Here is a 47,513-nt window from a genome sequence, read left to right as displayed (position 1 = left end):
GGGCGGTTGACCCCGATCGAATACGAAGCAATCATGACCACACCGGCCAGTCAGGCCGCGTGACCGAAACTGTCACCTGATCGTGCAGCAGACCCAGGAGCTGGTCGCGTGGCTGCGGGAACCCTTGGCGCACCACAAGTGTCCGCGGTCGATCTCGTTCGAGGCGCAGCTGCCGCGCACCAGTGCCGGCAAGCTGTACAAGGGCGAGCTGGTCAGGAGAACGGCGCTGTCTAGAACGCTGACCGGTGCAGGCCACCGTCGACTTCGATCCAGTTTCCGGTGATGTAGCCCGCCGGCTCGGAACAGAGATAGGCGATAAGGGAAGCGATCTCATGCGGCTTGCCCATCCGCGCCGCCGGCACTCGGGCCTTGGCGAGCATGAACTCGCGTCGTTGTTCCTCGGTGCCGGCCCCCAGATTCTTGTCGATGTAGTCGATCGCATTGTCAGTTTCGATCCAGCCCGGCGCAACGGTATTCACGGTAACGCCGTAACGGGCGTACTCGTCGGACACCGTCTTGAGCAGACCGATCGTCGACGGGCGACTGGTGTTGGCGACCGCATGATGGATGTTGCCGGCCGGCTCCTTCGCGGTGGCCGAACCGACGTGGACGAACCGGCCCCATCCAGCGTCCCGCATGCCTGGCAGCACAGCCCGGAGAAGGAAGATCTGGCTCATCGTGTGCAGTTCGAATGACTCGCGATAGCAGTTGACGTCGGTGATGTCGCCGAAGTCGCCGGGCCGCTGGTACTTAGCCTGGCCCACGACGATGACCGGCGGCCCCCACTCCGTACGAACCTCACGGACCGCGTCGTCCACCTCGTCCTGATGGCTGACGTCGGCCGTGATGCCCGTTGCGGTGCCGCCCCGCGCGCGGATCGCATCGACCGCGGCGTCGATGTCGGCTCTGGTGCGGGCGAGTACGGCCACTCGACAGCCTTCGGCGGCAAGAATTTTCGCGACCTCAAAGCCGATACCCTTGCTGCCGCCGACGACCAGTGCGGGCTTGCCGGTGATGCCGTAGTCCACGTCTGTGCCTCGATAAACCGGGACAGGCTAGCGCCGCACGTCCATTCCTGCGTCCACCTTGAGCAGGCTTCCGGTGAACGACCGCCCAGCGTCGGAGATCAAGAACAGGATCGCGTTACTGACGTCCTTGGGCTCGATCATGGGAAGGTCCGGCAGCGCCGTCTGCATTGCGTTGACCAGGTGAGGGTTGTCCTCGATGACCTTGAACAAGGCGGGGTTCTCGGTGATCATGGGCGTCGCGCAGTTCGTTGGAGCGACGGCGTTGACCCGGATGCGATGCGGTGCAAGCATATTCGCGTATGCGCGGACCAGGCCGGTGATCGCCAGCTTGGACATCAGGTAGGCGTCGGAGCCGCCGCGACCGTCGGTGAGATCCAGCAGGGCAGCCATCGAGCTGGTCGCTACAAGGTTGCCGCCCTGGTCCCGTTCTTTGAGATGGGGGATCGCGACCTGGAAGGTGTTCCAGACGCCGATCAACATGATGTCGATGCCGAGACGAAGCGCTTCGGAGGCGTCACGTTCGTCGGGGTTGGTCAGGATCACCCCGGCGTTCGCGATGACGGTGTCGATATGGCCGAAATGCTGCACGCCCGCGTCGAACGCTCCCTGCAGAGCGGCCTTGTCGCGAACGTCGGCGGTACGGAAGAGCATCTCCTGTCCGGTCTTGTCGACCAAGCGCGCGGTCTCCTCCAACTCTTCGGCCGTTCCCAGCTTGTAGGGCACCACGTCGAGGTCTTCACAGATGTCGACACCGACGATGTTCGCGCCCGCCTCTGCGCACATCACTGCGTGCGAACGGCCCTGGCCGCGTGCGGCACCGGTGATGAATACGACCCGACCATCGAGTACCGCCATGCCCTGTCCTCTCGTCGACTCTTGATGATTTGGGGACGCGCGTTCAGACGCATGGCGGACCGGATGCGGTCAGCCGTCCCGCGATTGGATGTTACGCGCAAGCCCTGAAACCATACAACTATTTCTATAATTCGCAGGTAAGTGACAACTGACGATGTGAAGGAAACGTCCATTGATTTGGTGACAGTTGACTGTCATCTTTGGGTTGGGTGTCAATGCGCCAAAGGAGACGTAAACGGTGACAGATAGGAAGAGTCCCGGCGTTGTCGACCACGTCGAGCCGACAGTAGCGCAACCCGCGAAGGTCAAAACCATTCGGCCAGTGCTGTTTTGGTCGAGCATGGGGGCCATCTGTGTTGTCTTCGCCGCGTACGTCTACACAGCCTGGATCGTTTCCGGCGACGCGACACCGGTCGAACCCGACCCCGATCCGATCCCGGCGGGCACGCGGGTCGCCATCGCCGCCTTCCAGATCGCCTGCCCAATCCTCGCGGTGGCCGCCATCGGTTACGTCGTCTGGAAGAGTCTGCGCGAGCGGCGTCAACTGTGTGTGGAGGCAGCCGTCGTGATTGGGTCGGCGATCGCCTGGTGGCACGACCCACTGATCAACTGGCTGCAGCCCGTGCTGTTCTACAACGCCGGGCTGGTGAACTTCGGCAACTGGACAGAGAACATCCCGGGCTGGCTGAGCCCGGATGGGCGGCTGATGGCAGAGCCGGTGCTGGTGATCGGGATGATCTACATCTGGATGCCGCTGGCCATGGGCGTGGTCGGTCGCTGGGCGATGGGGCGAGCCCGGCGCCGATGGCCGACCCTGGGACCGGTCCGCACGTTCTGTTGTGGGTGGCTGGCAGTGTTCGCGATCGAGTTCCCGATGGAGATCTTCGCCGTACGTCATGGTGTGGTGGCATATCCGGCGTCCATCCCGGGGATGACGATGTGGGCCGGAACCATTCATCAATTGCCGCTCTACGGTCCGATTTTGTGGTCGCTGGTACTGACGTCCAGCGGTGGGTTGATGTTCTTCAGGAACAAGCAAGGCCGGATCCGCGTCGAGGGCGGCGTGGACACCCTCCGGTGGGCGGGGCCGCGAATGAAGTCGGTATTGCGGGTGTTGGCAGTCACCGGATTCCTGCACGTGGTGGCGATCGGGGTCTACGACGCGCCGATCAGCCTGACCGCACTGTACGCCGGACCGACGGACACTTACCCGACCTATCTGCGCACGCAATTCTGCGGCCCGGGTACGCCACGGGCGTGCCCGGATGGCACGCGGTTCAACGACCGGTAGCAGCGCCTAGTCCAGCACTGCTCGCCGTGCGGCAATCTGTTGCCGGATGAGGTCGTCCAGCCCGCGCCGATACCGGCACCGCGCGTTGACTGTGACAGTCCACTGTCATAATGTGACCTCGACGCGCTGGACCAGCCCACTCAGAAAGGCGTGACCTGTGGCCGAGAACCTTTTTCTTGTGCTCACCAACCCTGTGCAGGGCCAAGACGAGGCCTTCAACACCTGGTACGACACCCAGCATGTGCCCGAGGTTCTCGACGTGCCCGGCGTGGTGGCCGCGCAGCGCTACGACCTCTGCGAGGTCACCGTCCCCGAGGACGAGGACCTCCCGGCGCAGTTGCCGCCGCCGACGCACCGCTACCTGGTGATCTACGAACTGGACCGCGACCCTGACACCGTAATGTCAGAGTTCCTGAAACGCGTCATGGCCGGCAAGCTGTCGCTGCACGAGACGCTGGACCTCACCACCATCTCGCTGACGGGCTGGAAACCTCGGGGCCAACGTCGGGTTGCTGATCAATAGTGGGTGACCTGTTGGCCATCATGCACGCCCAGCGTGCCTGCCGGCGATTCGACCCCAACGCCGATGTGCCCGACTCCGATATCGAGCAGATCCTTCAGGCCGCGGTGCACGCCCCCAGTGCCGAGAACACGCAGCCCTGGGCATTCGTGGTGGTCCGCGACCAGAAGACGCGGTCGCTGCTCGCCGACTGGTGGACCGAGACGTGGAACGCCGGCGGGGGCGACTTTATCCGGAGCAGCCTCGACGATAAGGCGCTGATCGCCGACCTCGAATACGGCTTCAACCGGGGAGGATTCGCAGCGGCCCCGGTCGTCGTCGCGGTCTGCGTGGACACCGAACGCGTTGCCGAGATCTACGCGCCGTCGTCGATCTACCCGGCGGTGCAGAACCTGCTGCTGGCCGCGGCGGACCTGGGCTACGGTTCCTGCTTGACCACCGGACTGACGACGTTCGGCGTCGACCGCGTCCGCGAACTGCTGGGACTGCCGGGCACCCTGCTGCCGATGGCGGCTGTCTACCTCGGCGTGCCCGCGAAAAAGCTGTCACCACCGCGTCGCCGGCCCGCGGCCTCGGTGACGTTCCGGGAGCGGTACGGCAACACCTGGTGACGACCGAGTGACGAGAATGGAGCGCTGCCAATGCCTTTGGCGATAACCGAAGATCACCGCGCGCTGGCCGACGTGGCCAAGGCGATGGTGGCCGGGCGCGCGGGGACGGAGTGCGCCCGCCGCATCCTGCTCGACGCCCCGGCCGGCGGCCGTTGGTGGCTCGATGACGGGTTGTGGAAAGAGATCGTTTCCACCGGCTGGCTGGGCCTGCACATCGGGGAGCGATTCGGCGGCCAGGGCTATGGGCTGCCCGAGCTGACCATTGTCCTGGAGCAACTTGGCCGCGCGGCGATCGGCGGACCGTTCCTGCCGACGGTGGTCGTGTCGTCGGTGATCGCCGAGGCCGGCACCGAAGAGCAGCGCGAGCGGTGGCTGCCGCGCCTGGTGTCCGGTGAGCTGGTGGCAGGCATCGGCACGAGCAGCGACGCGGTCCGAACGGATTCTGCGATCTCGGCCGACGCCGTCGCCGCCCTGGCCGAACCCGACGCCGATGTCTTCCTCGTCCCGGTGGGAGACGACCTGATACTGGTTGAGGCCGACGAATTCGTCACTGCTCGCCGCACCGACTCCGTCGATCTGTTGATGCGGCCGGTTACCATCCTGAGGTTGTCGTCGGCGCCCATCGCCGACGTGTTCCCGGGCGCCGCCGGGGCGGCGACCCGGATGGTGCGCCTGCTCGCCGCCGCAGAGGCCGTCGGCGGCCTGGCGGCGTGCACCGAGATGGCGACGACCTATGCGGCCGCGCGCGAGCAGTTCGGCCGGCCGATCGGCTCGTTCCAGGCCGTCAAGCATCACTGTGCGAACATGCTGGTCGACACGGAGCTGGCGGTGGCGGTCACCTGGGATGCCGCCCGGGCGTGCGGGCCGGAAGCCGAGCTGGCCGTCACGATGGCGGCCGGTCACGTGCTGCCCGCCTACCAGCGGGTGGCGCTGCAGAACGTGCAGGTGCACGGGGGTATCGGCTACACCTGGGAGCACGACGCGCACCTCTACGTCCGGCGGGCGACGGTGTTGCTGGCCTTTGTCGACGGTCCGGAGGCGTTGCGCGACAAGGTCACCGAACTGCAGAGCCGCGGGCTGCGGCGGCGTCACACTGTGGACCTGCCACCCGAGGCCGAGCAGTACCGGCGGGCCGCAGAGGAATTCCGTGACGCGCTTAGGCGAACCGACACCGCCGAAAAGCCCAAGCTATGGGCCCGCAGCGGTTACCTGGTCCCGCACTGGCCCCAGCCGTATGGACGGGCCGCCGATTCCGTGGAGCAACTCGTGATCGAGGAGGTGCTCGACGGCCTCGACAAGACGGACCTGGGACTCGGCGGATGGGTGGTGCCCACGTTGCTGCAGCACGGCAGCGCCGAACAGATCGAGCGGCTGATCTGGCCGAGCCTGGAAGGCGAGCTGCGGTGGTGCCAGTTGTTCAGCGAGCCCGGTGCCGGTTCGGATGCCGCCGCGGTGGCGACCAAAGCCACGAGGGTCGACGACGGCTGGCGGGTGACCGGCCAGAAGGTGTGGACCAGTGACGCGATGAACTGCCAGCGGGGGCTGGCCACCGTGCGCACCGATCCGAATGTGCCCAAGCACCAAGGCATCACGGCCATCATCATCGACCTCGCCGCACCGGGCATCCAGATCCGCCCACTCAAAGAAATTACCGGCGAAACGCTGTTCAACGAAGTGTTCTTCGACGACGTCTTCGTGCCCGACCGTGACGTGGTCGGCGCCGTCAACGCCGGTTGGAGTGTGGCGATGGCAACGTTCGGCAACGAACGGGTGTCCATCGGCGGTGGTTCGGTGACCATCGTCGCCGACGAGTTGGTCGATCTGTTGGCGCGTTACCGCGCCGGCGACCAGGGCCTGGCGCGAGAGGTCGGAGCACTGCTCATCGAGGCGTATTCGCTTGCGGCCCTTAACCTGCGGCAGGCCGCACGGGCCGTCTTCGATACCGGTCCCGGGATAGAGGGCAACATCGCCAAGCTTTTCGGTGCCGAACACGCCCAACGCGTCGCGGAACTGGCGCTTCGCATCGCCGGCCGGGCCGTTTTCACCGGCGCTGAGGGCAACATCGCGCACGACTATCTGTTTAGCCGGTGCCTGACGATAGCCGGCGGAACGTCGGAGATCGTGCGCAACCTGATCGCCGAACGCATTCTGTGTCTGCCGCGTGAACCGAAGTAGATCGGAGAATCCTCGATGACCTGTGCCATCGCCGGAATCGGACGCACCACCTACACCCGCAAGTCCGGCCGCACCACCCGGGGCATGGCCGTGGCCGCATGCCGGGAGGCGATCGCCGACGCCGGGCTGACACCGGCCGACATCGACGGGATCTGTACCTACATGGTCAACGATTCCGAGCAGCCGATATTCGTTGGATGGGCGCTCGGCATCGACGAATTAGCCTGGGCCAACGCCATGTACGGCGGCGGCAACCTGGTGGCCGACCAGATCGCCACCGCCGCAGCTGTGATCGAGGCGGGCATGTGCCAAGCTGTGCTCGTCTACCGATCGCTCAACGGCCGCTCGGGATACCGCTTCGGCCATATCGAGGGGCCGCTGCAGGTGCAGCACGACGACCAGTTCGACACCGTCTCGGGGTTCATGGTGCCGCCGCAGTGGTTCGCCATGTGGGCCCGCCGACACCAGCACGAGTACGGCTCGACGTGCGAGGACCTCGGCCAGATCGTGATCACGCAGCGCAAACACGCCGGCCCTAACGAACACGCGCTGCGCCGCGAACCGCTCACCATGGACGACTATCTGGGTGCTCGTTGGATCAACGAACCGTTCCGGGTGCTGGACTGCACGTCCGAAGTCGACGGCGCGGTGGCGATCTTGATCACCCGCGAGGACATCGCGCGCAGTGCCAAGCAGCCACCAGTGTGGTTGGTCGGATCGTCGAACTCCCAAAGCGGGGCGGGCTGGACAGAATGGGACGATCCCACCGAAATGTATGCGCGCACAGCCGGTCCGAAGATCTGGGACAAGACCGGACTGAGTCCGTCAGACATGGACGTCGCGTGCATGTACGACTGCTTCAGCTACACCGTCATGGCGACGATGGAGGGCTACGGCTTCTGCGAGAAAGGTGAAGTCGGGAAGTTCTTCTCCACCGGGCGCGCGACCTACGGCGGCGACGTGGTGGTCAATCCGCACGGCGGCCTGCTGTCCGAGGGCTACATCCACGGGCTGAACCACCATTACGAGGCGGCGCTGCAACTGCGCCACGCCGCGGGTGCACGCCAGGTGGACAATGCGCAACTCGCGCTGGTGACCGCCGGTGGCGGGCCCTTCGGCGGGGCGAACGTCTACAGCAAGGAGCGTCCGTGAAGAGTCCCGCACTGGCGGCACCTGTTCCGGTGCCCGACCCCGACTCAGCGCCCTTCTGGGAAGGCCTGAAGAACGGCAAGTTGATGCTGTGCCGCTGCGACGATACCGGGAAGTGGATACATCCGCCGTTGGAACGCAGCCGATACACCGGTGGCCCCGTCCATTTCGAGGAGGTCAGCGGTGACGGCACGATCTTCAGCTACATCGTCGTCCGCCAGGCCCTCGTTCCGGGCCGCGTGCCGCCTTACGTCGTCGGGCTCGTCGAACTGGCCGAGCAGCCGGGCCTCCGGATCAACGCCGTCATCGATGCCGATCCGGCCGATGTCCGGATCGGCCAGCCGGTAGAGCTGCGCATCGTCGATCTCGGGGAAAGCGGTTACCGCATACCCCAATTCGTTATTGGGTATCCAGCATAGGGAGCAGCGCATGGGCAGAATGGACGGTTGCGTCGCCTTCATCACCGGAGCCGGCAAGGGCCAGGGGCGCTCCCACGCGGTGCGATTGGCCGAGGAGGGTGCCGACATCGTCGGTGTCGACATCTGCCGCCAACTCGACGGCGTGCTGTATGCGATGGCCACACCGGAAGACCTCGACGAGACCGTCAACCTGGTGGAGAAGACCGGTCGGCGGATGATCGCCCGCCAGGCTGACGTCCGCGACCGCAAAGCACTGCAGGCCGCCTTTGATGACGGGGTCGCGGAATTCGGCTACATCGACACGGTGGTGGCCAACGCGGGGATCCTGTTGAACCGGGTGGACGAACCCGACCCCGAGGCGGCGTGGGAACTCGGCATCGGCGTGCTGCTCACCGGTGTCTGGAATACCCTGCAGATCGCCAGCGCCCACATGATGAAGTCCGACCGTGGCGGCGCCATTGTCGCCACCAGTTCGATGGCGGGTCTGAAGGCCCTGACGGACGGCAGCGGCGGCGCGGACGCCTACGCCGCGGCCAAAATCGGCGTCACCGGACTGGTACGGGCCTACGCCCAGCGCCTGGCAGCTAAGAACATCCGTGTCATGGCGATCGCACCGACCGGCGTCAACACCTCCATGATCGTGGAGAACCCAGCACTGTTCAAGGTGATCGCCCAGAACGAGCATCTTGCCAAGGCGATGGCCAATGCCCTGCCGGTCACGGTGATCGAACCGGCCGACGTCTCGGAAACGGTGTTGTTCCTGGTATCGGACAGTGGCCGCTACTACACCGGCACAACGCTGATGCTCGACGCCGGCATGAACATGACCTGAGGCGGGCTAGTGCTAGTGCTGGTCTGGCGCCGCGGGATCAGCTCAACAGCTTGCCGGTGCCCAGGTCGCAATAGGCCTCGGCGAAGCGGCCAAGCACCGCGTTGACGACCTCCACCGAATACATCTGGTCGGGCGCGATCGCCCACATGCAGAAGCCCCAGGCGGGGCTCTGGCGATACGCGGTCCACATCGCTTCGCGGTCGGGTACCGAGGTGACACCGGCGCCGAGCAGCCGGCCGCGGTAATTGTCCAGCAGCTCGCGCTCGTGGGCCCGCCGAAGCTCAGGCGACAGCGCGCCGATCAACGCATAGCCGACGTCGTGTGACCACGAGCCGCGCCGAGCCAGCTGCCAGTCAAGGACGCCCATCCGCCCGTCGGGCAACGCATAGGTGTTGCGTGGATGTGGGTCGCCGTGCAGCAGCGTAATCGGGTCGCGGGCCACCCGCTCCTGGAGTCTCCAGAACGCCGCCTCCATTCCATCCATGTCAGTGCCCGCGGCATCGAGCAGCGCCGTCTTGTACGGGGCCTCGATAAGGCCGCGGATAATCGCAAAACCGTTGCTGCGCAGGAAGTCTGCGAATCCTCCGGTGACGGGATGCTGCAGCCACGACAGGTCGCCGCCGTCGGCCAGCCGCGGGCTGCCCCAGAACGGGGCATGCACTCGGCTCAACGTTGCCAGCAGCGCGTCGACCTGCTCGACGGAAAGCCCGGCTACCGCGTCGGGGACTTGCGCGCCGCGCAAGGTGATGTCCTCTCCGATAATGAGAAACTGCGATGGCCCGTCCAGATGCTCGGCGAAGTACGTCGTCATGGTCTCGACGTCCAGGTCCGGACGAAGGTCACGGTAGAACCTGGTCTCGTCGTCGTACAGCACGGTCCCGCCACCCCCTTCGGATAGCGATTCGTCGAAGGCCTCCGGCAGTTCGTGCACTGTGCTCAATTGCGTTTTGACGAAGAGTCGCTGCGGAAGCCGGGTATTTGGATCCGCATAATTCACATCGAGGTGCAAGTGCGAAGTGGTGCCCTGCCAGGTGTGCCCAACCGTGACGCCGGTTACCGCCACGTCCGGGTCGTGTCGGCGCAAAAGCGATGTCAAAACATCGGGCGTCACGTCATCGGCTGACTGAAGCATGACTCGCAGGGCTTGGCCGGTCATCGCAATCCTCATCGTCGAGCTCAAGAATGACAGTCGACTGTCACGTTATCACCGAAGCGGAGGAAAGGAGCCGGTTTGGCGCCCCTGCTTAGAACGGTTGACTCAGCGTTGACCCGTAATTGGGTATCTGTCTTGAGGGTCCAGAGTCCACTGATGGTTTGGACGCTGTAGTTGATGGCGTCGCCGCTGCGGCGTCATTGGCGGAGCATTTGTCAGTCTTCGAGCGGCGATGACGTGTTCGACGCGGGCTCTGATGCGGCGATAAGTGCGGTAGAGGTCATTGCGGATGATGCGGCCGGTCTTGTCGCGCCGCGGCGCAGTGATCGACGTGATGCCGCGGTAGCTGCCGTCGCCGAGGACGACACGGCCGTCACGAAGCTGTGTCACAGTGTGACGGGCTACCACGACGTCGTTGCGGTTACCGGGCCAGCAGCGGTCCACGACAACGACCCGGTGGGCTTGGGCGCAGATGAATTCGCCCTTGCTTGCCGAGCAGATCGTCGCAAACCGATGCTGAACGGGGAAACGATCGGACCCAACGGTGCGCTGCGGATGGCGCCCCGCTAACCGCGGTGAAGGTCAGCTGGCCTTCGCGCGTGGTCGCCGCTTGGCTCGCTTAGTGGTCGCCGCCGGCGGCACGACGCGAAACAACGCCTTGATCATGGTGGGCACCTCGTCGGAGCGGTCACCGGGCAGGAACAGCATCGACATAACGCTGCGCAAGAACAGCTCACCGAGCTGGCGCTTCGTCAACGCCCCACTGAGTACCAGCGGCGATTCGTCGGCGGCCGGACCCAACGCCGCGGTGACCGCGTCGACGAGTTTCGGGAATGTCTCGCGAATGAACCACAACGTGAAATCGGGTGCTACATCGAGCATCCGGCCGAAATTCCCACCGGCGGCGCGGTTGGCGATGATGGTGTCCAACACCACCTGGACACGGGCGGCAGGGTCGGGGTTGGCCTCGATCGCAGCCGCAAACGCGCCGGCAACCCCGTCTTCGAAATACCGGCCCAGCGTGGCCAATACATCGTCTTTGCTGGTGAAGTAGCGGTAGAAGGTGCCGCGGGCGACACCAGAGGATTCGCAGATGTCACTCACCGAAAGCTTGTGTATCCCTTGCCGGGTGATCGCCTTCATCGTGCCGGCCACGATTTTCTCGACGGTCTTCTCCGACCGCTGATCACTTCCGGCCATGTGTCATTTCACCTCGTTAGCAAGCCACTCAGCCACGGAATGGCGCCACGATTGCTGCGTCTCTGTGACCGACTGGAACAACCTGATCACTTGATGTGCTACTTGTCTAAGTATGGCTCATGCCGCATCAATATCTGGGACCGGCGCGTGCCGATGTGAGCAAACCGACGTTCACCGCGTGACCTGCCCCACCTGTGCAGGCAGGAATGGCAGCCTCAGGTCACTCGCTCTCCCACGGTATTGCGGAGTAGCCCGATACCCTCGATTTCCGTCTCGGCGACCTCGCCAGGTTGCAGGAATCGGCCGTCCTTACGGCCGACACCGGCGGTCGTCCCGGCGAAGAGCAGGTCACCGCAACGCAACTCGACGCGCTCATTGACGCAGCTGATCAGTTCGGGCAAGGACCCCGCCAATAGTGTGTTGGGCCACACCGCCGATCGACAACGCCAACGCGTCCGCGTTGGTGGTGAGTAGTGCCGGCACAGCACAGCCGTCCGTGACGTCGAGGGCGGTCAAATACTCTGCGGTAGCGACCGCCTTGCCGATCAGCTCCCGGCCCGTGACGGACCCGAACGCGTCGGCCACGGCCGGCCAGTCGCTGCCGGCATGGACGTCGCTGATCCGTTCCAGCCACCTGATGCGCGTTCCAGGAGGGATCAAGCACGACAGATCCAGCCCGGTCATACGTCGGCCCACACCGGGAGGTAGACCCAGATCCTTTGTCAAACCTCGGAATCCCAGCTTGTCACCGAGGATGTGAAGCTGCCGCCGAGCTTGGCAACGATCCACGGTGGGAGGCGCTTTGGCATTGGCGTCGGCACTATGCGGGCGCCGCGTTCCTTCAGCAGAGCTTCGTAGGCCGTGGTGTCCCCGTTGAACGGCGGCCCCTCACCAGCGATGAATCCGTATAACTCACAGCCTTCCGGGCCGGCCTCCCATGGGCCGAATACATCGCCCCACTCGAGCATGATGTGAGTGCCCGGCCCGCAGACCACGTCACCGCAGCGAAGCTCACCCGACAGGATGAAGTTGCTGTGATCGCCGGTGTGGCCATGTCGGGGTGAGATGGCTCCCGGATCCCACTTGTTCCAGAACGCGAAATATCGCGGCGACATCTCGATCCACTTCTCCCAGATCGACGCCGTGCGACCGTCGTCGAATTCGTACCGCAGCATCTCCTCGGCCGGAACGTCGTCGAGGTGTTTGATCGACGGACCACCCCTCATAGCCGCACCACCTTTCATGCCTCGCGGGCTGCACAGATCGTCCGGTCGTGACACAATCTGTCAAGAATGTTATCGGAGGGGCGGATTCGGCCCGGTATCCGATGGGATGCGCCTGATGAACATCGTCGTCGGCTACGAGGGTGAACTCGGACTGTTTTTCACCGCCGACCGCGACGCGCTCCCCGATCCGTGGCACTACAAGCAGTGCATACGCGACGCATTCAACAGCTTGCGCGCTGTGGCGCGCTCACATCAACCAGTCCGGTCAGTCCGCAAACACCCGAAGGGGACCTCATGACAACACGCCAGCCGGCAGTTCCCGGGCGGCCGGCCGTCGGGTACATGCGTCTGCGACGGCAACTGCTGGAGCTCAGGGCTCCGATGGAGGCGGCGGCTTATGTCCTCACGCGGTCGATTCTGTCGAGGCTGCACTCTGCGGGCGAGCCACACGCGGTTCTCGTGTTGCCGGGCGGCATGGGCGGCGACGGATCCACCGCCCACCTGCGGTGGGGTGTTAGCGGGCAAGGGTATTCGGTTCACGGCTGGAACCAGGGCCGCAACCTCGGACTCGACCAGACGCAGTTGGCGGGCCTGCGGGGCCGGGTCGACGACCTGTACGCCCTGCACGACACCCCCATCACCGTCCTCGGCTGGAGTCTGGGTGGTATCTACGCCCGCATGCTCGCCCGGGAGCGGCCCGAACGAATACGTCAGGTGATCACGCTGGGCAGCCCATTCCGGATGCTCGCCCACGACCAGTTCGCGCACAGACCCTTTGGGCGCCAAAACTGGGAGCGATTCGTTGCACGGCACTGCGCAGAGCTTGACCTGTTGACGGTGCAGGAGCACGAACGTCCCCCACTGACGGTGCCCGCGACGGCAGTGTACAGCCGCAACGACGGCTTCGCCCCCTGGCACTTGAGCATCGACGAGACCGGCCCCAACGCCGGTAATCCGTGCGCCGAGAACGTCGAGGTCCGCAGCAGCCATATCGGCCTGGCGTCGAACCCCGCCGTGTTGGCCGTCATCCTTGACCGCCTCGCCCAACCCCGGGGTCAGTGGAGGCCGTTCAAGCCGATACCGTCCATGCAGCCGTTGTATCCGCCGCCTGCGACCTGGATTCATCCGGATCAGCGGCCAACCCGCAAAGACAAACAACGGTGACTGTTCCAGGCCAGTAGCCGCCGACCTGCGTAGACACCAACAGGCAGCAACAGCCGTCGTCCTGATAGCCGGGCGCTTTGGGCGGCGTCCAACTCGACACGAGCCCTTAGCGAGCTCGGCGCAGGATGACGACTCTGGTCGGCTCCCTGGACGTCGCGCGCGCGGCTAACGCGGCTCTTTTTCGGGCGGGACAGGGCATTTGTATGGGGGTTGGCCAAGTTCCTGCGTGGTCTGGGTATGTGTCGCGCAGGTTCCGGAGACACCCGTCACGGCAACAACGGTGGGGGATCGATTCCGAGTTCGCCCAGCCGTGTGAAATAGCGCTCCAGATTGTGCATCTTCACTTCTTCGTACCCGCGGATCAATTCGGGGGCGCGAGCAATGGCCACGGCCCTGCCGTAGTTCTCGGCGGTGAGCGACGACAAGAGTTCGAGGATGGTTGTCTCGTAATGTGCGGCGAGTCGACGCTCCAGGCGTCGCATCCGCGTGTGACCGAACGGGTCGAGAACCGTGCCCCGGAGGAACTTGCCCTTCGCCAACAGCCGCAACAGGAAGTGTGTGCGGGGCCCCAGGCTGATCTTCTTGCGGCGCCCGAGCGCCTTCAGCAGCGGCGGATGCAGCTTGTAGGTTAGCTTTCCCCCGCCTGGGACCTGACTTTGGACGAAGTGCCGGAAGTCGGAGTCGGTCAGCATCCGCGCTACCTCGTACTCGTCCTTGTAGGCGAGAAGTTTGAAGAAGTACGTGACCACCGCCTCGGAGAGTTCGGTGCGATCAGTGACTCCGCGTTCTCGATTCCACACCTGCTGTACCACGTTGACCAACCGCGCCGCGGTGCCACTGCTTTGGTAGGCAACAAGGTCCGCGGTGCGGCGTGCCAATGTGTCGCGGGTCGTGTCCATCACCGCGCACGAGTCGAGCAGGTGGCTGGGTATCTTGACGTTGCGTCGGGGCGGCCGTCCCGACGGGGCGGTGGCGCCCTGAAAGGCCTCGGGGTTGTCCACCGCGACGCGTCCCCACCGGAACGCGGTCTGATTGGCCTGTACCGCGACACCGTTGATGGCGATCGCCTCTTCGATCGCCCTGGCGCTGATGGGGATCGCGCCGAGCTGATAGGCGGCGCCGACCAGCAGAAAGTTGGCCGGTGTCGTGCTGCCGAACAGCTGCTCGGCGGCGCCGAGCGCGTCGAACGAAATCAGCGAGCGGGTGTGCACATCGAGCCGGGACAACAGGGCGTCGGTGGCCGGATAGCCTATGGCGCTGTTGTAAACCATGTCACCGGTTGGGGTCTGACTGGTCGAAGCGACGGCGATCGTGCGGTCCGGGCTGCCGTAGCCGACGTTCTCTGCGTCGACAGCGGTGAGAAGGTCAAACGCGAGAACGCAGTCGGCCGAGGCCGGGCTGATGCGGTTGGACGACTCAACGGCCTCGTTGCTCAGCCGCAGGTGCGATGTCACCGGACCCGCCTTCTGGCTCAGGCCGGTCTGGTCGAGCCCCTCGACGTGTAATCCGTTGCGCAGAGCCGCCATCGCAAGCACTTGGTTGACGGTCACGATCCCGGTCCCGCCGATGCCGGCCAGAAAGATGTTGTAGACACCGTTGATGTCAATTCGCTTCGGATCGCCGACCGTCGGCGGCGACGGAGCCTGCGGCGGCGCCGTTGCGGCGCGTGACCGCGGCAGTTCCACCGTCACGAACGACGGGCAGTTACCGTCCAGGCACGAGTAGTCCGTGTTGCAGGTGCTCTGGTCGATCTGCGTTTTTCGCCCCAGCTCCGTCTCGATCGGTTGCACCGACAGGCAATTGCTTTTCACGCCGCAGTCGCCACAGCCCTCGCAGACCGCCTCGTTGATCACGACGCGGGTCCTGCGCTCGGGCAACTTGCCGCGCTTGCGTTTGCGACGGGCCTCGGCCGCGCACTGCTGGTCGTAGATCAGCGCGGTGACCCCCTTGGTGTCCCGCAGGAGTCGCTGCGCCTCGTCGAGGCGATCACGGTCCCAGACCAGAACGCCTTTGGCGAACGATGCACCCTTGTGCCGCTTGGGCTCGTCGGCGCAAACGATCACCTTGGTGACACCGTCAGCGACGAGCTTGTGTGTCAGCTCAGGCACCGTCAGTCCGCCCTCGACCTCTTGTGCGCCGGTCATCGCGACCGCGGAGTTGTACAGGATCTTGTAGGTGATATTGACTCCCGCGGCCACGCAGGCCTGCACTGCCAGCTGGCCGGAATGGAAATACGTTCCGTCGCCGACGTTTTGGAAGATATGCTCGACATCGGTGAAGGGGGACTGGCCGATCCACTGCGCGCCCTCGCCGCCCATCTGGGTAAGCCCGGTGACCTGGGAGTCGGTGCGCGAGGACATCGTCACCAGGGTGTGACATCCGATACCGCCGCCGGCCAACGAGCCTTCCGGGACGGCGGTGGAGCGGTTGTGCGGACAGCCCGAGCAGAAGTACGCGGTGCGCTTGGTGGGCAGCACGGTCAACTCGAGGCTGGGCGGTGGTGGAGCGGCCAGAGCCACTCGTCCCTTGAGGACCGTGCGTAGCGGGCCGGTCAAACGGGCGGCGGTCAATTGCCCGTTCGGCGGAATCAGGGTGTGTCCGTCGGGGCCGCGCTTACCTAGAACCTGCGGCGCGTCGCTGCGTCCATACAGGATGTCCTTGACCTGAAGTTCGACGAACGCGGTCTTGTCTTCGACGACGAGCACCTGCTCGACGCCACGGGCCAGGCGGCGCACTTTGTCGGCGCCCAGCGGGTAGGGCATACCGACCCGCAGGATCCGAATTCCGTTGCGTGCGAGGTCGTCTTCGGTCAGGTCCAGGACGGAAAGGGCTTCGCGGACCGAGTCGTACGCGGTGCCGACGGCCACGATTCCGAGCCACGCATGAGCCGGATCCACCTCGATGGTGTCGATCTCGTTGGCGGCGTTGAAGGCCTCGACCATCGCCCAGCGGGGCCCATATAGATCGGCCTCGGCCAGCACACTGTCCGGTGGTGCGGCAGGTATGTGCTGCCGATACGACCAGGGCCGGCCTTCCCACTCGATCGTCGGAACCGTGATGCCGAAGTCGGTGAAATCGCTGTCCAGAGTCCAGACGCCGTCGGCCACGTCGGCCACGATCTTTAGCGCGGGCCAGCATCCCGTTGCGCGGGACAACGCGATGCCGTAGAGGCCGAATGCGACGATCTCTTCGGCATTGCGGGGAAAGAAGATGGGCATGGACAGCGCCGCCAGCGAGCGCTCACTCGCCACGGGGACGCTGGACGATTTCGCCGCCGGGTCGTCGCCGACTAGGGCTAGCGCTCCGCCGCCCGGGTTCGCGCCGTACATGACAGCATGGCGCAGTGCATCGCTGGCACGGTCCAGGCCGGGGCCCTTGCCGTACCAGACGCCCACGACGCCGTCGTGGGAGCGGGTACCGGTGGGCAGTTCGAGCTGGCTTCCCCACACCGATGTCGCGGCGAGCTCTTCATTCACACCAGGGACCAGGCGCACGTCGTGTTCCGACGCCAGTTCGGGCAGGCTCGCCAGCAGTTGGTCAAGCCCGGCTAGCGGGCTGCCCTGGTAACCCGAGACAAGAGTGGCAACCCGCCGACCCGCGCGGGCATCGCGTTCGTGTTGCTCGACTACCTGCCGTGCGATGGCCTGGACACCGGTAAGTAGCACCGGACCGGAGTGCGGGCGATACCGGGCAGCGAGGTTGGAGTCGATGACCACCGACTCGACGGTCTGCGTTGTCGTCATAGCGTTTCACCGCCCATCGGTTCAGTTGTCACCACACAGCAGGTGATTCGGATGTATACATAACTGTGGCTCTGATGGATAATCGGGTCAACTAATCTCGTATCAACTATTCAGAATGGTCAGCCAGCGGGCTGCGTCACGTTTTGGGGTGAGTGAATTGGTCAGCATCGATCGACTTGATGCCGAGTTGCTCGAGACGCTTACTAGCGATGCGCGCGTGGGTGTGGTGGAGCTGGCATCGAAGCTAGGGATCTCCCGAAACACCGTGCAGTCGCGACTGAAGCGGATGGAAGAGGGCGGATTACTCACCGGTTACCGACCCGAACTCGATCTGGCCCGGGCGGGGATATCGACCCAGGCATTCATTGGCCTCGAAATACAGCAGGGTCGACTCGCGTCGATCGTGGCGGCCCTTGCCGCCATGCCTCACGTGCTGGAGGTCCACGCCACGACTGGTCGCGAAGACTTCCTGGTCCGCGTCGCGACGCAGACGCAGGCCGAGTTGCAGGAGCTCATTGAGCAGATCCTGTTGATACCAGGGGTAGTTCACTCCACAACGACATTGGCGTTGACCACACCGTTGCCCTACCGGACGGTGCCGCTACTCAAAGACGTCACAAGCGGCTCGGGCTGGGGACGTTCGACTCCCGCACAGAGGGCAGTAACCCCACGTCGACCAGCGTATGCGCGCACCGACGGCAGCCTAGCCAACGGACGACCGGCTAAGGAACGGGGTGCCGACCGTCGACGTTGACATCGAACATCGCTGCGTTGCCGAAGTTGTCGCTGAACCCTTCTTTGGCTTGTGATCCCAGACATAACCCACCTAGTAAGCGATTAGAAGAGTGTCCACGGCATTGCGGCAGTCGACTGCCATCGGGCGTGTAGCAGCGGGATCAGGGCCGGGCGTTGGCGACCCTCCTTAGGGAATCGTTGAGTTGAGTACACGTCGACATACCGGCCAGTTCCATGCGCACCCCGAAAATGCAACTCGCCCAACGTCATACCCGTAATGCGGGTGGCGCTGCCGACGGCGCCGGGGGCATTCCTGCAAGGTAGATCTTGGGTGTCACACGCGAGTAGGTCGACGCCGCTGTTCGGGTCCACAGTCGCACCAGGGGGCGACCCCCGTGATGGTTCGACGGCTTGGGTTAGTGCCGCAGCACGGTACGAGGCTGAGCCCCTCTAGATGGCAAAGGTTCAGCAGGTCGATCAGGGGGAAATCATGTTGACGAGCTAAGCATGTATGCTGCGCTTGCCAATAGGCGGCGGCACAACGCCCCGCGTTCATTCAATCGAAGTAGGCGCCGTCATTCGCGCGGGCCTTGGCTGCGCCCACATGGCCGTACAGCTCCTGGTACATACCGCAGCGGAAGGGGATCGATGATTGCGGCACTAACCGATGAAGAGTCCATGCTGGTCGACACGGTGCGGGCGTTCATCGACCGTGAGGTCAGGCCGACCGTGCGCGAGGTAGAGCACGCCAACGAATATCCGGAGCCCTGGATCGAGCAGATGAAGCGCATCGGCATCTATGGGCTGGCGATCCCGGAGGAGTATGGCGGGTCGCCGGTGTCGATGCCGTGCTACGTGGAAGTCACCCAGGAGCTCGCGCGTGGGTGGATGAGCCTCGCCGGGGCGATGGGCGGCCACACCGTCGTCGCGAAACTGCTGACACTGTTCGGCACAGAGGAGCAAAAGCAGAACTATTTGCTAGCGATGGCGACGGGCCAGATTCGCGCGACGATGGCGCTGACCGAGCCGGGGGGCGGCTCGGATCTGCAGAATATGACAACCACCGCCCTTCGCGACGGTGACGAGTTAGTGGTCAACGGATCCAAGACCTGGATCAGTAATGCCCGCCGGTCCGAGCTGATCGCGCTGCTCTGCAAGACCGACCCGAACGCGACGCCGCGCCACAAGGGCATCTCCATCGTCCTGATTGAGCACGGCTCGGGCGTGATCGTGTCACGCGATCTGCCCAAACTCGGCTATAAAGGCGTTGAAGCCTGCGAGCTCACCTTCGACCACTGCCGCGTGGCGGCGTCGGCCGTGCTGGGCGGCGAGCCGGGTCGAGGCTTTTCGCAGATGATGAAAGGCCTAGAGACCGGCCGCATTCAGGTGGCAGCGCGCGCGCTCGGAGTCGCAACGGCGGCGCTCGAGGACGCGCTCGCCTATGCACAGCAACGGGAGAGCTTCGGCCAACCGATCTGGAGGCACCAGGCTGTCGGCAACTACCTGGCCGACATGGCGACCAAGCTCACCGCCGCTCGCCAGCTCACTCGATATGCCGCCGAGCGGTACGACAGCGGCGAACGCGCCGACATGGAGGCCGGCATGGCAAAGCTGTTCGCGTCCGAGGTCGCGATGGAGATCGCGCTGAACGCGGTGCGCATCCACGGCGGCTACGGCTATTCGACGGAGTTTGATGTCGAGCGCTATTTTCGCGATGCGCCGCTGATGATCGTCGGCGAGGGCACCAACGAAATCCAGCGCAACGTGATCGCCAGCCAGCTCGTCGCGCGCGGCCGCTGTTGACGAAACGGAACCCGCCGGGTTAGCACGACTAAGGATGCAGCCGATTCCATTGCGAGCGCCCCACGCAGTTGGGGTCGACGGCGCGCTGCGCGAACTCGATGAAGCGATCACCGGAGCCGTAAGCACCGACGCGGGCTCCGGGGAACAAACTCCCAGGCGTGTCGGGTCCGCAGTCGTCGCGACCGGCCGGCACGGCGTTGAGGTGAGCCCACGGAGGGGTTGGTAGTGGGGCTGAAAGGTCGTTGCCCGGATTTTGAGTTCGTTGGCCGACTTTGATCCTGCCGTGCGTGCGAATCCGAGGTATCGGTTCGCATGGCGATCGAGGATCCTCCGATCCGGCCAGGCCATAGTTGTTGGCAATGGTCACGGCGTCGTGTGCATCGCTTTAGCGTGCTAATCTCACCGATAGCACGGACCACTATCATCATAGTAGAACATTATGATCAGTTAGATAGACCTTGGTGGGCGTTGTCAGAATACGTTAGGTGAAACAGCCTGCTGAAGGTCCGGTGTTGGCCGTCAGAAAGAGAACGATATGGGCGTGAAGGAAGTGATCACTGATCTGGTGGGCGGAAGCCGCCCGCGCACCTATAAGCGTGATGGCCTGACATTGGGATACTCGGTCGTGGGCGATGGTGAGCCTATCCTGTTCGTCCATGGTGCGACGGCTACAGGGGAGTTCGAGTGGGGTCGGCTCGCGGCCACGATGGCGTCCGATTATCAATGCGTCCTGCCCGATTTGCGCGGTCACGGCCGATCAGAATTCCGCGAGTCGGGCGACATGGGGCAGGCCATTTGCGCGGATCTGGGGCATCTCATCGAGCACTTGGGCCTCGACCACCCCCACGTAGTGGGATTTTCTTACGGTGCCGAGATCTCGCTCATGCTTGAACTATCAGCACCCGGCACCGCACGATCTCTGGTGCTGGTAAGTCCCGGCACCGGCCGCCCCAGCGACTACCGGGCTCCGCGTCTCGAGCACCTGTACCGCACCTGGCCGTTCGCGTTGCGCCGCCTGCACGAGACGCACCATGGACCAGAGCACTGGCGTCAGCTGGTGACTGCGTTGCATGTGGATAGTGTCGGCCGGTCCGAACTTTCAGTGGAAGCGCTGGGTGGTGTCGGCTGTCCCGTGTTGCTGGCGGCCGGTGCCCAGGACGAGCCGACACGGCGGGCCCAGGGGCGGCGGTTCGCCGAGGTCAACGCTTTGGCGCGGTACGTAGAACTCGACGGCGCGGCACACGCCGTGCACCATAAATGCCCCGATAGGTTTGCCGAGGTCATCAGTGCCTTCCTGGCTGAAGTCGACAGTGAGAGAGCGGGGAGCCATGGCGCGACAGAAGACAGCTGAGCGCAAACCGGCCGGTGCGGAGCCGGTAGAGGAGTACGTGCCGAGTTGGCAGCAAGACAGTGTCGACCGATCGCTGCGCAATGCGATCGAACGCGCGCGCAAGCGCAGCGACCGCTTCGTTGAGGCTGCCGTTGAACTGCTGTCTGAACGCGACGAGAGTGACTTCTCGATCCAGGACGTGGTGGAGCGGTCCAATCAGTCGCAGCGCACGTTCTACACCTTCTTCGACAGCAAAGACAGCCTGATGCTGGCCGTCTACGAGACGATCCTGCGTAAGACCGCGATGCCGATGTTGCGGGAACGCTGCGAGGGCATTGAGGATCCGGTGCTGCGGCTTCGGGCGCTGCTGGACGCTTTGTCCGAGATAACCCAAATGCCGGCGCGATTGGCTCGGGGGTTGAGCGTTCTGCACCTGCGGCTTGCCGAGACACGGCCAAACGACCTCGCCGGCGCAGTGGAACCCCTGCACGCCTTCATCGTCGAACTGCTTACCGCGGTGGCTAATTCGGGCCGGCTACGGGAGGACCTCGGGCTGCACACGCAAGCGGCGCTGCTGCAGGAGTTGCTGCTCGCCTCAACGCACTCCCGGGTGCTGACGGGTGGCAGCCAGACCAGCGTCGACGATCTGTGGGCGTTCTGTTCGGCCGCGATATTGCGTCGCGAAGACTGAAACCCGACGCTTCGCCGCACGATTTCAGGTCACGGCACCGGCGATCTTGAGGCTGATTAGCTCGTCGTCCGTTTTTCCGAGTTCGCGCAGGATTTCGTCGGTGTGTTCGGCGAACTGCGGTGCGCGGGTCAGACTGGCTGGCGTCTCATCGAACTGCACCGGGTTAGCCACCAGTTCGCGTCGCGCGCCGTCGACGTCGAGAACTTCGGCGATCATTCCGTTGGCCCGCAGTGCGGGGTCGTGCCCCACCTCCCAGGGATCCTGCGCGACGCCCCATTGCCCCTCCATGTCGCCGAACTGCGTCATACACTGCGACAGCGTCCAGCTGGCAATCTTGTTCTGAAGAATCTCGGCTGCCTCCGCCGCGTTGCCCATGATCGCGTCGACGGTCGCGAATCGCCGGTCAGTGACCAGATCCTCGCGACCGATGCGCCGACAGAACTCGGGCCAATAGCGTCCGGGTTGCAACATCGCCAGCACGATCCACCGATTGTCGGCGGTCCGGTAATTGCCCACCAGAGGATTCGTGCGAGCCGACCTGCTGCTCGGCTCGCGCTCCGGCGGCCCGCCGGTCAGCAGTGCGAAGCCGACGGACAGGGCGTTGGCCCAGGCGCCCACGCCGAGCAGGGAGACGTCGACCACCGACGTTTCACCGGTTCGTTCGCGCGCTAGGAGCGCCGCGGCGATGCCTCCGGCTATGGTCATCCCGCCGAGCGAGTCCCCATACGCACCGGCGGGCATCTTGCACAGGCCATCGAACTCCATCGGGGTGGTTCCGAGCGCGGAGCCGCCCCGGGCCCAGAAGGCGGTGCTGTCATAACCGCCTTTCTCGCTGTCGGGGCCATTGCTGCCAAACCCCGAACCGCGGACATAGATGATGTCCGCGTTGACCTTGCGTACGTCGTCGAGCTCGATGCCGAGCTTTCGGCGAGCCCTGGGCAGGAAGTTTGTCAGGAATACGTCGCTGGTTCGGATCAAGTCATGCAGGACGTCCAATGCCTCGGGCCGCTCCAGCGCGAGGCCGATGCTGCGCTTTCCGCGGTTGGGGTGCTCCATCAGGGGCGCGAAGGAGCCGGTGCCGACCGGCATGTCCATCACTGCACTGAGGCCGCGTTGGGCGTCGCCCGTCTCCGCGTGCTCGACTTTGATCACGTCGGCGCCCCAATCTGCGAGAACCGCGCCGGCGGACGGGACAAACGTGAATTGGGCAACCTCCAGGACCCGCACGCCCACCATGGGTTGGATCACAACGGCCTCCTGCCTAAGTCGTTTGGGGTGAAGTAATCTCGGTCAGCTGCTCGCCGGACGGACGTGAATCACGTCTGTCATCAGCTCGCGCGGGTGGCCCACAACGTCGTAGAGGACGCCGGCCACCACCGGCGGGGTCAGCAGTTTGGTTCCGCTCATCCGCGTCAGGTAGCCATCGGCTTCCCAGAGCGGCCAGGCCCGCTCCAGATCGCCGGGTCCGAAGTTCTCATGGATTCCTGTATCGGCGACGGCGCCCAAGACAAATAGGGTCACCCGGATCGAGTCTCGGCGCAGTTCCTTGTTCATCGCCTTGGTGAAGCCGCTGAGGCCGTGCTTGGTAGCGGCGTACAGAGTCATCATCGGCATGTCGTCGAGGGTGATTTCCGAGGAGATGTTGATGATGTCGCCGCCCCCGGCCGCACGCAGCAGCGGAATGGCCGCGCGGGTGGTGTAGATCGCGGCGACCAGGTTGGTGTTCACGGTCACCGCGATGTCCTCGTCGCTGGCTTCCTCTATCAGCCGGATCCGACTGGCGCCGGCCGAGTTGATCAGCACGTCCACCCGACCGAACTGCGCCGCCACCTGCTCGAATGCGGCGCAGACATCGGCGCTGCACGTCACGTCGGTGACGATCGGGACGGCGTTGACGCCGATGGCTTCGGCAACCTCGTCAAGCAACAGCTTGCGACGGGCCAGCAACACCACCGTCGCGCCGTCCCGAGCAAACCGTTGAGCCGTCGCTCTGCCTACGCCCATCGAGGCACCGGAGACCACCACCACCTTGCCCTCGGCGCTGTAAGACATCTGGGCCTCGATTCCTTTTGTGTCGAGTACAGCACCGAGTGAAAGTCAGGGCTGCCGTTTTCGCGCATGACACGTTGCGCATCACGCACATGCCGTTCTACCATGGCGCGCACATAGTAGTCATCACGTTCGCCCCAGAACTCGTGCCGGCGACCATCTGAGAAGGAGCGCGACTCGTGGCCACGCCTGTGACCGGTAAAGAAGCCAAGGAGTGGGCCACGCAGCATTTGTGGGGCAATTGCAGCTCGCTGTACACCCCGTTCGCTGGCACCGACGGCGATGACATCGACTACGACGCATTGCGTGCGCTGGTGCGTCACTGCCTGGTGGACCTCGAACAGGATGGGATCTGGCTTGCTGGTGGGATCGGCGAGTTCTGGTCGCTGACCACCGAGGAGCTCAAGTCGGTGGTTGCCGTCGCCACTCAGGAGGCGCGCAAGGTCAAGCCGGGCGCGCTGGTACAGGTCATGTCGAGTACCGACACCGCCAAGCAATGCGTTGAACTCACCTTGCACGCCCAAGAACTCGGGGTCGACATCTGCTACATCCTGACCCCGTACTTCGAGTGTTCCGGCAAGCCCGGCGTGTTGCGGTACCTGCGGTATGTCGCCGACCGTACCGACATGCCGCTGGGATTCTTCAATTCGCACTCCACGGGACTGGTGCTGACCCCGAGCGAATGCGTTGAGCTATACCGAGAGATCCCGGCGCTGTGCGGGCTTAAGAATGGGTTGCTCGACGCGCAACATAGTCTGGCGGTACACCGGCTCGCGCCAGAAATGGTGCTGTGGGAGGCCGACGACGAGGCCGGCATCCGTCTCGGCATACCGCATCCGGGCGCGCTGGGTTCCGCACTGTACCTCTACGAAAAGCCGGGACTTCTGCTGTTCTCAGAGTGGCGTGCCCTTCTGGTGGCCCGCGACTTCGAACGGGCTGAGAAGTTCGCCTCCGAGACCGGGCTGGCGGATATGAAGGCCGCCAGCCGGCGCTACCAGGCGCACCCGGCCCGGCCGGGCGTGTTCACGCACTGGGGCGCGGGATTCAAGTTCGGCGCCAGCCTGCTCGGCCTTCCGGTGGGCGACTATCCCCATTCACGACCGCCGCAGACCGCGTTCCCCGACGAGCTCAAGGGCCCGATCCGAAGCGCCTATGCCGCGTCCGGGTTCATCAAGTCCTGAGAAACGGAGCGTTGCCGTGCATGTGCACGATTTCCGCACAGGGGTGCGGGCCTGGATCGACGCGCGGGGCCATGAGCTTGTCGGCCCGTTGGGGGAAGACAGCGTCGACTCCCAGCTTGATCACCAGCGCCGCGTCCAGCGGATGCTGTTCGACGATGGCTGGATGCGGTGGGGGTGGCCGAAACGCCTCGGCGGGTTGGGCGGCTCGCCGATTCTCCGCGCTGTGCTCGGCGAGGAGCTCACCAGCCGCGCGCTGGTGCACACCACCTCGTGGTCGATGCACGAGGTCCTGGGTCCGGCGGTTGCTGAGTTTGGTCGGCCCGAAGTGGTCGATGAGATCTTTCCTCGGCTGCTGCGCGGCGATGAGTTCTGGTGCCAAGGGTTCTCCGAGCCCGGCGCGGGTAGCGACCTGGGATCGCTGCGGACAAGCGCAAACGCAAACGGCGACGACTGGCTGATCAACGGAGAGAAGCTGTGGACCAGCTTCGCGCAACACGCGACCCGCTGCGTCGTCCTGGCCCGAACCGGCGAGCGCGGGTCCCGCGGCGTCAGCGCATTTCTGGTGGATATGGACACTCCCGGCATCAGCGCGAGCCCGCTGCGCACGATGGCCGACGTCGACGAGTTCTGCTCGACGTCGTTCGTCGACGTCTTGGTGCCCGCACACCGCATGCTCGGCGACGTCAACGCCGGCTGGCAGGTTGCCCAGTACATCCTGTCGTGTGAACGCGGGCCCATCTTCTGGCAGCGCGGCGCATGGCTGGGCCACCACCTCGCCATGCTTCTCGAGGCGGCGCATGACGCGGCAGCCCAGGCGGCACTCGGCGAGGCCTACGAAACGCTTTGGGCATTCCGGGCCCGCTCGAAGGCCACTCAGGACCAGATCGCCCATGGCGATCTACCGGGCCCTGAAGCCTCCGTCGACAAGATCCTCATCGCCGCCGCCGATCAGGCGGTCTTCGACGCTGCCCGCGAATTGCTAGCCGGTGTCATCCAAGCCGACGACACGCCGCGGGGACGGGCGTGGCGGCGAGAATGGGCCTATTCACGCGCGGCGACCATCTACGGAGGCACCAGCGAGATCCAGAAGGACATCGTGGCTACGCGATTACTCGGATTACCCAGGAGCGCCTGATGGCCGACGTCATCGAGGCCACCGAACGCGATTTGATGGCGCAGACACTGCGCCGGTTCGCCGCAGAATTCGACGGTGCGCACCTGTCAAAGGCGCTCGCGGATTTCGGATTTGCGGAGCTGCTCGCCGAGGCGCCCCGCGAGGCGGTGTCGACGTTGTTCGATGCGCTCGGGCGGGCCGGTTCGACGTCGACGTCGCTTCAGGACGTCCTGCTGCAGCCGTTAAATAGGGTGCTGGAGCGCGCAACCGGGGCTCACTGTGTTGTGCTGCCCAGGATCGGCGCTGACCTTTCGGGGTCGTTCGATGGCGATGTCGTCACTCTGCGCGGTCTGGTCATCGGCCAGCGACCGGCCACCGTATTCCTCGCCCCTGTGGCGACCCGCGGTTCCATCGCGTGGGTCAGCGTCGCCGATCCTTCCGCGCTGACGACAAGGGTTGTGGCAGGCCTGGATCCAGCACTCGCGATGACTGAGGTCGACGCTGCGGGGGTCGCGGCGACGGTCGTGTCCGCGGGTGAGCAGGCAAACGCTTTGTGGAACGCGGTGGCCTCTGCCGGCCGGCGGGCGCTTGGGTACCAAATCGTCGGGGCGGTCGGCGCGATGATCGGCCTGGCGGTCGAACACGCACGTAACCGCGTGCAGTTTGGCCGCCCGATCGGCTCCTTCCAGGGTGTGCGTAATCGCCTCGCCGAAGCCTACGTGGCGTACACGGCTGCCGCGGCGGCGCTCGAATTGGCTTGGGAGGCCGACGACGAATACCTGGCGGGCATGCTGGCGAAATCCTTGGCCGGTCGGTCGGCGCGCGTTGCGGGAACGCACTGCCAGCAAGTGCTGGCCGGCATCGGCTTCACCGCCGAACACCCATACCACCATTACCTGGCGCGCGCCCTGGTCCTGGATTCGGTACTGGGCTCGACCGTCGAACTGCGCAGAGCCATTGGACAGCAACTGGTTTCGGCAGGGGACATCCCGCGGCTGGTCGAGCTGTGAGCAACGACGAGCGTTGCGCAGCGCTCGCCGACGCAGCCGTCCGCGTGACGCGCGACGGGCCGGTGGCGTTGGTTACGCTTGCGCGGCCGGCGAAGTCCAACGCGATGGACGGCGAGGTCACCCGCGCGCTGCTGGACGCGGTGCGGTCGCTTTCCGGCAGCGGTGACGTGCGGGCAATGGTGCTCACCGGCGGCGGTACGGCGTTCAGCGCGGGCGGGGATGTCCAGACGATCCGAGAGATGCGCGCGGACAGGGGACTTCGCGACGCGATCCTCGGTGCGCACCAAGAGTTGTTCTGGGCCATGAGTCGGCTGCCGTTCGCGAGCGTCGCGGCGGTCAACGGCGCCGCAGTTGGGGCAGGTGTCACCGTCGCGCTGCTGTGCGATCTTGTTGTCATGGCCCAAGACGCTTTCCTGTCCGATCCGCGCGTCGCGCTCGGCTTGCTCGACGGCGCGGGCGGGATTGTGTTGTGGCCGTTGCTGACCAGTCTCTCCGCGGCAAAGGAGCACCTGTTGCTCGGCGATCGGATTTCGAGCGCCGAAGCGCACCGGCTCGGCCTGGTCAACCACGTCGTTCCCACCGAAGAAACCGTGCCGGTGGCCCTTGACCTGGCCCGCAGGCTGGCATCCCTACCGCAGCACGCGGTGCGGGAAGCGCGGCGCTTGCTGAACTCGCACCTCGAGCGGGCGGCGCCGGTGCTTTCCGAATGCGCACGGGCCGAGAGCGAATGCTTCGACACGGAAGAGCACCATGCTGCGCTACAACGGTTGAGCGTGCGACTTGCCGCAAGACCGCCAAGGGAGTCGTAGTGGTCGCAAGTAACCGCGTCGCGCTGGTCACCGGCGGCACCCGCGGGATCGGACGCGCCGTGACGGAGAGGCTGGCCGACTCCGGGATCGATGTAGCGACCGCTTACGCCACCGATTCCGTTGCAGCAGAATCGACCCGGGACCGCTGCGAGAAGGCCGGTGCCCAGGTCACCCTGCACCGGGTGGACGTGGGCGACCCGAAGTCCTGTCGGCGTCTCGTCGACGAGGTCTTAGACCAGCATGGGCAACTCGACTACCTGGTCAATAACGCCGGCATGGTGACCGAGCAGCGTTACGGCGACATCACCACTGCCGACTGGCAGCGGCACCTGGCGGTCAACCTCTCGGCCGCGTTCTTCCTGTCGCAGGCGGCCATGGGCACCATGGTTGAGTGCCGCTTCGGTCGCATCGTCAACATCGGCTCGGTGTCTGCGACGATGGGCAGCCCAGTGCAGATCCCTTACGCCGCCGCTAAATCCGGACTTATCGGCCTGACGCGGTCCACCGCGCGCGCGGTCGCCCGGACGGGGGTCACGGTGAACTGTGTGATCCCGGGAAGCTTCGACACCGAGCTGTCGGAGTCGCTGGCCTTCACCGACCGCGACACGGTGACTTCGATGATCCCGGTCGGGCGGTGGGGCCGGCCCGAGGAGCTTGCCCACGCGGTGACGTTCCTTCTTGACGACCTGTCGTCCTACATCACCGGCGCCGTGCTCACCGTGGACGGCGGAATGAGCATGGGCGGATGACCCCGACCCCATTGACGGCCGCGCGCGTCGTTGCCCCCGGTATACCAAAGGACCGGCAGGACGAGTACCGGAGACTTGCCTACGTCAGCGACCTGACCATCAGCGCGGCGGTCACCCGGGCCGCGCGGCAGTGGGGCGCGCTGCCCGCCATCCGTGAGGCCGCACAGCAGCTGACCTACCAAGAGCTGCTCGAGCATGTTGAACGCGCGGCGGCGTGGTTCAGCGGTGCGGGCATTGGCGCCGGCGACGTGGTGTGCTGGCAAACCCCTAACTGGTGGGAGGCGCAGGTGCTGGCCCTGGCCATCTGGCACGTGGGTGCGGTGAGCAGCCCAATCGCGCCGTTTTACCGCGAGCATGAACTCCGCCAGGTCATTGAGCAGGTGCACCCGGCGGCCGTCATTGCGGCCCAATCGTTCCGCGGCTTCGGGCACGCCGAAGCATTCGACGACCTGCTGGCCGAAAATGGGCTGCGTGACATCCCCAAAGTCGTGCTGCGCGGGTTCCGGTCCAGATGGACACCGTTCGACCATGTCGTCTCGCATGGGCGCCGCCACCAATACGCGGTGCTGTCACCCGATGAACCCTGCCTGGTGCTTTTCACATCCGGAACTACGTCGAAGGCAAAAGCCGCCGTGCATTCCTCGCGCACATTGCTGGCGGAGACCCGACAACTAGCCGACGCCTGGGGCCTGTCATGGGAGGACGTCGCCTATATGGCGGCGCCCCTGCAGCACATCACCGGAGTGCTGAACGCCATGACGATTCCACTGCTGGTCGGCGCGAGCGCGGTCCTCGCCGACCGCTGGGATGCCGACCAGGCCGTCGTCGAGATGACCCGCCATCGGGTGACCTACACGGCTGGTGCAACGGTGTTCTTGCAGGAACTCACCCAAGCCGCCCGTGATGCGCGCGTTCGTCTGCCGCTGAGGATGTTCGCTTGCGGTGGAGCGTCGGTGCCACGTGCGGTCATGGAGCGCAGCGAGGAGCAGGGCATTCCCGCGGCCCGGGTCTACGGCATGACCGAGCTGCCGACAGTGACCGTGATGAATCGGGCATTTCCGTTTGACCTGCGCGCGCAGACCGACGGCGCAGTGGCGCCGGGCGTCGAGGTGCGCGTTGTCGACGGCGAATCCGGAACGCTGCCAACCGGAGTGGAAGGCGAACTGCTAGTGCGGGGGCCCGAGCGCATGCTCGGCTACCTCGACCCCGAGGACAATCGCGCGGCACTGGACGAGGCTGGTTGGTTTCGCACTGGTGACGTCGGCGTCCTCGACGACGCGGGTTTCATTACCATCACCGGGCGGCTGAAGGACGTCATTAACCGCGGCGGCGAGAAATTCTCCGCCCGCGACATCGAAGACCTACTCGTCGCGCATCCTGGGGTGCGGCAGGCCGCCATCGTCCCAGGGCCCGATGCACGCTTTGGCGAGGTCCCGGTCGCCTTCCTGGTGCTCGACGGCCACGCACATCCCTCAGCCGGCGAACTGGCCGCACATCTGCACGCCGCCGGCCTGGCACGCCAAAAGACGCCGACCGCGTGGCATTTCGTGGATGGGCTGCCAATGACCCCGTCCGGCAAGGTGAAGAAGTTTGAGCTAATCGCAAATGTGAAAGCAGAAATCAGACGATGAATCTCGATCAGTTTCGCGCCGTCCTTGACCTTAAATCCGATGCCGGTGGCCGCACCGTCCTTCCGGTCGTCGACTCCACCGGACAGCGGATCTTCGGCGGCCAGATACTCGCCCAACTCGTCGCCGCCGCCGAAAACGGTCGCACGGTGAAGTCGCTGCAGGTCGCGTTCCCGCGCAGCGGGAGGCCCCACGACCCGCTGTACTTGGACCTGGAGAAAACCCACGACGGCCGCTCTTTGGGATTGCGCCGCGTTGTCGCGTACCAGGACCAGCTCCTTGGGGGGCGGCGCGTCGTTGCCGTCGGGTCGCTCCTTGTCGACCGCGCTGACGGCGAGTACGACTACCAGTTCGACGCTGCGGATTCGTCAGACCCGTTGACCGCCAAACCGATTGATTTCGCCGTCGTGCCCGGCGAGTCCCGCCTGATCAGCGACGTAGGACTCGACGACGTCAGCGCCGCGTCCGCTGAGCTGTCGTTCTGGATGCGCTGCCCCGACTTCACCGATCCCGCGTTGGCCCGCCCGGTGCTGGCTTATGTGTCGGACTGGCCGGTGATCGGGACGCTGCTCAAGGCGGTACCCGGTCTGAGCCAGGACGACGCGCACGTTCGGCTGCAGACCGGCGTGGTCAGTCATTCGATGTGGTTCCACCAACCGTTCGATGTGTCGGGTTGGTTGCGGGTTCATGTGCGCGGCCAGCGGCTGGCAGGCGGCCGAGGATTCGGAACCGGCGCGGTCTATACGCAGGCGGGATCCCTGGTCGCCTCATTCGCCCAGGAGAGCGTAATTAGAAACTTCAGATAGAGGAGACAGCAATGGCAGCAGAACATTTCGTCCGTTACGAGACCGATGGCCCGGTGGCGGTCATCACGCTGGACCGGCCGCAGGCCGCCAACGCGCAGACACCTGGGATCCTCAAGGACCTCGACGACGCCTGGCGGCGAGGGGACGAAGACCAGGTCGTGCGGGTGATCGTCTTCACCACGACCGGAAAGCATTTCTCGGCCGGCCACGACATGTCGGGCAACGACCCATCTGCCAACGGTCGCAACCTTCGTCCCAGACGTGCCGAGGATGGAAAGCTGGTGGCCGAGGATTACTACGACTGGGAGACCCGGGGCTATCTGGAATACGCCAAGCGCTGGCGTGACATTCCTAAACCCACGATCGCGGCCGTGCAGGGTAAGTGCATCGCCGCGGGGCTGATGTTGTGCTGGCCGTGTGACCTCATTGTCGCAGCCGACAATGCTCAATTCTCCGACCCTGTTGCGCTGATGGGCATCATGGGCGTCGAATATCACGCTCACACTTGGGAACTCGGCCCCCGCAAGGCCAAGGAGATCTTATTCACCCAGGATTCGGTGAGCGCCTCGGAGGCATTGCGGACAGGGATGGTCAACCATGTGGTGCCGCTGGAAGAGCTGCGCATGTTCACGATGCGGCTTGCCCATCGCATCGCTGAAACCGACCCGTGGGCATTGCGTATGGCCAAGCGCGCGGTCAACCACACACTCGACACGATGGGCTTTTCCAACGCGATCGAATCGTGTTTCGACATGCACCACCTCGGCCACGCGCGGGCGCTGGCGGCCACCGCCGGCAGGACCGTGGTGATGGCGGACCTGGACCGGATGAAGGCCGCCGGCCGCGCTGATTCATGAGGCTTACGTGCGGAATTCGGTGGGTCAGTCACCGGTCAGGATCCGGAAGAGTCCTTGGCGGTCGACTTTGCCGGTGGGCAGCATGGGTAGGTCGTTCTCGGCGATAAGGCGAATGACCGTGGGAACTTTGAATGTCGACAGGTTGCGGCGGGCGTGCGCAACAATGGTTTCCACCGACAACCGCGCCCCGTGCGCGGGCACGACGGCGGCCCCCACCACCTGTCCGCGCACCGGGTGCGGCAGGGCGATCACGAAGCTGTGCAGGACTTCAGGAATCGAATCCAACACGGATTCGACCTCCGGCGGTGACACATTGGATCCCGCGGTCTTGATGAGAGTACTTGCGCGGCCGGTGAAGTGCAGATGGCCGGCGTCGTCGAACCACCCCCGGTCGCCGGTGGCATACCAGCCGCCGGGGCCGAACACCTCGTGGCGTTCCTGTTTATAGATGCCGCTCATCACGATCTGACCGCGAACCTGTATCTCGCCCTCTTGACCGTCGGGCACCTCGACGCCCGAGGAGGGGTCGACGATCCGGTGCTGCACCACCCCAGGCAGCGGAATCCCGAAAGAGCCGCGCAGTTCCGGTGGTAGCGGGGTATCGGGCACCTCGACCATCGTGTGCGGGCCGCCGGTCTCGGTCATGCCCAGTAGGTTGGGTGCGAGATCGGGTTCGCGTGGCCGCCGGTCGGGCGGCAACGCCTCGAGCATGGTGCCGCCCCGCACGCTCGACAGGTCGCGCTTGGCGAAGTCGGGATGGTCGGCCATGGCCTGGCTTGCCTGCGCCCAGCATGAGATGAACGTCGCCCGTTCCCGCTCCAACAGCGCCAGCGTGCTGCTCGGCTCGAATACGTCCTGCGCCAGTATGGCCGCTCCGGTCGAGAGTGCCTGCAGCACAACCATCGTCAGGCCGCCCACCCAGAAGAACGGCATCGGCGAATAGATGCGGTCAGTCGAGGTGACACCGCGCTGGCGGGCCAGAATATAGGCGTGGCGTACCAGGCTGCCATGCGTGTGCACGACGGATTTCGGCTGTGCCGTTGTCCCGGATGTGGTGACCACGACGAGGTCATCCGCGGGCCGCACCTCGTCTTCAGCCGAACGTGCCAGCGATACAACCGATTCCGCTCGCGGCCACGGCGTCGCCCACGACTGGTCGCAGTCCGGCCAGACGTATACCCGCCGTAGGTAGGGCGCTGCCGGCGCGGCGATGGTGGGCCCCCCGTCGGCGAGGCCCGGCAGTGCGTCCTGGAAGCGCTCGACGAGGTCGCGGCCCGCGATCGACTGGCCCATGAGCATCGCTTGTATATCGGTGTGCCGCAACAGCCGCGCGAGTTCCTCGCCGGGTGCGAAAGTTGACAGGGGAACGGTGAGTGCGCCGATTCGTGCGGCTGCCAGCCATGAGATAAGCCACTGGGCGCAGTTCGGGAACAGGATGCCGACCCTGCTTCCCTTGCCGACACCAGAGGCCAGTAGGGCGTCGGCTAATTCCAAGGAGGCGGTGTCCGCCTCGGCGAAAGTCATTCGCTCGCAATCGGTGACAAGGAACTCGCGATCGGGTTCGGCTCGCCTCAATCCGAGGAGCTCGGGGATGCTGGCAGGCATGCCGTCCGGCGTCGAAGATTCCGCCGCGGCCAGGACCCCGGCCATCAGCCGACGTGGATGGGGATGTGGGAGTAGCCGGCGACGTTGGACATGGTGACCCGGCGCAGGCCGTCGGTGTCAACATCGAACCGCGGCCAATTTTGCTGGAGGTGTTGGAAGGCGACCCGGCTCTCGAGTCGGGCGAGCCAGGAACCCAGGCAACTGTGCGCGCCGTAGCCGAACGCCAGCGTGGTGGCCCCGCCTCGCCGGATATCGAAGGCGTCGGGCCGGTTGTAGGCCCGCGGGTCCCGGGTCGCGGCCCCCGTCACCAAAAGGGTGGGGGAGCCCGCGGGAATCGTCTTGCCGTGCAGGATAACATCGCGGGTGGCGAAACGCCCCTGATACTGCGACGGCGGGTTAAGCCGCAGCATCTCCTCGATCGCGCCAGGAATCAGTGTGGGATCAGCGAGCACCAATTCCCACTGCTCGGGATTGTGGTGAAAGGCCATCACACCGTTGCCCACCAGCTTGGTGACGGTCTCACTACCCGCGGCGGCGAGAAGCACTGAGAACGTAGCGATGTCCTCGTCGCTGAGGCGGTGTGTCACCCCAGCTTCATCCTCATATGTGGCTGTGACCAGTCTGCTGATGATCAGGTCGTCGGGGTGACGACGCTTCTCACGGGCCAGTTCCAGGAAGTACTCTCCCATCGCCATCGAAGCGGCCACGCCACTTTCTGTGGCGAACGGATTGTTTTCCTCCCGATGCAGGAATCCGTCTGTCCACAAACGGATCTGCTGTTGTTCACCAGCTGGGACGCCGAGCATCGAGGAGATGATTTCCACAGGGAACAGGGCGGCGAAGTCGGCCACCACATCGAAGTTCTGCCTATCCTTCAGCGCGTCAATGTAGGACGTCACCACCTCGCCCACGAGCGGTTCCAGATTGGCGATCGCCGCCTTGGTGAACACCTGTCGCACCAGCTTGCGCAGCCGCTCATGCTCCGGGGGATCCATGATGATCAACATGTTGGTGCTCAACCGCTGCCGCATCGACAGCACATCCAAGGTCACCCCGTAGGCGCTGCTGAACGTCTCCCAATCGCGGTGCGCGGCAACCACATCCTCGTGGCGGGTCAGGGCGTAGAAGTCCCACCGCTCGCTGTAGTAGACAGGCGCTTCATCGCGCATCCACCGGTAAGTCTCATACGGGTCGTCGAAGAAGACATCCGCGTACGGGTTGAACTCCGCCGGGGCGTCGTCTTGGCGCGCTTTTGTGGCGGGCGGCGCACCCTGATCCGTCGACATCTCAGGCGTCCACCCGCATCATGCTCGACAGCGTGCCGCCCATCACCATGGCGATCTCGCTGTCGCTTAGCTCTGGGTGACGTTCGGCATAGCTGAGGGGATCCGCCAGGCCCTCGGGATGCGGATAGTCCGAGCCGAAGAACAAGTGCTCGATCGGCACCAGCTTCGCGAGTTGGGCCACGTTTTCCTCCCAGAAGGGATTGAAGTAGACGCAGCGGCAGATGGCCTCCACGGGATCCTCGCTGTAGAGCTGCGGCATCTTCTTGCAGGTGTCGCTGAGGTTCTCGAGCAGCCTTGGCAGCCAGGTCGTTCCGTTCTCCACCATGCCGATACGAAGCTCGGGAAACCGCGTTAGCAGTCCGTGGCAAGCCAGTGCCGCGACCGCGTCCTCGGCAGGGTTGCGCGCCAGGCTGTAGTAGGAGCGGAACGGCGATGGTTGGAACGGCCGGAACTCTCCGGAACCCTCCCAGTCGTTGGCGTACCTGGAATACCCGCTGTCTGAGGCGTGCATGATCACCAGCACGCCGGTCTCGACGACGCGTTTCCAGAACGGGTCGAACTCGGGCAGCGCGAATGACCGCGGGCCGTGCAGCCCGGGTACCGGCGCCGGGCGGATGAGAATGGCGCGCGCGCCCCGCTCGGCCACCCAGTTCAGCTCGTCGATCGCCCGCTCCACGATAGGCAAGGTGATGATGGGTGTGGTGAAGATGCGGCCCTTGTAGTCGAAACTCCAGGTCTCGTGCAGCCACTGGTTCAGGCCGTGAATGATCGTGTGGGTCGCCTCGGGGTGCTCGCGGAAACGTTCCTCCACCAGGCTCGCCAGCGTCGGGTACATCATCGACTTGTCGATGCCCTGCTCGTCCATCAACGCCAGCCGGGGCGCTGGTTCACGCATCGCGGGGGTCGCCTCGATCGCCTTGCCCAGGATCTCGCGATGTGATTTGCCTTCCGGATTGCCGTTGTGGAAGTAGTCCTCCTGGGCGCCCGGCGCGGCAACCTTATCGAAGGTCGGGTTGGGGATGTACTCGCTGATCTGTCCAAGGGTGGCGATCTTGGTGCGGCCGTCCACCTCCACGTAGCGGATCGCGCCGTGATACTCCGGCGGCAGGAACTTCGTCAGCGCATCGCGGGTCTCGTACATGTGATTATCACCATCGAAGACCGGAAATCCCAGCTTCGGTGTCATCGAAGTCCTCCTCGGGGCGGCGGCAGGTATGCGTCAGACTCTAACAGTGAGTGCGTATTTAGAGAATATGCCTCTACTTTTATGCATGTGACAACTCCGTTGAGGGTAAGGTTCTGGCTACGGCGCGAGTATGGGAGGAGCCCGAGGTGGATCTGCGTCTGACTGATGAGCAGCGCGCGGTTCGCGAGGCGTTCGCCGCACTATTCCGCAAAGAGTCAACACCGCAGCGGGTTCGGATGGCCGAATCGACCGGCATGGATAGGGCCTTGTGGCAGGGCTACGCCCAGGTCGAGGCGTTGGGGATCGGCATCCCATCGGATCACGGCGGCGCCGACGGCGGCCTGCTGGAATTGGCGTTGATCGCGCAGGAGGCAGGCCGTCGTCTAGCTCCGATTCCAATCGCGGAGACCGCGGCCGCGGCCCGTCTGCTTGGTCGCCTCGGCGAAAAAGAGCTGTTGGGGCCCGTGTTAACCGGATCGAACATCGTTTCGCTGGCAACGGGCAGTCGACCCGTATGCGACCAACTCCTCGTCGACGGCGCGATCGCCCACGCGGTGCTGGCTTTCGACGGTGAATCTGTGCGTTACGTGACCCGACGGGACGGGCAGCCGACGATCCTGCACCGCAACCTCGGCGGCTTGCCTGTGGCGCGATGGGACGTTGACGCTGAGGCCACCGGCCGTTCGCTCGCCGAAGGCGAGCCTGCGCGGGCCGAGTTCGCGAGGGCCCTGGACGACGTCCGTGTGCTCCGGGCTGCCGCGCTGATCGGGCTGGCCGAGGAAGCCGTGCAGATCGGGTCCGAGTACGCCAAAGTACGGATGGCGTTCGGCCAACCGATCGGTATGTATCAGGCCGTTGCGCATCCTTTCGCCGACATCCTGGGCGCCCTTGACGGCGCCCACCTCTTAGTCCAGAAGGCGTGTTGGGCGTTGGACAGCGAGCAGGACGACGGGCCTGCGCTTGCCTCGATGGCCTTTGTCTTTGCCGCCGAAACGGCCTATCAAGCCAGTCAGCACAGCCTCCACGTGCACGGCGGATACGGCTTCACCGAGGAGTACGACATCCAGCTCTACTACCGACGGGCCAAGGCTTGGACGGTGGCGTTCGCCGATCCCCGGCGTGAGCTTCTCGTCCTCGCGGATAGACGCTTCGGTCCCGCTCTCCCGGGAGGTCGCTGAGCGAATGGATTTCACCGAACCCGCGAACTGGAGCCGTATCCGAAGCGATGCCGAGGCATTCATCGCTGAGCACGTCACCCGCGAGGTAATCGAGAACGAGCGTCGAACCGGAGACGGCGTCGACCGGGCGCTGACGCGCGAGCTCGGTGCACGCGGTTGGGTCGCGCCGACCTGGCCGGTCGAGGAAGGCGGCGCCGGACTCGACCACTTCGAGGCGTCAGTGCTGTTGGATACCCTGCGCAAGGGCGGCGTCCCGACGATCGGGCCCGGCACGACGATGCTGCCGGCGAATGCGATCAAGGCCACGGGCTCCGAAGAACTTAAGGCCAGGATCCTGCCCGGCGTCGCCGCCGGTGAGACTCTGATCTGCCTGGGCTACACCGAACCGGCCGGCGGATCAGATGTCTTCGCCTGCGCGACGCGCGCTCAGCGTGACGGCGACGAGTGGATTGTCAACGGACAGAAGATCTTCACTACCTTTGCCCACGTCGCTGACTACTGCTTCCTGCTCACTAGGTCGCAGCCAGGTTCGGCCGGCACCCGCGGTATGACCATGCTGCTGGTACCGCTCGATACACCCGGCATCGAGATCAGGGCGGTGCACACCATGGGCTATGAACGCACGAACGTCGTGTTCTACAGCGACGTGCGGGTCGCGGACGCGAACCGAATCGGTGAGGCACACCAGGGCTTTTCGGTGATGCGAGCCGCCCTCGAAGCAGAGCAGAACATCGCACCGAGCGCGAGGACAAGATCGATCGCAGCAGATGCGCTCGAGTTCGCCCGCACGCAGCCCGGGCCAGACGGCGCCCCCTTGATCAACGACCACCTCGTCCGGGAGCGGCTGGCACGAATGGCGATGGAAGCCGAGGTCGCTGACCTGCTCGGGCTGCGTGTCGCGTTCTTGGATGCCGACGGCGAGAAACCGGGGCCGGTGTCGGCCCTGTTCGGCCCGGAAAGTTATGTCCGTGCCTCGGCCGCTGCAATCGACATAGCGGGAATGTCGGGGCTGCTCGACTGGACCGATCCTGAGGCTCCCGTCGACGGCAGCATGGACGCGCACTATCGCAGCGCGGTCGCGACGACGATCTATGGCGGTTCCAGCGAGGTGCTCCGCAGCTTGATCGTCGAGAACCGGCTTGGTCTGCCTCGCAGTCGTCCACGGCGATAACGCGCGTATCTACAGAAAATCGCTGCTACCGTCGACATTGAGGTGCGCACCGGTCATATAGCCGTTGGCGCGCGACGCGCAGAATGCGATGACGGCGGCGACCTCGTCAGGCAGGCCCAGTCGGTTGAGGTCTATCGACATTCCGTGGCCGCGGGCCAGCACCCCGAAGGCCGCGACGGGATCGTTGGCGTCGATTCCCGCAGGGGCGAGCAGTGGTCGTGCCCAGTCGGTAAGTATCGGACCCGGCGCTACCGCGTTCACTAAAATCCCGTCCGGTGCCAGGGAGCGGGCGAGATTTTTCGTGACGGACAGCAGCGCGCTTTTTGCCGCGGTGTAGCTCACGAGTCCGGGGGATTGGTGTTGCACCGACATCGCCGTCAAGTTGACCATCCGCGCCCCAATCGGCCCCGCGCAGCAGGGGCAATGCGGCTCTCACGCAACGAACGGCCGAGGTCACCCCTTGGTCGAAGGCATCGCCCCATTCGGCGTCGTCGAGATCCTCGAATCGTCCTGCACCGATGGGTCCGGCGGCGTTGATCAACACGTTCAGCGCGCCCCATCGCGTCCGCACCTCGTCGAAAACGCTTTTGACTTCTGCGCCCGAGGTCAAGTTTGCCAGCAGCAGCAGCACCTCAGGACTACCGGCATCCTGGGCGGCACGGTCGGCTCCCGTGAGCCGGGACGTGTCCCGCCCGATGACGCCGACCCGGCACCCTTCGCGGGCAAGACACGGTGCGGTGGCCAGTCCGATGCCGCGGGTACCGCCCGCTATCACCGCCGTTGCGCCGCTGAACCCAAGATCCATGATGGTGGCCCCTCACGTCGACGGGTCGTGTGCGCGGAACTGGCGGACCAGCCAGTCGGCGCTGTCACGCGCGGCGCACCTCACGACCGCGCAGTCGGCGAACATATCGAAGCCGTGCACCGCGCCGGCGTAGACATGAAGCTCGGTCGAGACACCGGCGCGGCACAGCCGCGCGGCGAAGTCGATTGCCTCGTCGCGCAAGCAGTCGGCGGTGCCCACCGCGATGAATGTCGTTGGTAGTCCTGCCAACTCGGCCGCTCGGGCCGGTGCCGCGTCCGGCGGCACCTTGTCGGTTCCGTGGCGGTCGCCGAGATAGGCGCGCCACCCGAAAGCATTGGATTCGCGACTCCACAGCGGGAGTCCGTCCAGCATGCTAGAGGGGGTGTTCATGCGGTCGTCGAGCATGGGGTATTCGAGGTATTGGAAGGCGACATGATCGTCACCCCTGTCGCGCCAACGGAGTGCGAGCGCCGCGGCGAGTCCGCCACCGGCGCTGCGGCCGGCTATGCCGATACGGCGCGGGTTGATCCCTAGATCGCCCGCGTGCGCGACGACGTAGCGCAGGCCCTCGTCACAATCATCGAGGGGAAGCGGGTACTGCGCTTCCGGCGCGAGGCGGTATTCGACACTAACGCAGATACAGGACAGCGAGCGGCACCATTCACTCAAGCGGAAGTCATCCATATAGCGGTTGCCGATCACCATCCCGCCCCCGTGCATCCAATAGAGGACGGGCAGGTCGCCGACGGCGTCACGCGGACGCAGCACGGTCACGTCGACTCCGCCGTTCGGTTTTGTCGTCAACTCGGCGCGTTCGATGTCCGGTGCCGCGACGGGCTGGAACACCGCGTTCTGCCGCATCATCGGTACGGCCTCGGCCGAGAAGACGAATTCGGGTATGTCGCGGACGGCTTCGCGGATTTCGGGGTCGAGTGCTTCTCGGCCGAGCATGACCATTAACCGCCTCCGAGCATGTGCTTGGCCGCTCCAACGAGGCCGCCGTCGACGCGGATGTCGCATCCGGAGATGAAGGCCGCGGCGTCGGATTCGAGGAAGGCGACAAGCGCTGCGATGTCGTCGGGGCGGCCGGGCAGCGGGCCGTCGGGTCGTTTCACGGGAGTCAGCTCGACCATCTGCGGAATAACAGGCTGTCGCTCGAGTTCCAGCCGACCCATCGCAGTGTCGATCAGGCCCGGCGAGATGGCAACGACGCGTGCCCCTTTGGCGCCCCAGGGCGCAGCCAGGCGTTCCGTCAGCCGCATCACCCCACGCTTGGCCAGCACGTAAGCCGTCGCACTGTCGATTGGATGGCCCAGAGCCTGCTCAAGTGTGCCGAATAGCCCGTCGGCCAGCGGATCACAGAGCAACTTCTCGATAGCCGGGTCAACCTCGCTGTAGCCGGCGATCGAGCCGAACAGGATTGCGCAACTGCCGGGCTCCACCAAGGGGAACACCGCGTCGGTCACGCGCACGCTGCCGACGAGGTCCACCTCCACTACCGTGCGGGCGTCGGCCATCTCGGGTGAGACCCCCACCGTGTGCACCAGACACCGAAAACGTCCCCGGGCGCGCACTCGCTCAGCGACGGCGGCGACGTCGGCGGGTGACGTCACATCGCATAGCAGTGTCTCCACGCTCGCTCCTCGTGCGCTGAGCATGGACCGCGCCTCGTCGAGTTGGCTTTGGTCAACGTCGAGAAGAAGCAAGTGGCCCCGATCTGCAAGGGCGCCGGCAGAGGCGAGCCCCATTCCTCCGGCGCCGCCGGTGATCACGAGCACGTCGGTGTGGGTCATGTCGGAGAGCCTCTCGATGGTGGATGCAGGGCTATGGTGGATGCATGGCTGCGCGTAACTATAGTATGATCGTTGCATCTGGCGCGGGTGGCGTTCTACTGTTGAGAAGCGCTTCCACTCAGAAAGAGATCGTATGCTTCCCGAAGACGCAAGAATCATCTCCGTTGACGACCACGTCATCGAACATCCCCGTGTTTGGCTTGACCGGCTGCCCTCAAAGTACGAGGACGTGGCGCCGCGCATCGTGAAGCTCCCCGACGGCAACGACACTTGGCTCTACGAAGGGCGGCAATCGGGCAACTTTGCTCTCAACGCGGTGGCGGGTAAGCACCCGCGTGACTTCGGCATGGACCCACGCAGCTACGACGACATGCTGCCCGGGTGCCATGACATCGCCGACCGCATCAAGGACATGGACATCGAGGGCACCTGGGCCCAGCTGTGCTTCCCGAACTTCGGCGGCTTCGCCGGCAGCACGTTTTACGCCGCCGAGGACAAGGACTTCGCGAAGCTGTGCATCAGCGCCTACAACGACTTCATCCTCGATGAGTGGTGTGCCTACGCCCCCGAGCGCCAGATCCCGTTGATGATGGTGCCGTTCTGGGACATCGACGCGTCGGTGGCCGAGATCGAACGCACCGCCGCCAAGGGTGCAAAGTCGGTTTCGTTCATCGAGGCGCCGCACAAACTAGGCCTGCCGTCGTTCCACACCGACCATTGGGATCCGATCCTGCGCATCTGCGAGCAAGCCGAACTTCCGCTCTCGATGCACTTCGGCTCGGGTGGCATGCCGCAGGGGCTCGCAGCGGATGGCGATATGTTCATCAGTATCGCGCTGTTCGGGCTGAACTCGATGATGGCGACCGTCGACATGTTGGTGTCCGACGTGTTCTACAAGTTCCCCAATCTCAAAGTCGCACTGTCCGAGGGCGGCATCGGCTGGATGCCGTATCTGCTGGAGCGCATTGACTACTCCTGGGGTCGGCACAAGTATTGGTGCAATATCAACGCCGATAAGCTCCCCTCCGAGCTCTTCCGGGAGCACATCTACGGCTGCTTCATCTCCGACCAATCGGGTATCGAGCAACGGCACCGCATCGGGATCGACAACATCATGTTCGAAAGTGACTATCCGCATTCGGACTCCAATTGGCCGCACACCCGCAAGTTGCTCGCCGAGCACTTGGTCGATGTGCCTGACGACGAGGCTCGTAAGATCGTCGAGCTCAATGCCCGCACGCTCTATCGGTTTTGGGACTGAGGCACCTTTTGATGGGAGAAACGATGAGGGCGAATGGATCCGATTTAATGTTCGATCCGTTCAAGCCCGGGCCACGAGACCAGCTGCCGCAGGTGCTTGCCGAGTTACGGGAGCGATTTCCCGTTTACCGCACCAGCTCTGACATCTGGGTGGTATCGCGGTTCGACGATGTCAAGGCTGTGCAGTCGAACCCGCAGCAGTTCTCGTCGCGGCCCAATCCCTATGAGGGATCCGCGCCGCCCGATGAAGAGATGAAACCGGAGGTACTCGACCGACTGCTTGCGCTGGCTGCGGGCATCCCGGTGGACATGGCTGAGATGGCGTCCGCGAAAACCATCGCGGCGGCCGACCCGCCTCAGCACACCCGGATGCGCCGAATCGTCAGTAGGGGATTCACGCCGCCGCGCATCAAGGAGATGGCGACCGCGATCGAGGAGATCGTCGAACGCTGCTTGGTCGGAATTGAGGACGAGCCCGCCTTCGACGTGGTGGAGCGGCTCGCCGTTCCGCTGCCCGTCGAAATGATCTGCCACATCTTGGGCATCGATGGCAGCCACTACGGCCAGGCCAAGCGTTGGTCGGACGCGTTCGCCGCCGCAGCCGGCGGGGTGTTCAGCAGCCCCGCTGAGCGCAACGAGTTGATGTTGAGCACCATCAAGGAGTTCAGCACGTACTTCGTGCCGTTGATCGAGGCGCGGCGCGTTGAGCCGAGAAATGATCTGGTCAGTGCGATGGTCGCGGCGATCGACAACGAGTCGCTAAGCAATGTCGAAACATTGATGGTGGCGATCACCATTATGGTCGCCGGCAACGAGACGACGACGAATCTCATCGGTAACACCGTTGTCGAACTGCTGGCCAACCCCGACCAGCTCACGCTGTTGCTCGACAATCCTGACCTGCTGCCCAATGCGGTTGATGAAGCCAATCGATTGACCTGCCCGATCCAATTCGCTTTTCGCGAGGCGACCGAGGACAACGAGATCGCCGGCACGGCAATCCCCAAGGGCGCGATCATTGCGTTGCACATGGCCGCGGCCAACCGAGATCCGCGCCGCTTCGATGACCCCGACCGGTTCATGATTACCCGGCCCCCCGGCAAGAACCTGGCATTCGGACACGGCATCCACTTCTGTCTGGGCGCCCATCTTGCCGGCCAAGAGGTGCGCGCCGCGGTTAGCGGGTTGCTTCCGTATCTCGACCGCCTGGAGATAGCCGGAGAGCTGGAGCGCAATCCGACTGCGCTGTTGAACGGTTGGCAAAAGGTCGAGCTTGCGTGGATCTAGGAAATTGCGCACGCCAGCGTGAGTGACAACGAATTGCCCAGGACCGCTTTATGGGTGGCGTGAACCAGCCGCTTGTCTTGCGCGAGGACCGCAGCGCGGTCCGGGTGTTGACGATGAATCGTCCCGAGTCGCGAAATGCGTTGAACACTGACCTGATCAGCGCCTTGCATACCGCTTTGATACATACTGATCGCGATGCTTCGGTGCGTGCGGTGGTGCTGACCGGTGCGGATCCGGCATTCTGTGCCGGCCTCGATCTCAAGTAGGTTCAGCGCGACGGGTCTACCTATTTCGAACGGCTTCACGCCGAGAATTGCATCACCAAGGTCGCCCAGCTGGGCAAGCCGGTGCTGGGAGCGATAAACGGGGCAGTGATTACCGGCGGTATGGAGATGGCACTCGGTTGCGACTTCCTCGTGGCTTCCGATCGAGCGGTCTTCGCTGACACTCATGCCCGGGTGGGCATCCTGCCCGGTGCAGGCAGGACCGCGCGGTTGCCTCAGGTTGTCGGGGCCGCAATGGCCCGCCGGCTCTCGATGACCAGTGAGGTCATTGATGCAGCCGGGGCCGAAACTATGGGTCTGGCGACGGAGGTCGTTGCACACGCACAGCTGCTGGACCGGACCGTCGAGTTGGCGACGCAAGTCTGTGAGGTGGCCGCACCCGTCATGCAGGTCCTCAAGGCGATATACGTGGCCGGCGCTGCCGCGATCGTCGACCCTGCCCTAGCCGCCGAACAGACGGTCGCCGCCACCACTGCCGGGCATACCGACGGCGTGGACGAGCGGTATCGACAAGTCGCAGAACGTAACCGGCGACAGATTCGCCGGCTAACATGAGGTGGACCGCCCGATGGCAGATGCCGATCACCGGAACTCGATAGAGGCTGACCGTCTGACACCGGCCGACGCAGGGGTTTGTAGTGGGCTGAAAGGTCCTGCCCGGCTTTTGAGTCTCGTGTCTCACACTGGCGCCGCTGCGACGCACGACAGAGCCGATCGGCTGGCCGCTATAAGGGTCATGGCGCCAACATGCGGCCAACGCATCAGACAAGCTGATCCAACACGTCTGATTGCAGGCTTCACGTCTGATCTGACCAGCGCAAAACCAATACTTCGCGCAGCCGGCGCTCGTGGATCTCCAAATCTCCGGTGATAATCGTTCGCTGGTCGACGGTGAGCCCGGGGTGCGCGATGACGAGTTCACGTAACTCGTCGGGCGAAAGTTGTTCTCGGCCAACGCTGGGATCGCCACCGAGCAGCCGAACGACGACGTCGGTTGCCTTACCGAGCAGCCAAACCACCGGGCGTGAAATGGTGGCCAGAATGTTCAGCGGTGTGGCCACGAGTCGGGACCATTGCCGGGCATACTGCATCCCCAGCCTCTTCGGGGCAAGCTCGCCGATAACGAGGTTCACACCGGCCAGGATGAAGGTGACAAGAGCGATCGCGACCGCGTTCACGAACTGTTTTCGGCTGATGGCTCTATGACCAGGCCATCCGCGAGGTTGCCGCTGAACACGGCTGGTCGTCCACCTGGCTCAACAACCAAGCTGCCGGCTACGTCTGCAGGACCCAAAGACACGGCAACATCGTCTTCGACCACCCATCTCCAAGTCGCTGCCACACCACCCCAGCATCTTCTTGCAATGAAAGTCCGCGCGGCCCGCGCGGCCCGCGCGGCCCGCGACGGCGACGACCTCCGATTCCTGCTGGGCCATCTCAAGATCACATCGCCGGCCGAGGTGGGGGCAATCGTCGAACGCTACTCCTCGGCACTGAGATACCGTAGCGCTCAAAGCAACTCATCAAAGATCTGTTACCAACTGAGGAACACGACTGACGAACATGCGCGACAATGGAGAGGTGGACGACTGGGCCGAAACCGACCTGGCGTGGGAACTAGCCGAGATAGCTTGCCTCCTCATCCCTGACGGTGATCGCACTGAGGTGTACACCGCCATTGGCGCAGGCTATTCCTATGCCGCGATTGGCGCGCTGCTCAGAACGATCGACCACGCGAGCGTGCCCGTATCCCTCGAGCTCCTAACCAGGCTCGCCGATTGGCTCAACGCCTATGCGCATCATGACGACGCACCCCTCCTACACGAAATGCTTGACTCCATCCGGGGAGTAACCCGGAATTCGGTGTAAGTGGCCCGACGCGCCGGGCATGACCAGCTCTTTGCGCCGTCCGCGCGGACTCCGATCATCCCCAGCAGGAACAGCTTCTCCTCCCCAGAATCGGTTGGCAGTTGGGTGTACGCAACGGGGTTGATTTCGGCCAGCGGGTCACCAGCCGTCAAGTCCCTCTGCTCGCTCCTAGTCACCATCGGCGACCTGGGCATCGCCCGACTCGGACCAGTAGTCGCGCGCTCGCAGCGCGTCGATCGTCACTTTGGCACAGGTGCGCAGGTGCTCCTCAGTCGCCCTCTCCGCGGCTTCGCCATCGTGGCCCTCCAATGCAGCAAGGACACGCTCTCGGTACACTGTTTCCGTCGCCGGCCAGCGGGCACTGCTGAAGTAAAAGTCGTTCGGCAGCGCAAAAGCCAAGAACCGAAGCGTCAGGAGCAACCGGTCAGAAGCTCCCATGTGGTTGATGAGTCGGTAAAACTCGTAACTCAATGCCAGCCGCGTCGGCAGATCCTGCGTGGTGGTGATATCTGTGTGCAGCTTATGCAGGGTGCGTAGCTGCTCGTCGGTGATGTGCTTGGCTGCCCGTCGTGCGGTGAGCCTGAAGAGCAGGCTGATTACTTCGAAATGATCTTCGATGTCAGGGACCGTGAGCCTGGCGACGAACGCACCGCGGCGGGGAATCGATTCAACGAAGCCCGTCGCTGTGAGGTCGATGAGCGCCTCTCTGACAGGCAGCCTACTAGTCCCGAGCTCGTCAGCAATCTGATCTTGATCGACTTTGCCCCCTGGCCCTAAGCGACCGGATACGACACCTTCGCGAATGTAGTCCGAGGCCAGTTCTTTGAGGCTTTGGTAGTTGGTGCTACCGCCCCGGCCGGGACCGAATAGCACGGGATCGGCATGCCTTCTTGGGCTGGCATCTTCAGGATCGAGCAAGTGTGACACGCTTTCTGCTCAACACGCTAGGCTGGGACCGCCTGAACCAACGAAAATAGATTAATAGTATAATATATAATGTTATGTCTGATTGTGTCGACTTGACAAGGACCCAAGAGTCGTCGTTCAGCTCCCCCAGTCTCGGCATGGCCGACGAACAATAGCCTGTCATCACGGCCAAACGCTCGTGGCACGACGACAGCGGCTCGCTGTTGCCTGCCAGGGTGATGGGACCACCGGTTTGCCATGAGTATGGGACCGGGTCGTTCCGGTACTCGTCGGGATCGCCGAGACCGCTGATCCCCAGATAGCGTTTCCAGGCGCGGGCCGTGGGGCACTCGGCAGTGTGGTCTGGTCCAGCCGAGAAGCGTCACAGTGACAAATAGTCGTCCTTTCCGTGGGCCACGCGCAACGGAGCGGCCCACATGAGCTTGCCACCAGCCGGCGGCCGACGGACCGTAGAGCAGTCGACAAATCGCGGTGGCCCCACGACACAAACCAAACCTAGCTGCCGAACCGACCGGACCTTGGGTGCGTCGACCGTATCCCGCGACGCGTAATGCCGACAGACTCGCCAAGGCGATGACTATGGAGGATCAATGCTGGGTCAAGTCCACGGACGTGGTGTACGACGTCGTCGTGTGATTCTTCGAGCTTTCATTTAAGCGGTCAGTGCCGCCGGGGTGGCCTCCTGTTCTGTGGGGGTATTGGTGGTGAGCCGCGATTTGCTGAGGACATCGAGG

General features: G+C 64.5%; 41 protein-coding genes and 5 pseudogenes. 29 read left to right on the top strand and 17 right to left on the bottom strand.

Annotated features, from left to right (window positions below):
- Positions 1–94: 94 nt before the first annotated feature.
- Positions 95–283, top strand: a pseudogene (locus AAHS21_RS29795) (hypothetical protein); the annotation flags it as partial.
- Here the strand turns inward: AAHS21_RS29795 and AAHS21_RS29790 are convergent.
- Both AAHS21_RS29790 and AAHS21_RS29785 read right to left on the bottom strand, forming a co-directional pair.
- A complete protein-coding gene (locus AAHS21_RS29790; RefSeq protein ID WP_342930974.1) occupies positions 231–1,028 on the bottom strand; it encodes an SDR family oxidoreductase in 798 nt (265 codons plus the stop codon). The pseudogene AAHS21_RS29795 and the gene AAHS21_RS29790 overlap by 53 nt on opposite strands.
- A 27-nt stretch (positions 1,029–1,055) precedes the next feature.
- Positions 1,056–1,883 carry a mycofactocin-coupled SDR family oxidoreductase gene (locus AAHS21_RS29785; RefSeq protein WP_342930973.1) on the bottom strand — a complete coding sequence of 276 codons (828 nt, stop codon included), beginning with the start codon at positions 1,881–1,883 and terminating at the stop codon, positions 1,056–1,058.
- Between the two features lie 238 nt (positions 1,884–2,121).
- On the opposite strand from AAHS21_RS29785, the gene AAHS21_RS29780 reads away from it, so the two are divergent.
- The 7 genes from AAHS21_RS29780 to AAHS21_RS29750 all read left to right on the top strand — a co-directional run bounded on the left by AAHS21_RS29780 (position 2,122) and on the right by AAHS21_RS29750 (position 8,880).
- Complete coding sequence (locus AAHS21_RS29780; RefSeq protein WP_342930972.1) at positions 2,122–3,174, top strand: spirocyclase AveC family protein; 1,053 nt, start codon at positions 2,122–2,124, stop codon at positions 3,172–3,174.
- A 157-nt stretch (positions 3,175–3,331) separates the two neighbouring features.
- On the top strand, positions 3,332–3,697 hold the full coding sequence (locus tag AAHS21_RS29775) for a hypothetical protein (RefSeq protein ID WP_342930971.1): 366 nt from the start codon (positions 3,332–3,334) through the stop codon (positions 3,695–3,697).
- Positions 3,697–4,305, top strand: a complete 609-nt coding sequence (locus AAHS21_RS29770) for a nitroreductase family protein (RefSeq protein ID WP_342930970.1) — start codon at positions 3,697–3,699, stop codon at positions 4,303–4,305. The genes AAHS21_RS29775 and AAHS21_RS29770 overlap by 1 nt, the downstream gene beginning before the upstream one ends.
- A 30-nt stretch (positions 4,306–4,335) precedes the next feature.
- Positions 4,336–6,480, top strand: coding sequence for an acyl-CoA dehydrogenase (locus AAHS21_RS29765; protein ID WP_342930969.1), 2,145 nt, complete (start codon positions 4,336–4,338; stop codon positions 6,478–6,480).
- Between the two features lie 15 nt (positions 6,481–6,495).
- Positions 6,496–7,632 (top strand): nonspecific lipid-transfer protein, encoded by a 1,137-nt coding sequence (locus AAHS21_RS29760; protein WP_342930968.1) that lies wholly within the window; start codon positions 6,496–6,498, stop codon positions 7,630–7,632.
- Complete coding sequence (locus tag AAHS21_RS29755) at positions 7,629–8,048, top strand: OB-fold domain-containing protein (RefSeq protein ID WP_342930967.1); 420 nt, start codon at positions 7,629–7,631, stop codon at positions 8,046–8,048. The genes AAHS21_RS29760 and AAHS21_RS29755 overlap by 4 nt, the downstream gene beginning before the upstream one ends.
- Before the next feature lie 10 nt (positions 8,049–8,058).
- Entirely contained in the window at positions 8,059–8,880 is an 822-nt protein-coding gene (locus AAHS21_RS29750; RefSeq protein WP_342930966.1) for a mycofactocin-coupled SDR family oxidoreductase, read from the top strand.
- A 37-nt stretch (positions 8,881–8,917) separates the two neighbouring features.
- Here AAHS21_RS29750 and AAHS21_RS29745 read toward each other — a convergent pair whose 3' ends face one another.
- The gene (locus AAHS21_RS29745) at positions 8,918–10,036 is read right to left on the bottom strand and encodes a phosphotransferase (RefSeq protein ID WP_342930965.1); all 1,119 of its coding nucleotides are present in this window, start codon (positions 10,034–10,036) and stop codon (positions 8,918–8,920) included.
- Between the two features lie 174 nt (positions 10,037–10,210).
- Here AAHS21_RS29745 and AAHS21_RS29740 point away from each other — a divergent pair, with 174 nt between their 5' ends.
- Positions 10,211–10,603 (top strand): hypothetical protein, encoded by a 393-nt coding sequence (locus AAHS21_RS29740; protein ID WP_342930964.1) that lies wholly within the window; start codon positions 10,211–10,213, stop codon positions 10,601–10,603.
- Between the two features lie 12 nt (positions 10,604–10,615).
- On the opposite strand, the gene AAHS21_RS29735 is transcribed toward AAHS21_RS29740, so the two are convergent.
- The 3 genes from AAHS21_RS29735 to AAHS21_RS29725 all read right to left on the bottom strand — a co-directional run bounded on the left by AAHS21_RS29735 (position 10,616) and on the right by AAHS21_RS29725 (position 12,459).
- Positions 10,616–11,233 carry a TetR/AcrR family transcriptional regulator gene (locus AAHS21_RS29735; RefSeq protein WP_342930963.1) on the bottom strand — a complete coding sequence of 206 codons (618 nt, stop codon included), beginning with the start codon at positions 11,231–11,233 and terminating at the stop codon, positions 10,616–10,618.
- A gap of 372 nt (positions 11,234–11,605) precedes the next feature.
- Positions 11,606–11,917 (bottom strand): hypothetical protein, encoded by a 312-nt coding sequence (locus tag AAHS21_RS29730; RefSeq protein WP_342930962.1) that lies wholly within the window; start codon positions 11,915–11,917, stop codon positions 11,606–11,608.
- 38 nt (positions 11,918–11,955) lie between these two features.
- Positions 11,956–12,459, bottom strand: a complete 504-nt coding sequence (locus tag AAHS21_RS29725) for a hypothetical protein (protein ID WP_085242806.1) — start codon at positions 12,457–12,459, stop codon at positions 11,956–11,958.
- A gap of 294 nt (positions 12,460–12,753) precedes the next feature.
- Here AAHS21_RS29725 and AAHS21_RS29720 point away from each other — a divergent pair, with 294 nt between their 5' ends.
- The gene (locus AAHS21_RS29720; RefSeq protein WP_342930961.1) at positions 12,754–13,623 is read left to right on the top strand and encodes an alpha/beta fold hydrolase; all 870 of its coding nucleotides are present in this window, start codon (positions 12,754–12,756) and stop codon (positions 13,621–13,623) included.
- A gap of 266 nt (positions 13,624–13,889) precedes the next feature.
- Here the strand turns inward: AAHS21_RS29720 and AAHS21_RS29715 are convergent, their stop codons facing one another.
- Positions 13,890–17,366, bottom strand: a complete 3,477-nt coding sequence (locus tag AAHS21_RS29715; protein ID WP_342930960.1) for an indolepyruvate ferredoxin oxidoreductase family protein — start codon at positions 17,364–17,366, stop codon at positions 13,890–13,892.
- Between the two features lie 157 nt (positions 17,367–17,523).
- On the opposite strand from AAHS21_RS29715, the pseudogene AAHS21_RS29710 reads away from it, so the two are divergent.
- From AAHS21_RS29710 to AAHS21_RS29695, 4 genes and pseudogenes are all read left to right on the top strand, one after another.
- Positions 17,524–18,015 (top strand): annotated as a pseudogene (locus AAHS21_RS29710) (Lrp/AsnC family transcriptional regulator); the annotation flags it as partial.
- A 734-nt stretch (positions 18,016–18,749) separates the two neighbouring features.
- Entirely contained in the window at positions 18,750–19,904 is a 1,155-nt protein-coding gene (locus tag AAHS21_RS29705; RefSeq protein WP_342930959.1) for an acyl-CoA dehydrogenase family protein, read from the top strand.
- Between the two features lie 541 nt (positions 19,905–20,445).
- Positions 20,446–21,255, top strand: a complete 810-nt coding sequence (locus AAHS21_RS29700) for an alpha/beta hydrolase (RefSeq protein ID WP_342930958.1) — start codon at positions 20,446–20,448, stop codon at positions 21,253–21,255.
- Positions 21,233–21,925 carry a helix-turn-helix domain-containing protein gene (locus AAHS21_RS29695; RefSeq protein ID WP_342930957.1) on the top strand — a complete coding sequence of 231 codons (693 nt, stop codon included), beginning with the start codon at positions 21,233–21,235 and terminating at the stop codon, positions 21,923–21,925. Before AAHS21_RS29700 ends, AAHS21_RS29695 begins: the two co-directional genes overlap by 23 nt.
- 24 nt (positions 21,926–21,949) lie before the next feature.
- Here the strand turns inward: AAHS21_RS29695 and AAHS21_RS29690 are convergent, their stop codons facing one another.
- On the bottom strand, positions 21,950–23,161 hold the full coding sequence (locus AAHS21_RS29690; protein ID WP_342930975.1) for a CoA transferase: 1,212 nt from the start codon (positions 23,159–23,161) through the stop codon (positions 21,950–21,952).
- A 54-nt stretch (positions 23,162–23,215) separates the two neighbouring features.
- On the bottom strand, positions 23,216–23,977 hold the full coding sequence (locus tag AAHS21_RS29685) for an SDR family oxidoreductase (RefSeq protein WP_342930956.1): 762 nt from the start codon (positions 23,975–23,977) through the stop codon (positions 23,216–23,218).
- A gap of 176 nt (positions 23,978–24,153) precedes the next feature.
- Here AAHS21_RS29685 and AAHS21_RS29680 point away from each other — a divergent pair, with 176 nt between their 5' ends.
- The 8 genes from AAHS21_RS29680 to AAHS21_RS29645 are packed head-to-tail and all read left to right on the top strand — an operon-like array spanning position 24,154 to position 32,128.
- Complete coding sequence (locus AAHS21_RS29680; RefSeq protein WP_342930955.1) at positions 24,154–25,155, top strand: dihydrodipicolinate synthase family protein; 1,002 nt, start codon at positions 24,154–24,156, stop codon at positions 25,153–25,155.
- A gap of 16 nt (positions 25,156–25,171) precedes the next feature.
- Positions 25,172–26,290 carry an acyl-CoA dehydrogenase family protein gene (locus tag AAHS21_RS29675; protein WP_342930954.1) on the top strand — a complete coding sequence of 373 codons (1,119 nt, stop codon included), beginning with the start codon at positions 25,172–25,174 and terminating at the stop codon, positions 26,288–26,290.
- Positions 26,290–27,279 (top strand): acyl-CoA dehydrogenase family protein, encoded by a 990-nt coding sequence (locus tag AAHS21_RS29670; protein WP_342930953.1) that lies wholly within the window; start codon positions 26,290–26,292, stop codon positions 27,277–27,279. The genes AAHS21_RS29675 and AAHS21_RS29670 overlap by 1 nt, the downstream gene beginning before the upstream one ends.
- Complete coding sequence (locus AAHS21_RS29665; RefSeq protein ID WP_342930952.1) at positions 27,276–28,088, top strand: enoyl-CoA hydratase/isomerase family protein; 813 nt, start codon at positions 27,276–27,278, stop codon at positions 28,086–28,088. The genes AAHS21_RS29670 and AAHS21_RS29665 overlap by 4 nt, the downstream gene beginning before the upstream one ends.
- Positions 28,088–28,837: a 3-oxoacyl-ACP reductase family protein gene (locus AAHS21_RS29660; protein ID WP_342930951.1), complete on the top strand. Its 750-nt coding sequence runs from the start codon at positions 28,088–28,090 to the stop codon at positions 28,835–28,837. Before AAHS21_RS29665 ends, AAHS21_RS29660 begins: the two co-directional genes overlap by 1 nt.
- A complete protein-coding gene (locus tag AAHS21_RS29655; RefSeq protein WP_342930950.1) occupies positions 28,834–30,468 on the top strand; it encodes an AMP-binding protein in 1,635 nt (544 codons plus the stop codon). The genes AAHS21_RS29660 and AAHS21_RS29655 overlap by 4 nt, the downstream gene beginning before the upstream one ends.
- Complete coding sequence (locus AAHS21_RS29650; RefSeq protein ID WP_342930949.1) at positions 30,465–31,271, top strand: acyl-CoA thioesterase domain-containing protein; 807 nt, start codon at positions 30,465–30,467, stop codon at positions 31,269–31,271. Before AAHS21_RS29655 ends, AAHS21_RS29650 begins: the two co-directional genes overlap by 4 nt.
- An 11-nt stretch (positions 31,272–31,282) precedes the next feature.
- The gene (locus tag AAHS21_RS29645) at positions 31,283–32,128 is read left to right on the top strand and encodes an enoyl-CoA hydratase (RefSeq protein WP_342930948.1); all 846 of its coding nucleotides are present in this window, start codon (positions 31,283–31,285) and stop codon (positions 32,126–32,128) included.
- A gap of 24 nt (positions 32,129–32,152) precedes the next feature.
- Here the strand turns inward: AAHS21_RS29645 and AAHS21_RS29640 are convergent, their stop codons facing one another.
- The 3 genes from AAHS21_RS29640 to AAHS21_RS29630 are packed head-to-tail and all read right to left on the bottom strand — an operon-like array spanning position 32,153 to position 36,205.
- A complete protein-coding gene (locus AAHS21_RS29640) occupies positions 32,153–33,778 on the bottom strand; it encodes a class I adenylate-forming enzyme family protein (protein WP_342930947.1) in 1,626 nt (541 codons plus the stop codon).
- Entirely contained in the window at positions 33,778–35,019 is a 1,242-nt protein-coding gene (locus tag AAHS21_RS29635) for a cytochrome P450 (RefSeq protein WP_342930946.1), read from the bottom strand. Before AAHS21_RS29635 ends, AAHS21_RS29640 begins: the two co-directional genes overlap by 1 nt.
- Position 35,020: 1 nt before the next feature.
- A complete protein-coding gene (locus AAHS21_RS29630; RefSeq protein WP_342930945.1) occupies positions 35,021–36,205 on the bottom strand; it encodes an amidohydrolase family protein in 1,185 nt (394 codons plus the stop codon).
- Between the two features lie 146 nt (positions 36,206–36,351).
- Between AAHS21_RS29630 and AAHS21_RS29625 the strand changes: the two genes are divergently transcribed.
- Positions 36,352–37,383 (top strand): acyl-CoA dehydrogenase, encoded by a 1,032-nt coding sequence (locus AAHS21_RS29625; protein WP_342930944.1) that lies wholly within the window; start codon positions 36,352–36,354, stop codon positions 37,381–37,383.
- 4 nt (positions 37,384–37,387) lie between these two features.
- On the top strand, positions 37,388–38,554 hold the full coding sequence (locus AAHS21_RS29620; protein ID WP_342930943.1) for an acyl-CoA dehydrogenase family protein: 1,167 nt from the start codon (positions 37,388–37,390) through the stop codon (positions 38,552–38,554).
- A gap of 9 nt (positions 38,555–38,563) precedes the next feature.
- Here AAHS21_RS29620 and AAHS21_RS29615 read toward each other — a convergent pair.
- The 3 genes and pseudogenes from AAHS21_RS29615 to AAHS21_RS29605 form a co-directional block, all read right to left on the bottom strand.
- Positions 38,564–39,359, bottom strand: a pseudogene (locus tag AAHS21_RS29615) (SDR family oxidoreductase).
- Positions 39,360–39,371: 12 nt separating this feature from the next.
- Positions 39,372–40,316 carry an alpha/beta hydrolase gene (locus AAHS21_RS29610; RefSeq protein WP_342930942.1) on the bottom strand — a complete coding sequence of 315 codons (945 nt, stop codon included), beginning with the start codon at positions 40,314–40,316 and terminating at the stop codon, positions 39,372–39,374.
- Positions 40,316–41,152 carry an SDR family oxidoreductase gene (locus AAHS21_RS29605; protein ID WP_342930941.1) on the bottom strand — a complete coding sequence of 279 codons (837 nt, stop codon included), beginning with the start codon at positions 41,150–41,152 and terminating at the stop codon, positions 40,316–40,318. Before AAHS21_RS29605 ends, AAHS21_RS29610 begins: the two co-directional genes overlap by 1 nt.
- 133 nt (positions 41,153–41,285) lie before the next feature.
- On the opposite strand from AAHS21_RS29605, the gene AAHS21_RS29600 reads away from it, so the two are divergent.
- The 3 genes and pseudogenes from AAHS21_RS29600 (at position 41,286) to AAHS21_RS29590 (ending at position 44,538) form a co-directional block, all read left to right on the top strand.
- Positions 41,286–42,413, top strand: coding sequence for an amidohydrolase family protein (locus AAHS21_RS29600; protein ID WP_342930940.1), 1,128 nt, complete (start codon positions 41,286–41,288; stop codon positions 42,411–42,413).
- Between the two features lie 47 nt (positions 42,414–42,460).
- The gene (locus AAHS21_RS29595; RefSeq protein WP_342930939.1) at positions 42,461–43,699 is read left to right on the top strand and encodes a cytochrome P450; all 1,239 of its coding nucleotides are present in this window, start codon (positions 42,461–42,463) and stop codon (positions 43,697–43,699) included.
- A 50-nt stretch (positions 43,700–43,749) separates the two neighbouring features.
- Positions 43,750–44,538, top strand: a pseudogene (locus AAHS21_RS29590) (enoyl-CoA hydratase).
- A 242-nt stretch (positions 44,539–44,780) separates the two neighbouring features.
- On the opposite strand, the gene AAHS21_RS29585 reads toward AAHS21_RS29590, so the two are convergent.
- Entirely contained in the window at positions 44,781–45,161 is a 381-nt protein-coding gene (locus AAHS21_RS29585) for a DUF21 domain-containing protein (RefSeq protein ID WP_342930938.1), read from the bottom strand.
- 3 nt (positions 45,162–45,164) lie between these two features.
- Here AAHS21_RS29585 and AAHS21_RS29580 point away from each other — a divergent pair.
- Both AAHS21_RS29580 and AAHS21_RS29575 read left to right on the top strand, forming a co-directional pair.
- Positions 45,165–45,490, top strand: a pseudogene (locus AAHS21_RS29580) (hypothetical protein); the annotation flags it as partial.
- Between the two features lie 74 nt (positions 45,491–45,564).
- A complete protein-coding gene (locus tag AAHS21_RS29575) occupies positions 45,565–45,852 on the top strand; it encodes a hypothetical protein (RefSeq protein ID WP_342930937.1) in 288 nt (95 codons plus the stop codon).
- Positions 45,853–46,020: 168 nt separating this feature from the next.
- On the opposite strand, the gene AAHS21_RS29570 is transcribed toward AAHS21_RS29575, so the two are convergent.
- Positions 46,021–46,770, bottom strand: a complete 750-nt coding sequence (locus tag AAHS21_RS29570; RefSeq protein WP_342930936.1) for a GntR family transcriptional regulator — start codon at positions 46,768–46,770, stop codon at positions 46,021–46,023.
- Positions 46,771–47,513: the final 743 nt, after the last annotated feature.

Source organism: Mycobacterium sp. 050272, from assembly GCF_039023525.1.
Classification (GTDB): Bacteria; Actinomycetota; Actinomycetes; order Mycobacteriales; family Mycobacteriaceae; genus Mycobacterium.
Note: the sequence above shows the minus strand (reverse complement) of the source record. Positions and strands in the feature narration are given on the sequence as shown.

What these genes read in the sequence shown, in the direction of transcription:
- AAHS21_RS29635 (WP_342930946.1), bottom strand. Translation starts at nt 35,019, where the DNA reads ATGTCGACGGATCAGGGTGCGCCGCCCGCCACAAAAGCGCGCCAAGAC.
- AAHS21_RS29645 (WP_342930948.1), top strand. Translation starts at nt 31,283, where the DNA reads ATGGCAGCAGAACATTTCGTCCGTTACGAGACCGATGGCCCGGTGGCG.
- AAHS21_RS29650 (WP_342930949.1), top strand. Translation starts at nt 30,465, where the DNA reads ATGAATCTCGATCAGTTTCGCGCCGTCCTTGACCTTAAATCCGATGCC.
- AAHS21_RS29670 (WP_342930953.1), top strand. Translation starts at nt 26,290, where the DNA reads ATGGCCGACGTCATCGAGGCCACCGAACGCGATTTGATGGCGCAGACA.
- AAHS21_RS29715 (WP_342930960.1), bottom strand. Translation starts at nt 17,366, where the DNA reads ATGACGACAACGCAGACCGTCGAGTCGGTGGTCATCGACTCCAACCTC.
- AAHS21_RS29725 (WP_085242806.1), bottom strand. Translation starts at nt 12,459, where the DNA reads ATGAGGGGTGGTCCGTCGATCAAACACCTCGACGACGTTCCGGCCGAG.
- AAHS21_RS29720 (WP_342930961.1), top strand. Translation starts at nt 12,754, where the DNA reads ATGACAACACGCCAGCCGGCAGTTCCCGGGCGGCCGGCCGTCGGGTAC.
- AAHS21_RS29760 (WP_342930968.1), top strand. Translation starts at nt 6,496, where the DNA reads ATGACCTGTGCCATCGCCGGAATCGGACGCACCACCTACACCCGCAAG.
- AAHS21_RS29695 (WP_342930957.1), top strand. Translation starts at nt 21,233, where the DNA reads ATGGCGCGACAGAAGACAGCTGAGCGCAAACCGGCCGGTGCGGAGCCG.
- AAHS21_RS29750 (WP_342930966.1), top strand. Translation starts at nt 8,059, where the DNA reads ATGGGCAGAATGGACGGTTGCGTCGCCTTCATCACCGGAGCCGGCAAG.
- AAHS21_RS29595 (WP_342930939.1), top strand. Translation starts at nt 42,461, where the DNA reads ATGTTCGATCCGTTCAAGCCCGGGCCACGAGACCAGCTGCCGCAGGTG.
- AAHS21_RS29785 (WP_342930973.1), bottom strand. Translation starts at nt 1,883, where the DNA reads ATGGCGGTACTCGATGGTCGGGTCGTATTCATCACCGGTGCCGCACGC.
- AAHS21_RS29745 (WP_342930965.1), bottom strand. Translation starts at nt 10,036, where the DNA reads ATGACCGGCCAAGCCCTGCGAGTCATGCTTCAGTCAGCCGATGACGTG.
- AAHS21_RS29735 (WP_342930963.1), bottom strand. Translation starts at nt 11,233, where the DNA reads ATGGCCGGAAGTGATCAGCGGTCGGAGAAGACCGTCGAGAAAATCGTG.
- AAHS21_RS29640 (WP_342930947.1), bottom strand. Translation starts at nt 33,778, where the DNA reads ATGGCCGGGGTCCTGGCCGCGGCGGAATCTTCGACGCCGGACGGCATG.
- AAHS21_RS29765 (WP_342930969.1), top strand. Translation starts at nt 4,336, where the DNA reads ATGCCTTTGGCGATAACCGAAGATCACCGCGCGCTGGCCGACGTGGCC.
- AAHS21_RS29610 (WP_342930942.1), bottom strand. Translation starts at nt 40,316, where the DNA reads ATGGTCATGCTCGGCCGAGAAGCACTCGACCCCGAAATCCGCGAAGCC.
- AAHS21_RS29705 (WP_342930959.1), top strand. Translation starts at nt 18,750, where the DNA reads ATGATTGCGGCACTAACCGATGAAGAGTCCATGCTGGTCGACACGGTG.
- AAHS21_RS29600 (WP_342930940.1), top strand. Translation starts at nt 41,286, where the DNA reads ATGCTTCCCGAAGACGCAAGAATCATCTCCGTTGACGACCACGTCATC.
- AAHS21_RS29690 (WP_342930975.1), bottom strand. Translation starts at nt 23,161, where the DNA reads ATGGTGGGCGTGCGGGTCCTGGAGGTTGCCCAATTCACGTTTGTCCCG.
- AAHS21_RS29685 (WP_342930956.1), bottom strand. Translation starts at nt 23,977, where the DNA reads ATGTCTTACAGCGCCGAGGGCAAGGTGGTGGTGGTCTCCGGTGCCTCG.
- AAHS21_RS29630 (WP_342930945.1), bottom strand. Translation starts at nt 36,205, where the DNA reads ATGACACCGAAGCTGGGATTTCCGGTCTTCGATGGTGATAATCACATG.
- AAHS21_RS29620 (WP_342930943.1), top strand. Translation starts at nt 37,388, where the DNA reads ATGGATTTCACCGAACCCGCGAACTGGAGCCGTATCCGAAGCGATGCC.
- AAHS21_RS29740 (WP_342930964.1), top strand. Translation starts at nt 10,211, where the DNA reads ATGGCGTCGCCGCTGCGGCGTCATTGGCGGAGCATTTGTCAGTCTTCG.
- AAHS21_RS29730 (WP_342930962.1), bottom strand. Translation starts at nt 11,917, where the DNA reads ATGACCGGGCTGGATCTGTCGTGCTTGATCCCTCCTGGAACGCGCATC.
- AAHS21_RS29605 (WP_342930941.1), bottom strand. Translation starts at nt 41,152, where the DNA reads ATGACCCACACCGACGTGCTCGTGATCACCGGCGGCGCCGGAGGAATG.
- AAHS21_RS29655 (WP_342930950.1), top strand. Translation starts at nt 28,834, where the DNA reads ATGACCCCGACCCCATTGACGGCCGCGCGCGTCGTTGCCCCCGGTATA.